This window comes from Pararhizobium sp. P1_E7, from assembly GCF_056405855.1.
The window spans coordinates 1-57,671 of the sequence record NZ_JBFUBH010000019.1; the positions used below are offsets into that span (position 1 = coordinate 1).

The window sequence follows — 57,671 nt, forward strand, 5'->3', positions numbered from 1 at the left end:
ACTTCGAGGCGATGCAATTCTTTCTGCGACATGGTGATCAAACAGGACATCACGACTCCAAACGCTCATGGTCTCCACCAGGCTGAGGGTCGTCATCCTTGCTCCCAACGTTGACGTTGACCAGCGCATCGAGAGGCGAGAGTGTCGCATCTCTAACTGGCCCAACTGTCGCATTACTAAATAGCCCCTACAGGCTCCAGTTCGATAAGACTTGTTATGGAACTTTCACGCCGCCGGCCGGCCACCCAACCGTCAATGGCCAAACCCGGTCAGGAACGACGTCAGATTGTCGCCGAGTTCATTGCAGAGATAGCCGCCTTCCTGGACGATGACAGTGGGAAGGCCCAGGCTGCTGATCGCTTCGGCGATCCGGGCAAAGCCCGGCGTCGAGACGGATAGTCCGCCGAAAGGATCGCCTTCGAAGGCGTCGAGGCCAAGCGCAACCACCAACGCATCCGGCGCATAGGCTTCGATGCGGCGGTTGGCGACCTCCAGCGCCTCGAGAAACCCGGCATCGGCCGTCTTGCGCGGCAGTGGCAGATTGTAGTTGTAGCCGAGCCCCAGGCCTTCGCCGCGTTCGTCGGCATTGCCCCAGAAGAACGGATAGAAGCGCACGGGATCGGCATGCAGCGATACCGTCAAAACGTCGCTGCGGCCGTAGAAAATGCCCTGCGTGCCGTTGCCGTGATGCAGATCGACATCAAGGATGGCGACGCGTTTTGAAGATTGCAGCAGATGYTGCGCGGCGATGGCCGAATTGTTGAGGAAGCAGAACCCGCCGGCGACGTCGGCAAAGGCATGGTGTCCCGGTGGGCGGCAGAGCGCGTAAGTATGGCGGGCACCGGCCAGAACAGCTTCGGCGGCCTCGACAGCACTCCAGGCGCTCCAGCAGGCGCTGCCCCAGGTATCGGCGGAAATCGGGCAAGCCGTGTCAGCCATGTGATATCCGGCCTGACCGACGGCAGAGGCCGGATAACGCCCGGTTCTCGCCAGCGGATGGATGTTCGGGATCACCTCCTCCGAGGCCCCCTGGATCCGCTGCCAGCGGAGAAAAATGTTCTGCAGGAACTCGAGATATTCCGGCGTATGGACGGCGGCGATCGGCTTCAGGCCGTGGTCACGCGGCCTGACGATCTCGGATCCAGCAGCCCTTGCGCCGGCAAGCAGCCGCTCGATCCGCTCAGGTTTTTCTGGATTGGGCTGTGGCGCCCCGCTCGACAGGAACATTTTCGGATCGTGTTTTTTCTGCTCGTCAGCATAGAACGTCTTCATGTTCGTCCCTCAAACCCCGCTCTCGTGCTGTCCGGCGAGCGCTTCGAACGCCTCGCCATAGGCTGCATGAATCCGCTCTTCCTCAGACCAGACAAGCCCCATCCGCTGATAGAAGTGCTGGGCCGAGATGTTTTTCGCCTCGACCGACAGGCGCAGATAGGTGCCTCCCCCGGCCTGGACATGCGCCGCCGTGTGGCGCAGAAGCGCAACGCCGATTCCGCTGCCGCGAAAGCGTTCCTCGACGGCAATATCCTGGATGTAAGCGCCCTTCTGCCCCCGCCAAGTCGAGAAGCTCTGAAAGAACAGGCACATGCCGGCAAATTCTCCACCAATTTCGGCGATGAGAACGGTAAAGGCCGGCTGCGGTCCGAAACCATGCTTGCGAAGATCTTCCGGGGTCGCAGTCACTTTACCGACGGCATCCAGATGCCGCGCGATGATCATGAGGCCCGCGTGGATGAGATGCACATCCTGCGATGTCGCGACACGAATTTCCACGCGCTGGTTCAAGGCATCGACCATCAGAAGCCCACCCGGTCGCCGCCCTTGAGCGCCAGCATCGTGCGTGCCTCGTCGGGCGTCGCAACCTCCAGCGACAGAGCTTCGAGAACGGTGCGGATGCGGCTCACCTGATCGGCATTGGATTTGGCAAGTTCCCCGCGCCCAAGATAAAGGCTGTCTTCCAGCCCAACCCGCACATTGCCGCCCATCGCAGCCCCCATGGTGATCAGCGGCATCTGCTGGCGGCCAGCGGCCAGAACCGAGAAGCGATAATCGTCTCCAAACAGCTTGTCGGCAGTGCGCTTCATGTGGCTGAGATTATCCGGATCGGCGCCGATGCCGCCGAGAATGCCGAGCACGAACTGGATGAACAGCGGCCCTTTCACCAGGCCGCGATCGTAGAAATGCTTCAGCGAATAGAGATGGCCGACGTCGTAGCATTCGAATTCGAAGCGGGTGCCGCACCCCTCGCCCAGCCGTTTCAGGATATCCTCGATATCGGCAAACGTATTCTTGAAGATCGTGCCGCGCGTCGCCTCCAGAAGCTGCGGCTCCCATTCGTGCTGCCATTCCATGCCGGGCTTCGCCAGCGGGAAAATGCCGAAATTCATCGAACCCATGTTGAGCGAGCACATTTCCGGCTGCGCCTGAAGCGATGCTGCCAGCCGGTCGTCCAGCGTCATCAGCGAACTGCCGCCGGTGGAGATGTTGATGACGGCATCGGTTGCCTGCTTGATGCGCGGTAGAAACTGCATGAAAATTGCGGGGTCTGCGGTCGGCCGCCCGTCGGCCGGATTGCGGGCATGCAGATGCAGGATCGACGCGCCGGCTTGCGCTGCCGCGATTGCCTGTTCGGCGATCTGATCCGGCGTCACCGGCAGATAGGGGCTCATCGACGGTGTATGGACGGAGCCGGTGACGGCACAGGTGATGATGACTTTGTTTTTCATGTTCTTCATTCAGCCGTTTACCGGGAGATCGAGTTCGCGCGCCAGCTGTTCGAAGCTGTCGCCGAGAACCGAAACCATTTCACCGATTTCCGCAGGAGTGATGATCAGCGGCGGCGCCAAAATCAGATTGTCGGCTTCGTAGCCATCGCCGCGGATACGGCGGGAATAGAGGATCAACCCCTTGTCATAGGCGATGTCGAGCAGCCGCTGGTTGGTCGCCTGCACCTTCGGAAAGGGCTTGAAGCTCACAGGATCGGCCACGAGATCGGCACCGATCAGCAGACCCTTGCCGCGCACGCCAGCGATAAACGGGAAGCGTTTGGCAAGTCCTTCCAATTCGGATTTCAGCAGCTCGCCCATCGCGGCAGCGTTGGCTTCGACGCCGAGCCGCTCCATCTCCTCGAGCACCGCCAGGCCTGCGGCGCAGGCGAGCGGGTTGCCGGCATAGGTATAGCCATGCTGGAAGCCGCCCATGTCGAGCACCGGCTTCACCAGTTTTGCTGAAGCCGCCATGGCGCCGAGTGCGGCATAGCCCGAGCCGATCCCCTTCGACAGCGTGATGATATCCGGCTTGCAATTCCAGTGATCGCCGCCGAGATATTTGCCGGTGCGCGCAGCACCGCTCATCACCTCGTCATGGATTAAAAGGATGCCGTATTTGTCGCAGATTTCGCGGATGCGCGCGAAATAGCTGTCCGGCGCCACCAGCGCTGCCGTCGCCGCTCCGCCGATTGGCTCCATGATGAAGGCGACAACGCTTTCGGGACCTTCGGAAAGGATTTTCTCCTCCAGCATGTCGGCGTAACGCAGGCCGCGTTGTTCCATCGTCAGGTTGTCGCGGTCGCGGTAGGCTGTTGGAGCGGGAATGGCCGGCATTGGCTGGATCTGCGGCGCAAAAGTTTCGGTCAGCGCCAGGTCGCCGGTCACGCCAAGCGCGCCGATCGTGCCGCCGTGGTAGGACGGAAACCGGCAGATCACCTTCCAGCGTTTCGGCTGATTGGTCGCCACCGCCCATTGCCGCGCCAGCTTGATGGCCGATTCCACCGCTTCCGAGCCGCCGGAGACGAAGAAGATGCGGTCGAGGTCGCCAGGCATTTTTCCAGCCAGCCGCCGGGCCAGCTCCTCGGCCGGTTCGTTCTCGAAATGCAGGCGATAGGCGAAACTCGTCTTGTCCATCTGCCGCTTCATCGCCTCGATGACATGGCGGTTGCCGTGGCCGATATTGCTGACCATCGGCCCGCTGGAGCCGTCGATGAAGCGTCGCCCGTCCTTGGTCCAGACATAGATGCCCTCGGCGCGTTCGACCAGCGGCCGGCGCAGCCGTGTCACGTAGAAGAGATGGGATGCGGGCCGCTCATTGGCTTGGATGTTCATGATGTTCTGCTCTTGGTGAAATTATCGATTGAGATAGCGGTTAAGCACATTGGCGGTGACGCGCTCGACCATCTTATCGTTGCGCAGCAGGCCCGCCACCCATTCGCAGGTACCGGCGTGGAAAACCTCGCCCTTGCCGCGCTTGAAGTTGACGATCATGCCGTTGCTGTAGCGAACCTTTTCCATATTCTCGTCGCTGGCCTCGCCATAGAGCGTCTCGGCGATGAAGCGTCCGTCCTCGTCACCGAAGAACAGGTCTTCGCGCGTCAGGATATCACTTTCCTCGACCTGGCTCGCCATGCCCAAAGCCAGGATTTCCAGCCCCTCCGGCGCGCCGCTATCGGCGGTCGGATAAGGCAGGCCGTAACGGATTTCGTAAGCCAGGCCATCGACCTCGTAGCCATAGATATGACTGTCGGCCCCGAGCAGATCGCCGTAGAACAGGCCGGTTCCGGCAAAGGCCCAGTGACGTGGCCGGTAGATCGGGAAACCGCGCACGCCGCGCGGCGCACAGCCGCCCCAGCCGGAATAGACGCCATTGGTGGCGTTGAGCCCGAAGGTCAGCGCGCCGGGGCGGCCGATTTCGGGTGCTTCCCAGGAATTGGTGGCGCGGGTGACGTCGCCGCCCTGATAGGCCGGATCTTCCTTGCGTGCGAGATATTTGTAGCAGACCTGCCGCTGGCCCTCGTCCTCCAGCCGCGTCTGCCACATGAAATTGCCGGCAAAACGGGCGACACGCCCGCCCTGGTCGACATAGGCGTCGACGGCATCGCGCATTTCCCAGGTCCAGTATTCGTCATGACCGACGAAGACGACGCAGTCATAGTCATTCAGAATGCCGGGGTTGTCGTGCAGCTCGTGCTGGCTGGCGAGATCGACGCCGTACCCCTGTCGCTCGGCCCAGCGGAAGAACAGGCTGTCGTAGCTCGCCCAGCCGGACGAGGTGTATTTCTTCGAATAGCCGTTGGCAAAGGCCCATTCCATATGCGGATAACGCGGGATGGTGCCCGGCGGCAGGCTCACCTCCAGCGGCACGCGCGGCGCATCCGGCGGCAGTACGACAAAACCGCGGCAGAACGGCCGTTCGATGCTGACCGTGGTCGCGTATTTGTCGCGATTGGGGCCGGTGATGCCCTGATAGTGGTTCGATCCGCCCCAGGTGTTGTAAGCGGTCCAGGTGCCGGTGGCCGCGACCTGCAGGACACGGCCGGGTTTGAGTCCAGCCTTCGGCAGGACGATGATCATGTGGTGGCACTGGATCGGCTTGCCGTCGCGTCCCTCGGCCGTCAGCGTGATACGGTAAGCGCCGGACGGCCAGCTGTCATGGACCGTAAAGGTGAAGGCCGGTTCCCAGCCGCAGCCGGTGACGGAGACCTGATCGGGCGTTTCCTGCCAGACCGTGGCGATATCGCCGGTACCAAAAACGCTGATTTGCTCCGCACCGTCGCGAACGATTTCCAGCCGGCAGGAAGGCGCTGTCGAGCTGATATGCAGGTCCACCATCGCGCCGGGCGCATAGGCATAGGATCGCGTGTAGCACCAGATTTCGCCGCGGGCGCCGTCCATGCCCGGATATTCGTAATAGTGCCCGCGCACGGCCTGGTGCCGTTGCTCAGGGCTCAACCCGAAATCGGGGAAAATCTGGGCTCTGTCCGTCACGTAACGCCTCGCTGGATCTCCGGTGACGATGATCAAACCACAATGGACTTGGCCCGACAAATACATTAGGTGAAGGACCAGCATTCACCAAATGAATGAGGTGACTTATGGCCAGTCCGCGACGCCGCTTTGTCTGGGAGATCGACTGGAACCTTTTGCGCACCTTCACGGTGATCGTCGAGGAAAAGAGCCTGACGGCAGCGGGCAACCGGCTGTCGCTGAAGCAGCCGACCATCAGCAACGCGTTGCGCCGCCTCGAAGCGCACATGGCCTGCCGCCTGATCGACCGTTCCTCCAATCACTTTCGGATGACCCCGGCGGGCGAGCGGCTCTATGCCGAATGCCTGACGATGTTCTCGATCGTCACCGGCCTTCCCGATCTCGTCAAGGACGATCCGGATCTGGTCACCGGTCATGTCGAGATGGCGTTTGCCAGCCATATCGAATGCCCTTTCCTCGACCGTTTCCTCGCCGATTTCCACAGAACCTTTCCGCGCGTCAGCTTCTCGACCACGGTTTCCGCCAGTCAGACGGTCATCGATAACGTTCTGTCCGGTGAATCCTGCCTTGGCATCTGCCTCGCCCATGAAAAACACCCGGAGCTCGACTATACAATACTTTACCGCGAGCATTTCGGCTTCTTCTGTGCGCCCGGTCACCCGCTGTTCGGCAAGCGCGAGACCGATATCACCGAGCTCGCCGCCCTGGACTACGTCTCCTTCAAGACGGACCAGCTCGGCGGCGCTCTGGCACCGGTCGCCCGACTGCGGCAACGGGAGAATTTCAACGGACCGGTGCTCGGGCTCTTCACCAATCTCGAAGAGGTCAAGCGCCTCATCAAGGTCGGTTTCGGCTTCGGCCCCCTGCCCATCCACGTGGTGGCAGCCGACATCGAGGCACGGCAACTGTGGCAATTGCCACCCTATGAAAACCCGCCGGCCGCCGATGTCTACCTGGTCACCAAGCGTTCCGCACGCGGCAGCCGGGCGGAGACTTTGCTGATCGACCGGCTGCTCGCCGCCATCGCGGCCGTACCGCTCACCGAGCGGACCTATCCGCAGGGGATTGCAGGCCCGGAGCTTGGGAGAATCTAACCGGTGCATTCTTCCAGTGAATGGATCGTCCGTTCTCTGCAAACCCCGCCAAACACCTGACCGCAATTGCTACGCTGACCCACGCTGATTGGCGGCCTCCAGCGCGGAAATAACCTCCGCATCGCTCACCTGGCGAAAATCAGCGTAAAAATGCCCGACAGCGCGGAAGAAAAACGGCGCTTCGAGACAGATGAGCGCATCAGCGTCTCTTTCCAACTCTTCAAGGGATCCGGTCGGCGCGACGGGAACGGCCAGCACCAGTTCCTGCGGCCCTTGTTTTCGAATGGCCTTGAGCGCCGCCTTGACGGTGGAGCCGGTTGCGATGCCATCATCGACGACGATGACAACCCGCCCGGTTAGAGGGACGCTGTTGCGATCGCCGAGGTAGAGCCGTTTGCGCCGCTCGATCTCCGCCTGTTGCGCCCTGCACATTGCGGAAAACTCCGCGTCGTGGATTTGCACCTGCCGGATGACGTTTTCATTGCGAACGATTGTTGGCTCTGGCCCATCGACGATTGCCCCCATCGCAAGCTCCGGCTGAAACGGTACGCCTATCTTCTGGACGAGGAGCAGGTCCAGCGGCGCATCAAGCGCTTTGGCGATTTCGGCAGCGACGACCACGCCACCACGCGGAAGTGCAATCACGACCGGGCATTTTTCGCGATAGCCTGCCAATGCGGCGGCCAGTCTGGCACCTGCGTCCTTGCGGTTTGCGAATGACATCTCGCACCTGCCGTTTCAAGCGCAGGAACACTCCGGCGCGATGGAATAATTTCACCCGGCCATTTTACCGCATCAGCAGGCAGGCCGCCATTTCAACGATCCCGATCGGTGTCGTCGTGTCAGCTCATCTGAATGCAGTGCCGAAACCATTATCTGCCTCTTGACGGGTCTCTTCCAATTTGCATTATTGCTCAGATGTCAGACCAATTCTGGTTTCAGCTGGAAAGCGGACAATGGACCACAAGGATGCGAGAGCTACACTTGCCCCCCTGCCCCCGGCCGACCGGGCGCAACAGGTGACGGCAGCGCTTGCCGATTACATCCAGCGCTCCAACCTCGCCCCCGGCGACCGCCTTCCGGCCGAACGCGAGCTGATGACGGCGCTTGCCGTTGGCCGCTCGACCATCCGCGAAGTCATCCGCCATTTTCAGGCGCTCGGTGTCGTCGAGGCCCGCAAGGGCAGCGGCACCTATCTGCTCAAGCCGATCTCCGGCACCACCATTCACATGCCGCTGTCGCTGGAAACGACGCATCTGCGCGACGTTCTGCTTAAGACGCTGGAAGTACGCCGCGGCATCGAGGCGGAAGCCGGCATGGTCGCGGCCCGCATGCGCACACCGCAGGACCTCAAGACGATCGAGGAGAAGCTCGACGAGATGGAACGGGTGCACCTTTCCAAGGGCTCGTCCGGCCCGGAAGACCTTGCCTTCCACCTGGCTATCTACGACGCCACCCACAATCCGCTGTTCAAGCAGCTGCTTGAACAGATGCGCGGCGCTTTCGAACGGTTCTGGGAAAAGCCTTTCGACCGGCCGGATTTCGCCCGCCGCTCCTTTCCGTTCCACCGCACGCTGTTCAACGCCATCGCGGCACAGGACCCTGAAGCCGCCCGTGCCGAAACACTGAAAATCCTCGCGATCGTCGAGGAAGACATCAAGGAAATGTCCAAATGAGCAACGGGTTCGATCAGTTCGAGGAAGCCTCCCTCATCGTCGCCCACGACGTGAGCAATGCCTATGACGCCGTCGTGCCGCCGATCGTGCAGACGTCGCTGTTCACCTTCACCGACTACGACGACATGGTCGCCTCCTATCGCGGCGAAAAAGTCCGGCCGATCTATACGCGCGGCCTGAACCCCACCGTGCGGATATTCGAGGAAATGCTGGCAAAACTCGAAGGCGCGGAAGATGCCATCGGCTTTGCCAGCGGCATGTCGGCGATCTCCTCGACGGTGCTGTCCTTCGTCGAGCCCGGCGACCGCATCGTCGCCGTCAAGCATCTCTATCCCGATGCTTTTCGCCTTTTTGGCACGTTCTTCAAGCGCATGAACATCGAGGTCACCTATGTCGATGGCCGCGACGAGGAGGCGGTTGCCAAGGCCTTGCCCGGCGCGAAACTCCTCTATCTGGAAAGCCCGACGAGCTGGGTCATGCAGACCCATGACGTCGCAGCCCTCGCAGCCCTTGCCAAGAGCCATGGTATTATCTCCGCCATCGACAACAGCTGGGCAAGCCCGGTTTTCCAGCAGCCGATCTCGCTCGGGGTCGATCTGGTCATCCATTCGGCATCGAAATATCTCGGCGGCCACAGCGATGTCGTTGCCGGCGTCGTTGCAGGCTCCAAGGAACTGATCGGCCGGATCCGGTCGGAAGCTTACCCCTATCTCGGCGGCAAGCTGTCGCCCTTCGATGCGTGGCTGTTGATCCGCGGCATGCGCACATTGCCGATCCGCATGAAGGCGCATGAGCAATCCACCGTCGCCATCGCCAAGCGGTTGCAGGCGCATGACGCGGTCGAAACCGTTTGTTATCCCGGCCTTGCCAACCAGCTGGCACCCGGTCTCAAGGGCACGTCCGGCCTGTTTTCCTTCATTTTCAAGGAGGGCATCAATGTCCGCACCTTTAGCGACCACCTTGAGCTGTTCAAGCTCGGTGTCAGCTGGGGCGGGCACGAAAGCCTGATCGTGCCGGGCGAAGTCGTCCTTTCGCAAAAAGCACAACCCAATTCCGCGGTCGCCTTCGGCATCAGTCCGCGGTCGGTACGGCTCCATGTCGGCCTGGAGGGAACGGAGGCCCTCTGGAGCGATATCGATGCGGCAATCGCTGCCGCCTCGGCAGGCTGACACGACAGCAAGCAACTTAAACCAACAATAAGAGGGAAACGAAAATGAGGAAACTGATTGCGGCGACCGTGATCGCCACGCTGATGGCGGGCACCGCCCTTGCCGATACCAAGCTGAAGCTGGTGGAGGTCATCACCAGCCCGGAGCGCACCGAGACCCTGAAGTCGATCGTTGCCAAGTTCGAGGCCGCCAACCCTGGCACGACGGTCGAGATCATCTCGCTGCCCTGGGGGGAAGCCTTCCAGAAGTTTGCCACCATGGTTTCGGCCGGCGAAATTCCGGACGTGATGGAAATGCCCGATACCTGGCTGTCGCTCTATGCCAATAACGGCATGCTCGAAAGCCTCGAGCCTTTCCTCAAGACCTGGGACCAGACGCCGGAACTGACGGATCGCGCGCTTGAACTTGGCCGCGACGTCAAGGACACCGCCTATATGCTGCCCTACGGCTTCTATCTGCGCGCCATGTTCTACAACAAGAAGATCTTCGCCGAAGCCGGCGTCGACGGCCCGCCGAAGACGATGGACGACTTTGTCGCCGCCGCCGAAAAAATCAAGAAGTTGCCGGGCAAGTATGCCTATTGCATGCGCGGCGGTCCGGGCGGCCTCAACGGCTGGATGATGATGGGCGCCACGATGGCGGGCGACAACACCTATTTCAACGCCGACGGCACCTCGAAGTTCTCTGAAGAAGGCTGGGTCAAGGGCTTCACCTGGCTGACCGATCTCTACAAGAACGGCTATGCGCCGAAAGACAGCGTCAACTGGGGCTTCAACGAGATCGTCGCTGGCTTCTACACCGGCACCTGCGCCATGCTCGACCAGGATCCGGACGCCTTGATCGCCATTGCCGAGCGCATGGATGCGGCCGATTACGGCGTCACCACCATGCCGAAGGGTCCGTCCGGCAAGACATTCCCGACCATCGGCTTTGCCGGCTGGTCGATGATGTCGGCCAGCGCCAACAAGGACCTGTCCTGGAAGCTGATCGCCACGCTCGAAGGCCCGGAAGGCAATATCGAGTGGAACAAGAAGATCGGAGCCCTGCCGGCGCTCAAGTCCGCCGAGAAGGATCCCTTCTTCGCCACAGACCAGTTCAAGGGCTGGTTCGAGGAGCTGGCCGACAAGGACGCTATCCCGACCGTGATGCCGACCTATCTGGAAGAATTCGCCTTCTTCAAGGATTCCATGGCGATCAAGACCAGCCAGGAAGCCATGCTCGGCGACATCACACCAGAGGAAATGGCCAAGCAATGGGCTGAGTACATGACCAAGGCTCAACAGAAGTTCCTCGCGAGCAAATAAGTCATCAGCCCTTACCCGCAGGCAGTGGCATGACGCCGGCTGCCTGCGGCCCATTCCCCGAACAGAAGAGCCGGCTGCCGCAGAGGCACGCCGCCAACTGGAATTATTTGACGATGGCTTCACATGCAGCAGCCCGCAATGGCGGCGCGCGCAGGGACCAGCGGCCGCTGAAGAAGCGCCTTGCCGATGCCTCCGCTCCCTATCTCTATAGCGCGCCCGCGCTGATCCTGATTGTCACCGTCATGCTGGTGCCGCTGGCGCTCGGCATCTCCTATGCCTTCCGCGATATCCAGCTGCTCAACCCGTTTTCCGGGGGCTTCATCGGGCTCGATCACTTCCGGACGCTGTCGCAGGACCAGAATTTCTACCGGGCCTTGAAGAACACGCTGTGGTGGACCGGCTGGTCCGTGCTGCTGCAGTTCGTCTTCGGCCTGATCCTCGCGCTGCTGCTCGACAAGCCGTTCCACGGCCGCGCCATCGTCCAGGCGCTGGTCTTCCTGCCCTGGGCCGTGCCGAGTTTTCTCGCCGGTCTCAACTGGGCCTGGTTGTTCAATCCCGTCGTCGGCCCCATACCGCATTGGCTGTTTTCGCTCGGCCTGATGAGTGAGCCTTCCAATATCCTCTCCGACCCGCAGCTTTCCATGTGGGGGCCGATCGTCGCCAATGTCTGGTGGGGCATCCCGTTCTTCGCCATCACACTTCTCGCTGCCCTGCAGGCGATCCCGCGCGATCTCTATGAGGCCGCCAGCATCGATGGTGCCGGTCCGGTGCAGCGCTTCCTCTCGATCACGCTGCCCTTCCTCGCCCCGACCATTGCAATCACCGTTCTGCTGCGCACCGTCTGGATCTCAAATTTCGCCGACCTGATCATCGTCATGACCAATGGCGGACCGGCCGACCGCAGCCAGATCGTCGCCAGCTACATCTTCACCCAGGCCTTCAAGCGGCTGGATTTCGGCTATGCCTCGGCGATCGCGCTTGTGCTGCTTGTGTTGCTGATCACCTATTCCATGCTGATCGTGATCCTGCGCCAATGGCTTTTGAGCAAGGATTGAGATCATGACAAACAAACGCATCGTCTCCATTCTCGCGCACCGGCTGGCAATTCTTGCCTATGTCGTCTTTGCGCTGTTCCCGCTCTACTGGCTCTTGAAAGTCTCGGTCACGCCCAACAAGCTGCTCTATTCCGAGGGCATCAAGATGTGGCCATCGCGAACCAGTTTCGAGCATTTCGAATTCGTCCTGAAACACAGCGAATTCCCGACCTTCTTCAAGAACAGCCTCATCGTCTCGGGCTCGACCGCCGTGATCGTCACGGTCCTTGCCTCGCTTGCCGGCTACGCGATGTCACGCTTCACCTTCCGCGGCAAATACTGGATCGTGACCTTGATGCTGCTCACCCAGATGTTCCCGCTGGTGATGCTGGTTGCGCCGATCTTCAAGATGCTGTCGCCGCTGGGGCTCACCAACAGCCTCACCGGCCTCGTCATCGTCTACACCGCCTTCAACGTGCCGTTCGCCACCTTCCTGATGCAGTCCTTCTTCGACGGCATTCCGAAGGATCTGGAGGAAGCCGCGATGATCGACGGCGCCACCCAGTTCGTCGCCTTCCGCCAGATCATCCTGCCGCTGACGCTGCCGGGCATCGCCGCCACCCTCGGCTTCGTGTTCACCGCCGCCTGGAGCGAGCTTCTGTTCTCGCTGATGCTGATCTCCGGCAACGATACCGCGACCTTCCCGGTCGGGCTGCTTTCCTTCGTGTCGAAATTCTCGGTCGATTTTGGACAGATGATGGCAGCGGGCGTTATGGCGCTCATTCCGGCCTGCCTGTTCTTCCTGTTGATCCAACGTTACCTCGTGCAGGGCCTGACGGCCGGCGCCGTGAAAGGCTGATCCCATGGCATCCATCGATATCGCCGCTATCCGCAAGTCCTACGGCATCCATCCGGTGCTGCACGGCATCGATCTGGAGATCAAGGACGGAGAATTCGTCGTCCTCGTCGGCCCGTCGGGCTGTGGCAAGTCCACGCTGCTGCGGATGATCGCCGGTCTGGAAGCCGTCACCGATGGCGAAATCCGCATCGACGGCAAGCGCGTCAACGATCTTGCCCCGAAGGACCGGGACATCGCCATGGTGTTCCAGTCCTATGCGCTCTATCCGCATATGAGCGTGGCGAAGAACATGAGCTACAGCCTGCGTCTCAGAAAAACCGCCAAGGAAAAGATTGCTTCGGTGGTCGCCGGTGCGGCAAGCAAGCTCGGCCTCGATCCCTTGATGGAACGCCGCCCCAAGGCGCTTTCCGGCGGCCAGCGCCAGCGCGTCGCCATGGGCCGTGCCATCGTGCGCGAGCCGAAGGCCTTCCTGTTCGACGAACCGCTGTCCAACCTCGATGCGCGGCTTCGCGAACAGATGCGCGCCGAGATCAAAAAACTGCACCAGGACCTCGGCGCCACCTCGATCTATGTCACCCATGACCAGATCGAAGCGATGACTTTGGCCGACCGGATCGTCGCCATGCATGGCGGCGTCATCCAGCAGGTCGGCAGCCCGCTCGAACTCTACGACAGCCCGGCCAACCTCTTCGTCGCCGGCTTCATCGGGTCGCCCGGCATGAATTTCTTCGAAGGCCGCTATATGGCGGCCGGCGATACCGCAAGCTTCACGCTCTCCGGCGGCATCGTGCTCCCGCTCGGCGGTACCGCCAACCTTGCCGATGGCAGCCGCGCCACGCTCGGCATCCGGCCGGAGCATGTGGTTCTCGGTGCAGAAGGCCCTGACGTGATGAAGGCCACCGTCGATCTGGTCGAGCCGACCGGCTTCGGCATCATCGTTCACCTGAAGCTTGGCCCGGTCGCTTTCAAGGCCTTCACGCTGGATCGCCGCTTCCTCGGCATGCATGGCGAGGTCGACGTCAGGCTTCCGGTGGCAAACCTGCATTTCTTCAATGAGGCGGGACAGAAGGTCTGACCTCTCGCGAGGAAGGTCCTTCAACTCACGATTTTGACATTGTCGATCATCTTCAGTATTTTCAATATAAACAATGGTTTATGATGAACTTCTGAAAGAACACAATGTCTCACGATCCTGAAACCCTGCGCTTTTACGGGGCGGAAGCGACCAAATATACCTCAAGGAGCCAGGAGCCGAGCCGGCAGCGGATCGAGATTTTCCTTTCGCATTTGCAGCCGGGCGCGACCGTTCTTGAACTCGGATGCGGCGGCGGACAGGACAGCGAATTCATGATCGCAAGAGGGTTTGACGTCCGCCCGACCGACGGCACCCCGGAGATTGCACACGCGGCCGAAACGCGTCTCGGGATTCCTGTCTCCACTTTATTGTTTGGCGATCTTGATGAGCATGGCACCTGCGACGGGATCTGGGCCAATGCCTGCCTGCTCCATGTCCCGAGAGCCGAACTGCCTGGAATCCTCGCTCGTATACACGCTGCGCTCAAGGCGGGCGGGGTTTTCTATGCCAGTTTCAAGGCTGGCGACGGTGAAGGCCGCGACCAATTCGACAGATATTACAACTATCCCTCCGAAAGCTGGCTGAGAGAAGCCTACGCTCCACTTGCTTGGGACGCTGTGCGGATCGAAGCCCAACCGGGAAGCGGTTACGACCGGAAACCAACCAATTGGCTCCACGTCCTGGCGACGAAATAGTCTTGCCATGCTGCGGCCGGGTGGACGCTATTTTCCCAGGCACCGCTGGACTTAGGCAGTAGATACACCCGACCTATTCGACTGCCGCCGTCTCCAGCGGCATCAGCGTAAACAGTTCCTGGGCGCGCTTGACGCCGCGCAGCGCGTAGCGGCCGATGGAGACCACTTCCGAATTGCGCAGCGGTGGCGCTGAAGCAACGAACTGCGATGACATGATCACGCTGCGGTCGACAAAACGGCACATCGAGGCGATGCGGCTGACCTCGTTGACGGCCGGGCCGATGACGGTGAAATCCAGCCGGTCGCTCGAGCCGATATTGCCGTAGAAGACATCGCCGATATGCAGCCCGAGATAGACTTCGGTGACGGGCCGGCCCTCCAGCAGACGCAGCTCGTTCAGGCCTTTCAGCTTAGCGCGCAAATTCTGCTCGGCAAGCAGCGCCCGGCCGCAGGCATCCTCGCGTTCCTCGGCCTTGAAGATCGCCAGCGTGCCGTCGCCGATCAGCTTCAGCACGTTGCCGCCGGCTTCGTGGATGGAGGAAATCACCGCGTCGGCATAGTCGTTGAGGAACGGAATGATCTCGTCCGGCGGCAGGTTGTCTGAGATGCGGGTATAGTTCTGCAGATCGGAGAACCACAGCACCGCAGAAATCCGCTCGGCCTTGCCGCGCGAAATGCGGCCTTCGAGCACCTGTTTGGCAGCGTCTTCTCCGAGATAGACCTCGGCAATGGTCCGCGAAATACGGGTCAGCGACCCCGACTTGATCGCCAATGCCAGCACCGGAACCAATTGTCGAAGCGCCGCCAGGTCTTCCTCGCGAAAACCCTCGGCGTGCATGGTCGTCCAGTGCGAATAAAAGCAGTCCATATCGCCGATATGACTGTCCTGCGCGAACCTATGGATCATCGCGACGTAGTCTTTGTGCCCGGCGGCCAGCATCACATCCAGCATGTAAAAATCAGCGGGATCACCGAACCCGAGGCGCCGGCGGATCTCGTTCTGATTGTTCTCGCGCAGATGAAAAAATGCCGAGCGTTCCCAGTTCTCAGCCGAAACGCCCTCATTGGTCGGTCCGTATTCGATTGCCGATTTCACCGGCTCCTGGCTGTCCCATTGGAAGGCCCGCCCTTCGTACACCGGATGCAGCGTATCGATCAGCGCAAGGCCGCGATCAAGCCGCATGCCGGCGGCGCGGGCGCGCTGGCAGAAGCCGTTGACGATGTCCATTTCGTCCGTGCCCTTCAGGCCCTGCTTCGTCAACCAGGCGGAAATCTCGCTGATATCGTTGGCGTTCATGTCGATTTTCCTGATTCCTGCGGACATTCACACGTCTAGCCCATAACCGATCGATCCGGAATCGATTTAAGGAACGGCGTGCCGGATTGACGCGCCCTGCGGGAAAGATATGCGAGAGGAGCCTCTGAAGTTGCCGCCGCATGTGGGTAAGCGGCGGCCAAAAGGCAAGGCTCAACCCGCTTCTTTTTATAGAGCGTCCTGCCGTGCGACAAATTCCCGCGACAGCCAGTCGATGAACACGCGCACACGCGGCGACAGCTGGCGGCTGCGGGGATAGAGCAGCGAGACCGGCGTGCGGCTGGGAGGATTGCCTGGCAGGATGGCGACCAGCATGCCGTTTCTGAGATCCTCCTCCAGCGAATAGCGCGGCGCCTGCATGATGCCAAGCCCGAGCCGTGCCGCCGCAGCCAGCGTGTCGRCACCGTTGACGGAAACCACCGTCGGCAGCGAAACAGTGCGAATGCCGCCTGCCACCGTGAATTCCAGCGGCAGCAGGCCGCCGATGGCTGTCGACCAGAAGCCGATCATCTGGTGCCCGCTGAGATCGTCAATGCTTTGCGGCAGGCCGAAGCGGGCGATGTATCCCGGCGAGACGCACGTCACTTCCTCCAGAAGAGCGACGCGCCGGGCGATCATGTCGCTGTCCTGCAGGTCGCCGGCACGCAGCACGCAATCTATCCCTTCGCGGATCAGATCGACGAGCCTGTCTCCCTCGCTCATATATATCTGGATGTCCGGATATTCCTGCAGAAAAGCCGGCAGTCCGGGCAGAACGAAATGCCGCGCCAGCTTGCCGTGGACGTCGATGCGCAGCAAACCTTTCGGCTTGGCTCCGGCAAAAGCGCCCTCGGCATCCTCGATGTCGGACAGGATGGTGAGACAGCGCCGGTAGTATGCCTCGCCGTCGAGCGTCGGGCTGACATGCCGGGTCGTGCGCTGGAGAAGGCGCACCCCGAGCCGCGCTTCCAGCTGCTTGACCGCATCCGTCACGGTGGAGCGCGGAAGGCCGGTGTCTTCGGCGGCCAGCGTAAAGCTGCGCCGCTCCACCACGCGCGAAAACACCCGCATCGCTTCAAATCTGTCCATCGGGAATTGTTCGCCATTTTCGAATAGTGATGCCGGACAATGGCTGATTATCCGCCGGATGAAAAGCGGCATCTTCTCCTCACCGAAACGCGCCGTGGCGCAGATCACCAAGGAGAACGACAATGTCCAATGACAACAATAGGGTAGCAATCGTCACCGGCGCGTCGCGCGGCATTGGTGCCGCCGTCGCCGAACGTCTCGCCAAGGATGGCTTCACCGTCGTCATCAACTATTCCGGCGACGCCGCTCCGGCCGGGGCGCTGGCCCGCAAAATCGAAGACCAAGGCGGCCGCGCACTGACCGCAAAAGCCGATGTCAGCGACGCGCTAGCCGTGGGTCAGATGTTCGACGCGGCGGAGGCCGCCTTCGGCGGGGTCGATGTGCTCGTCAACAATGCCGGCATCATGACGCTCTCTTCCCTCGCCGAAAGCACCGACGCCCTGTTCGACCGCCAGATCGCCATCAACCTGAAGGGTACGTTCAACACGCTGCGGGAAGCGGCAAGGCGCCTACGCAACGGCGGCCGGATCGTCAATTTCTCGACCAGCGTCGTCGGCCTGAAGCTCGAAAATTACGGTGTCTATGCCGCCACCAAGGCCGCCGTCGAAACACTGACCGCCATCCTGTCGAAGGAACTGCGCGGCCGCTCGATCACCGTCAATGCGGTGGCGCCCGGCCCGACGGCCACCGACCTCTTCCTCAACGGCAAGAGCGACGAGCTGATCGCCCGCATGTCGAAGATGAACCCGCTGGAACGCCTCGGCACGCCGGAAGATATCGCCTCAGCCGTCGCCTTCCTTACCGGCCCCGACGGTTCCTGGATCAACGGCCAGGTCCTTCGCGCCAATGGCGGCATGATCTGAGCATCACGAACCGGAGCGGCGGCGCGCAATTTCCGCCGCATGGCCCGGCAACCCAACTTCAACGCATCTTAGCAGCCTTAACCGCACTGATCTTTCAGAAGGAACAGGACAATGATCAAGCAAGTAATCGTCGTCACCGGGGCTTCTAGCGGCTTCGGCGCCATGACCGCTCGGGCGCTCGCAATCGCCGGGCACACCGTCTATGCAGGCATGCGCGCCACCGAAACACGCAACGTCAAAGCGGTAGCCGATGCTGCAGCCTTCGCCGCCGAGCACAAAGTCGATCTGCGTGCCGTCGAACTTGATGTCGCCTCCGACACCTCCGTCGAAACCGGTATCGCCAGGATCATCACCGATACCGGCCGTCTCGATGTCATCATGCACAATGCCGGCCACATGTCGTTCGGCCCGGCCGAAGCCTTCACGCCTGAACAGTTTGCCGAACTCTATGACATCAACGTGCTGTCCACGCAGCGGGTAAACCGCGCCGCGCTCCCCTACCTGCGCAAACAGGGCAAGGGCCTGGTCGTCTGGATCTCCTCTTCCTCGACCCGCGGCGGCACGCCGCCCTATCTGTCACCCTATTTCGCCGCCAAGGCCGCGATGGACTCGCTTGCCGTCTCCTATGCCGCCGAACTCACCCTTTGGGGCATCGAAACCTCGATCGTCGTTCCCGGTGCCTTCACCAAAGGCACCAACCATTTCGCTCATTCCGGTTCTCCGGCTGACCAGGTCCGTGCCGCCGAATACAATGACGGTCCCTACAAGGGCGTTCCGGAAAAGGCGCTGCAGGGCCTCGCCGCCCTGGAGCCGGCCGACGCCGATCCGGCCTCCGTTGCCGCAGCCATCGTCGATATCGTCAACAGGCCCTTCGGCACCCGGCCGTTCCGCGTCCATATCGACCCGTCGCAGGATGGCGCCGAGATCGTCAACGGCGTCGCCGACCGTGTCCGGGCCGAAATGTTCCGCAATATTGGCCTGGCGGACCTCCTGAAGCCCATCTGCAACACCTGACTGTCGCATGGCCGGTTCTGCGAATGATCGATGAACCGGCTTTCACCCCCACCATGGATACCGAGGAGAAGACCATGACCTCCGAAGCCAAAGCGGCTCTCGCCCCGACCTCAATGCGAGGACTTTAAATCACGGTGTCTCTCTCCAGCCGCGACGCCTTGCCTCACGAGCTGATTTCGCGCCTGCCAACTGAAGCAAAAACTTAAATGCCCTGCGCGTGCCGGATCGCGCCTTTTCCGTGGTGACACCATATCCGAATAATGTAATCTGCCCCTGACAAAATGCAGCGCATGCTTGATATGGTCACGGCCGCAAAGGCTGGGCCGGCGCCGGGCAGAGCGTACACAGACTTGAAATATTTACAGATTTCGTACTGCCGCAGCTTGGTCAAACCCCTGTCTCGACTGCCCGTCCTCACTTGAAGTCCGGCAAGGTCCGACCACATTCAAACTCCGTCAATTAAACCCGCTGGCGCGCGGGATGGCGTGTTTCGTGCACTTTAGGGGCTTACACATGGTACGACACTGGATACGACACCGGTTTGTTCCGGCAATCTTGCTTTTCTCGACAGTCCTGAGCGCAAACGTGTCATTGGCACAGGAACAACCAAAGGCCGCAGTCACCGTGGCCAAGCCCGTCGTCCGGGATGTCGTCGACAAGGACGAATTCATCGGCCGCTTCGAGGCCGTCGACGAAGTGACGTTGCGCGCGCGTGTCGGCGGCTATCTCGACCAGGTCAATTTCAAGGATGGCGCGATGGTCAACAAGGGCGATCCGCTCTTCGTCATCGACCAGCGCCCCTTCAAGACCGCACTCGACGTTGCCACCTCCTCGTTGGAAGTCGCGAAATCCACCCTGACTTTTGCGCAGGCGGAATTCACGCGAACGGAATCTCTGGTGCAAAAGGGAACGGTTGCGATATCCACCCTGGACGATCGCCGCCGCGAACTGCTTTCGGCGCAAGCCAATGTCCGCGGCAGCGAAGCGAGCCTCGCCCGCGCCAAGCTCGATATGGAATACACCACCATCTTTGCCCCGCTGAGTGGCCGGATCGACCGGCGCCTGATCTCGGCCGGCAACCTTGTGCAGGCCGATCAGACGGCGTTGACGACGATCGTTTCGCTCGATCCGATCGACTTCTATTTCGACGTCGATGAGCGGCGCCTGCTGAACTACGCTCGCGTCGCCCGCGAGCACGGCAGTAACCTGCAGGAAGGCGGCGGGTCGCTCGAGGTCTTCGTGACCATCGCCGACAGCACCGAGAAACCGTTCAAGGGCAAACTTGATTTCGCCGAAAACCGTGTGGATCAGGAAACCGGCACGATGCGCGTGCGCGCCCGCTTCGACAATCCGAATTTCGTCCTGCAGCCCGGCCTGTTCGGCCGTGTCGAGGTCAGCGCTTCCAATGTCTACAAGGGCATTCTTGTCCCCGACGAGGCCATCGGCTCCGATCAGGACCAGCGGGTTGTCTATGTTGTTGCGAAGGACGGCAGCTTCTCGACCAAACCGGTGCGCCTTGGACCGAAACTCTACGGCTACCGCGTCATTCGCGAGGGCCTGACGGGTGATGAAACGCTTGTCGTCAATGGCCTGACGCGACTGAGGCCCGGCGTGATCGTCGATCCACAGCTTGTTGTCCTGCCGCCTGAAGCCGCTGCGACGACGGAGAACGGCCAATGAAATTTGCCCATTTCTTCGTGGACAGGCCGATCTTCGCGTCGGTCCTGTCGATCGTGCTTTTGATCGTCGGCGGCATCGCCTATTTCCAGCTGCCGGTTGCGCAGTATCCCGAAATCGCCCCGCCGACGATCGTCATCCGTACCGCCTATCCCGGCGCCGATGCCGAGACGATCGCCGACACGGTTTCGACCCCGCTCGAACAGGAAATCAACGGCGTCGAGGACATGCTCTATATGTCCTCCTACTCGACCGCCGACGGTTCGATGGCGCTGACTGTTACCTTCAAGCTCGGCACCAATCTCGACAAGGCGCAGGTGCTCGTCCAGAACCGCGTCTCGATCGCCGAACCGCGCCTGCCGGAAGAAGTCCGCCGCATCGGCATCACGACCGCGAAAAGCTCGCCCGATCTGATGATGGTCGTGCATCTGCTCTCGCCGAACGACCGCTACGACCAGCTTTATGTCTCCAACTATGCCCGCAGCCGCGCCCGCGATCGGCTGGTGCGGCTTGAGGGCGTCGGTGACGTCATCCTGTTCGGCGAGCGCGAATATGCGCTGCGCATCTGGCTCGACCCGGAAAAGCTCGCCTCCTACGGCATGACGTCGGGCGATGTGGTGCAATCGCTGCGCGACCAGAACGTCCAGGTCTCCGGCGGCTCGATCGGCGGACCGCCGAACGCGGGCACCAACGCCTTCCAGTATACCGTGACCACTGAAGGCCGCTTCAGCGATGCCCGGCAGTTCCGCTATGTCATCGTCAAGGCGACGGCAAGCGGCCGCCTGGTGCAATTGCAGGATGTCGCGCGCATCGAACTCGGTGCCAAGGACTACGTGACCAACAGCTATCTGAACGGCAAGGCCGCGGTCGCCATGGGCATCTTCTCGCGGCCGGGCACCAATGCGCTCGAGGCTGCGGAACAGATCAAGGCGACCATGGAAACCCTGAAGAAGGATTTCCCGCCCGGCCTCGAATACACCATCGTTTACAATCCGACCGAATTCATCTCCGAATCGATCAACGAGGTCTACAAGACCATCCTCGAGGCGGCCATTCTGGTTGCCATCGTCGTGCTTGTCTTCCTGCAATCCTGGCGCACCGCCCTGATCCCGATCATCGCCATTCCTGTGTCGCTGATCGGCACCTTCGCGTTGCTGTTCGCCTTCGGCTTCTCGCTCAACATGCTGACGCTGTTCGGGCTGGTGCTGGCAATCGGCATCGTGGTGGATGATGCGATCGTCGTGGTGGAGAATGTCGAGCGAAACCTGGCCAAGGGAATGACGCCCAAACAGGCGGCGCATATGACGATGGATGAGGTCGGCACTGCCGTCATCGCCATCTCGCTGGTGCTGATCGCCGTATTTGTGCCGACCGCCTTTATTCCCGGCATATCGGGGCAGTTCTACCTGCAGTTCGCGGTGACAATCTCGGTGGCGACGGCGATTTCCGCGTTGAACTCGCTGACCCTTTCGCCGGCGCTGGCAGCTTTGATCCTGCGCCCGCACCGGGAACACCAAGAAAGCCGTAACCCGTTCACGCGTGCCGCAAAGGGCCTTGCCAACGGCTTCAACGCCGGTTTCGACCGGATGACCCATGGATATTCCTGGGCCGTCCATCACCTCGTCTCGACGAGGGCAGCACTTGGCGCCAGCCTGATTGTCTTTTTCGGATTGCTGGCGGGCACCTGGTACATGGCGCAGATTGTGCCGCGCGGCTTCGTGCCGACGATGGACCAGGGCTATGCGATCGTCGTCGTGCAACTGCCCGACGGCGCCTCGCTTTCCCGTACCGATGCGGTCATCCAGAAGGCAACCGAAATCATCCGCAAGGTGCCCGGCGTCAAGGATGCCGTCGCCTTCGCCGGTTTCAACGGTGCGACCTTCACCAATGCTTCGAATTCCGGCGTCATCTTCACACCGTTCGAGTCCTTTGAGGAGCGTCTGAAACACGGCCAGAGCGCCAATCAGATCATCGGCCAGCTTTACGGCACGATGCAGAGCATCCAGGAAGCCTTCATCATCGCCGTGCCGCCGCCGTCGATCCGCGGCATCGGCAATTCCGGTGGCTTCAAGATGCAGATCGTCGATCGCGAAAGCTCCGACATGCGCCGGGCTCTGGGCCTCGCCTATCAGATGATGGGTGCCGCCAACCAGACGGAAGGCCTGACCGGCGTGTTCACCACCTTCTCGGCCTCCAGCCCGCAATACTTCCTGGCGATCGACCGCGACAAGGCGCGGGCGCTGAGCGTGCCGATCCCCAGCATCTTCGAGACGCTGTCGATCAACCTGGGCACATCCTATGTCAACGATTTCAACGCGTTCGGCCGGGTCTATCAGGTGCGGGCGCAGGCCGACCAGCAATACCGGCTGGAGCGGGAGGACATTCTCGACCTGAAGGTCCGTTCCGCCACCGGCGCACTGGTTCCGCTCGGCACCCTCGTCGATATCCGCGACACCACCGGCCCCTCGCTCGTCCAGCGCTACAACATGTACGTCTCGGTGCCGCTCCAGGGCAACCCGGCGCCCGGTGTTTCGACCGGCACCGCACTCGACAAGATGGAAGACCTCGCAGCGAAGATCCTGCCGCCTGGCACCTCGTTCGAGTGGACGGACCTTGCTTTCCAGGAGCGCAACACCGGCAATACGGCGATCTTCATCTTCGCTCTTTCGGTGATTTTCGTCTTCCTGGCGCTATCGGCCCAATATGAAAGCTGGATCCTGCCGCTGGCGATCATCCTCGTCGTGCCGATGGCCGTGCTTGCGGCTCTGGTCGGCGTGCATCTGAGGGGTCAGGACAATAACATCCTGACCCAGATCGGTCTGATCGTCCTCATCGGCCTTGCGGCGAAGAACGCCATCCTGATCGTCGAATTCGCCCGCCAGGCGCAGGACGATGGAATGAACCCGGTCAATGCCGCCATCGAGGCCAGCCGTCTTCGCCTGCGGCCGATCCTGATGACCGCCTTCGCCTTCATTCTCGGCGTCGTGCCGCTGATGATCGCCACGGGCCCCGGCGCTGAAATGCGCCAATCGCTCGGCACCGCCGTCTTCTCGGGCATGCTCGGCGTGACGTTCCTCGGCCTCTTCCTGACCCCGGTCTTCTACGTCGCCCTGAGATCGGTCGGCTACAAGCCAAAGGAAAAGCCCATTCCACCGGAATCCGGCATGATCTGACGAGCAGCGGGGGAAAACCGGCTGGCCCTTCTGTTTGTTGGCAGCCCCAGATTTAAGGATTCAGAGGTCTGGGGCGGATGGCCGCCGTTTTTGGCAGCCATCCTCGCCCTTGTGGCGGGGATCCAGTGCGTTCAAGTCCTTGAACGCAAACGACCCTTTTCACGGCGCAGCCGCACCGTGGCTGGCCCCCCAGGACAAGCCCGGGGATGAGGGAGGAAAGTTTTAACCCCAACAGTCAGCCAGGCTGCCGGTCCGGCATGATCAACGTCACCGTCGGATAATACGTGCGGTATCGCGCCGTATCCCTCGTCAACAGGTCCAGCCGGGCGACGGCAGCATGCGCACCGATGAAGAAGTCCGGCAAAACGCCGGTGCGCGAGCCGCCCGCCTTGCGATACTTCTGGAACACCTTGCCAGCCAGAAAAAGCGCCGGCCGCGGCATCATGGCAATTTCGATCCCGGCATCTGCGAGAAAAGCGTCCAGCCGCTCGATCCGCTCGTAGCGCACCGCAAGTTCGGCATAGACGACATCATTGATCAGGAGCGGCCCGCGCAACGCCGCGGCTTCCAGTTGTTCGATCGACCAGTCCGCAAAAGCCGGGTCGTCCGTCACCACGTCGAGCAGAACATTGGTATCGACCAGCGTCACTCGTCACCGCGCGTCAGCGCCATGATGGCATCGGTGCTCAATCCTTTTCCGGCATGGCCGCGCAGCTTGCTGAAGCGGCTGACAGGCCGTTTTTCGTCTGCCCGCGTCAAAACCACAGTGCCGTCCGCTGCACGCTGAAAATCCACCCGTGTCCCGGGGACGATGCCGAGAAAGTCCCGCACCGGCTTTGGAATGGTCACCTGGCCTTTCGTCGTCACTGTCGCGCTCATCTCACACCTCGGTAAGGAATGTTTCCATGAAGGTATTACTTTACGCGATCGACTTCAAGAACCGAGTGCTCCACCCGCCAAAAATCGGACATCAGCGGCTGGACGACTTGACGATGCGCGCGATCGTCAGCGCATTCAAGTCGCGCGCCGCGCCGGCAGCATGCGCTCGACGAGTGACAGGACCTTCGCGGAAGTCGGCGGCGCCTGGTCGAAAAGGATTCTGTACATGATCGGCGCAACAACCTCGTCGATCACGGCTTCCACATCAGGAAACACCTCGCCGCGGTCGCGCGCGCGGTCAGCCATCGCCTGCAATTGTTCGCGAGTGTAGCCGCAGCATTTTCCGGCGTTGCGTGTGTCCGCACCAACGCTGGAGAGAACGTCGCGGATCATCGCCCGGCCCGGCCCAGAGGCCATCTCGTCGGCATATTGCTCGGCCCATTGCTCGAGGTCCGTGCGCGCCGACCCGGTATCCTTCGGCGGCGCATCCGGACGCAGGCGCTCGACCGCCACGTCGGCCAGCAGTTCTTGCAGGTCGCCCCAGCGCCGGTAGATGGTCGAGGGTGTAACGCCGGCCTCGGTCGCGATCAGCGGAATGGTCACGTCGTTGCGGTCCATCTTCGACAGGAGGTCGCGCACCGCCTTGTGCACTGACGCCTGTACCCTGGCGCTACGCCCACCCGGCCTGATATTTTCCCGTATGTTCATCGAACCCGTATCCGCTTTCCGTCCATCGCAAACCACTAAAGCAAATAATTTGCTTTTAGTTGAATTTCGCACTACAAGAGCTAACGCAACATTTTAGCCTTTAGGACCATAGCGCGATGTCGAGCAAAAGTGAACATTTTTCCGGCGGCCCTTCACCCGCCAAGCGGCGCTGGGCTCTGAGCTTTCACGCGACGACCCTGATCACGTTCCTCGCTGCATCCGCAGCACCGACGCCACTCTATCATCTCTATCAGGAGAGCTGGAACTTCTCGCCCATCCTCCTGACTTTCATCTTCAGCGTCTATGCGTTCAGCCTGCTGACGACGCTTCTGATCGTCGGCTCGCTGTCCGATCATATCGGCCGCCGCCCTGTCATTTTCGTCGCTATCCTTCTGCAGGCTGCAGCCATGCTGCTGTTCATGCTGGCCGACAGCCCCTCTTGGCTCATCGCCGCCCGCGTCGTCCAGGGCATTGCCACAGGTGCCGCCAGCGGCGCCGTCGGCGCCGCACTTGTCGACGTCAACAAGACGACAGGTCCGATCGTCAACAGCATTTCGCCACTCCTCGGCATGGCGGCCGGTGCCTTGGGCGCCGGTACATTGGTTCAGTTCGCGCCCGATCCGATGCGTCTCGTCTATCTCATCCTTTTCGCCGCCCTGCTCTTGCAGTCCGCTTTCATCTGGAGCGTTCCCGAAACCGCCGAGACAAAAGCCGGAGCGCTCGCATCGCTGCGGCCGCATGCCGGCGTTCCGCCGCAAGTCCGCCCCTCGCTGATAACAATCACGCCGATCAACATCGCGGGCTGGTCGCTCGGCGGCTTCTACCTCTCGCTAATGCCCTCGGTCGTCGGCGCTGCAACAGGCAGCCATTCACCGATGATCGGCGGCCTAACGGTAGCGGCGCTGACCGTGAGCGGTGCGCTCGCTGTCTTCCTGCGACGGCAGAAGCCGGCCACCAGCAACCTGACGCTTGGCGTCTTTTCCATGGTGACCGGCCTGCTGATCGTCACAGTCGGCACGCATTCCGGTCTGGTTGCACTCCTGTTTTCCGGCACGATCATAACGGGCGTCGGCTTTGGCTCCTGCTTTCTCGGTGCCGTCAGCACGATCATGCCGCTTGCCAAGCCGGAGGAACGCGCCGGACTGCTCTCAGCCTATTACATCCAGAGCTATCTCGCCTTCAGCATTCCCGCCATCTGCGCCGGTTTCCTGTCGCGTGCCGTGGGGCTTGCCATGACCGCGGATATTTATGTCCTTGCAATTGTCCTGCTGATGACCGGCGGTTATGCCGTCATGTCGTTCGTCCGGTCGCAGCCGGCGGACTGATCACCGTTTCCCGCCTGCCGCCTGTGCGCGAACATCGTCGCCGAAAACCAGCATTGTCGCCACGTTGCGTGCCTGCGCCGCCTCCAGTGCCGGCTTCAACCTGTCATAGCTTTCCAACCGTTCGGCATGCCAGCCATAGGCCCGGCCGATGGCGATAAAATCCGGTGTGTGCAGGTCGACGCCGAGCGGCGGAATGTTTTTCGACACCATGTAGGACTTGATCTCGCCATAGCCGCCATTGTCGTGCAGCATCAGGATCACCGGCGCCTTCGCCTCCATCGCCGAGGCGAGCTCGGCCAGCGAAAACTGCACGCCGCCGTCGCCGGCAAGCACCACCACCGGACGTTCCGGCCGCCCGACCTTCGCGCCAATACCGGCCGGCAGCCCGTAGCCGAGCGTGCCGTATCCGGTCGCCGAGTTGAAATAGGATCCGGGCGATGCCGCCTCATAGGCCGTGTTGCCGGCATAGACGAGTTGTGTCGAATCCCCGGCAATCAGCACGTCCGGCAGCGTATCGCGGATCGTTTCGAGGATGATGAGATCGTCCAGCATGGCGGATGATACGTCCCGGTGCACGAGCGTTTCCACTTCCGCCGCCCGCGCCGCACCGTCCCGTGAAGCCGTTGATACCGAGTTTAGCAGGCTGGCCGCGCAACGCGCCGCATCGCCGACGATGCCGATCTCCGGCAGGCGCGTCCGCACCAGTTGAGCCGGATCGATATCGATACGAATGAAGGAGCCGGGAATGGAAWAGAACCCGTCCTCGTAAAAGTCGTAGTCGGTCGGCCCGAGTTCCGTGCCGATCCYCAGCACGACGTCGGCAGCCTCGATCAGCGACCGCGTCGCCTTGATACTGGCGGAAAGATTGACGGCCAGCGTGTGTCCCGGCGGCAGGATGCCCCGCCCGTTGGTGGTCATCACGACAGGCGCATCGAGCCTTTCTGCCAGCGCCCGGATTTCCAGGGCCGCACCGATCGCGCCGCCGCCGGCAAGGATCACCGGCATCTTGGCCGTATCGAGCAGCGCCGCCGCCGCCTTCAATGCGTCAGGATCTCCAACCGGCCGCGTCAGGCGAACTGGTTTTTCGGGAACCGCCAGATGATCCGCCGATGCCAGCATGACGTTGATCGGCAGCTCGATATGCACCGGTCGCGGCCGGGCGCTGTCGAAGATGGCAAAGGCGCGCGCCAAGGCCGGCGCCAAGTCCTCCGGCCGATTGACGGTGCAGCTGAAGGCCGACACGCCGCTTACCAGCGCCTGCTGGTTGGGCAGTTCGTGCAGCCAGCCTTCGCCCGATCCCATGCGGCCATGCGCGTTGACGGTCGAGATCACCAGCATCGGAATGCTGTCGCCATAGGCCTGGCCCATCGCCGTGACGATATTGGTCATGCCGGGTCCGGAGATGATGAAGCAGACACCCGGCTTGCCGGTGGCGCGCGCGTAGCCGTCGGCCATGAAACCTGCCCCCTGCTCGTGGCGCGGCGTCACATGGCGGATATCGCTGCCAGCCAGACCGCGATAGAGCTCGACCGTATGGACGCCGGGAATACCGAAGACGGTATCGACGCCATAGGATGTGAGCAATTTCGTCAGATACATACCGGTGCTGATCACGGGGGTGTCCTCTCGTTTTCGTTTCTTGTTGTTATACACCTGTATAATCCGTGCGCCAGCAAGCCCCGCGCCGGAAGATTGTCAGGTTTTTCGCGATAGTTTGAAGGTGACGGCGGTCTTTACGAGGATGACCGCAATGACGATGCCGATCAGGATCACCGATATCGCCGCGATTGCCGGATCGATATTGTCGCGCAGCCCCATCCACATCATCCGCGGCAAGGTCACGGCATCGACGCTGGTGATGAACAAGGTCACGCCGATTTCTTCCCAGGAAAGCACGAAGGACAGGAAGAAGGCGGTGAGCACGCCGAACTTGATGTTCGGCAAAATGACCTTGAAGATCCTTTGGCCAACGGTCGCGCCGAAACCGCGCGCCGCCAGATCGATCCGCCGGTCCACCTGCGCCAGGGCAACGGTGACCATCACCACTGCGAAAGGCGCAATCATCACGGCGTGGGCAATGGCGACACCAATCCATGTGTCATAGGCAACGATATCGTTGACCTTCGAAAGCGTCGTCAGGAAGAAATACAGCGTGATTGCCGACACGACCGGTGGCGCCACCATCGGCAAAAGCACGAAACCGAACAAGATACTGCCAAACCACGGCCGGAACATCCAGATGCCGAGGCTGAAGGCCAGCGCCAGAAGTGTCGCGATCACCGAACTTAATATCCCGATGCGCAGGCTGAGCCAGATGCTCTGCAGCCAGGCCGGATTGTCGATAAGCGCCTGATAGTGCCGCAGCGACCAGACACCCGCCGGCATCGACAGGAACCGTGCCGGGGTGAACGATACCGGCACGACTGCGATCAGCGGCAAAAGCAGGAACAGCGCCACCGCAAAGGCGAGGATGACGGCAATCGGCGTGGGTTTCATCGACATCGGCTCAACCCAGCATCTTGTTTGGCCGCACGAAGCGCAGCATCAGCACCAGAAGCAACGCGACAAAGACCATGAGGATGACGCTGACGGCAGCGCCCAGCCCCCAGTCCGGGCTCTGGAAGATGCGCAGATAGATGAGTTCCGCGATCATGACGCTGCGGCCGCCGCCCAAAATGGCCGGCGTGACGAAGAAGCCGAGCGCGAAGACGAAGACCATCAGCCCGGCCCCCAGAATCCCCGGTATCGTCATCGGCACGAAGATCGACCAGAAGATCCGAAGCCGCGAGGCGCCCATGCCCCGCGCCGCCAGGAACACCCGCTCGTCGAGGCTGCGCATGGCGGATGCGATCGGGAAAACGGCAAACGGAATGAGGAAATGCATCATGCCGAGCACGACGCCGAATTCGTTGCGCACCATCGTCAGCGGCTCGGAAATGATGCCTGCCGATTGCAGCCAGGTATTGATCAGCCCGCGATTGGACAGAAGCGCCACCCAGCCAAAGGCGCGGGTCAGCACCGATATCCAGAAGGGAATGAGAATGCAGAGTTCCGTCATCAGCCTTTGCATCGGCGTGCCGCGCACCCAGACATAGGCAATCGCGTAAGCCGCCGCGACCGCTAAGACGGTAACGATCAGGCAGATGCGGAAGGTGCGGAAGAACACCGACTGGATCAGCGGATCGCTCATCGCCCTGCCATACTGTCCGAGCCCGGGCTCCGGCAGCGTAACGCTCCACTGCATGACGCCGAGAAAGGGAACAAGATAGGCAAGGCCGAGAAACAGCACGAGAGGTCCGAGCAGAAGCGCCGGTTTCAGCATATCGGATTTCACGGCGGCTCTCCTTTCTGTTTCAGCTGGACACCCGGGCCTTCGTCCGGTCCGGGGCGCCCGTGGTTTGGATCCTCGGGTCAAGCCCGAGGATGACGGAGGAAGGGGTYGGCCGCGATTGTCACACGGCCTGCGAGCCGGCATCAATCACGGGTCACCCTCGGGCTTGACCCGAGGGTCCATGCCACCTCCGTCGAGCGCGCCGGCTTACGCCGAAATGATCTTCGTATACTCGTCGAGCGCCGGACCGTAATTGGTCTCGTACCAAGCCATATCCAGCGGAATCTGCTTTGACATATTGGCCGGATCGACCGGGCTGAGACGCGCCTGTTCCGGCGACAGCAGCGCATCAGCGGCCGGGTTGGCGGGGCCCTGGCCGAGCATTTCGAACATGATCACCTGCTTCTTCGGGTCCTGCGCCGAGGCAATGAACTTCATTGCATTGTCCTTGCCGCCCGGATTGCCCTTGATCACGCCCATGGCGCCTGGCGAAATCAGGCCCTGGTCCCAGACGAACTTGATCGAACCGCCGGAATCCTTCTCGATCAGCCCGGCGCGGGTCGACCAGATCAGCGCCATCGAGGCCTCGCCGTTCAGAAGCACCGACTGGCTTTCGGCGCCGCCGCCCCAGTAGGAGACGACATTGTCCTTGAAGGCCGCGATTTTCTTGTGGGCGCGATCGAGGTCGAGGGGATAGAGCTTTGCCGGCTCGACACCGTCGGCCAGAAGGGCTGCCTCCCACATGCCCGCGCCCCATTTGTAGAGCGAGCGCTTGCCGGGGAATTTCTCGACGTCGAAGAAGTCGGCCATGCCGGTCGGCACCTTGTCGCCGAATTTCGAGGCGTCATAGGCGATGATATAGGAAAAGAAATAGGTCGAGGCGGCAAATTCCCAGCCAAAGCCCTCGCGCATTTTCTTCTTGTCGACGACCGCGTAGTCGATGGGCTCCATCATGCCCTTCTTGCCAAGCGCCTGCGCCGAGAAGGGATCGATATCGACGATGTCCCAAGCGGGCTTGCCGCCTTCGAACTGCGCTGCGACCGCGCCTTCCGTCGGCCCGGAGCCGTCCTGTTTGACGGTGATGCCGGTCTCTTCCTTGAAGGGTGCGCCGTAGGCCTTGTCATAGGCCGGGCCCGCATCGCCGCCCCAGTTGACGAAGACGAGCTCGCCTTCCGCAGCCCAGCCGCGCGTCGCGCCAAGCGCGATCGGGCTTGCCGACAGCAACAGTGCCGCCAGCTGGGTGAATCTGCGGCGGGACATGCCGCCTGTTGCCACTATTTCGCTCATGCCGTTCTCCTCTGGTTTTTGCGGCGCGCCTTTATCGGCGTCGCTCGTGTCATGCACGTTCAGGCACTTACAGAAAGAAACCCTGGTTGGCCGGCCATCCGGCCCAGACCTGCCGCCCCGGCTGAAAGGCGCTCTTCACCTCGCGCGTCGGCATCTGCAGGACCAGCCCGATACCGCCCGGCGTCTTCAGGCCAAAGCGCGTTTCCGCGCCGAGATAGGTGACTTCGCCGATTTCCGCCTTCAGCATGTTGCCCTCGGCCGGCGCCTGCTCGAACATCACCATATGCTCGGGCCGGATGGCGAAATGCTCGCTGACGGTCTGGCCCGGCGCTGAGATGCGCATCGGATGCCCCTCGAAAATCCCTTCGGCACCATCTGCCGTTGCCTTGACGCCGGAAAGCGACAGAAAATTCACATCGCCCAGGAATTCCGCGACGAACCGGTTGGCCGGCCGCTCGTAAACATCCTTCGGCGTTCCGATCTGCTGCAATTGTCCCTGATTGAAGATGCCGATGCGGGTCGAAAGCGCCAACGCCTCGGACTGGTCATGCGTCACGAAAACGAAGGTCGTGCCCGTCTCCTGATGCAGTCTGCGAACCTCCTCCTGCATCGAGGATCGCAGGTTCTTGTCGAGCGCCGAAAACGGCTCGTCCAACAGCAGCACGGAGGGCTCGAAGACCAGTGCGCGCGCCAGTGCAACGCGTTGCTGCTGCCCTCCCGAGAGACCGGCCGGCCGTTTTTTCTCATGTCCACGCAAGCCCACGCGATCGATGATCGTATCGACGCTGCGCTTGATATCGCTGTCCGGGCGCCCCTGAACCTGCAGCGGAAAGGCGATATTCTGCTCGACCGACATGTGCGGAAACAGCGCATAACCCTGAAAGACCATTCCGAAGGCGCGCTTCTCGGCCGGGACGGCGGTGATGTCGGCACCATTTTTCATCAGACTGCCGGTGGTCGGCGTCTCGAACCCCGCAAGGATCATCAGGAAGGTGCTTTTTCCGGATCCCGATGGCCCCAGAAGTGTCAGGAATTCGCCCGAGCCGATCGTCAGCGAAATGACGCGCAAGGCATGGAAATCACCATAGGCCTTGCCAATTCCGCGAGCTGTGATTTCGGCCGCCTCGTGTCCGCTCTGCATCGACGCTCCTTTTCAACCCGGAAATCGTAGGAGCGTTTTAGCAACAGAACAAACGAAATCTTTTCCCCGCTTGGACAAATAAAATTTGCCAAGCATCGCCCACAGAATGGGCGAATGCTCAGACGTCTGTGTCATTTTTAAGCATCTCCGAGCGCAACCACGAACTGAATGCCACAACGGCCTGATTGTCGGCCTTGGCCTCCGACGTCACCAGATAATAGGAGCGGCTGGAATTGATACTGATATCGAACGGCTGCACCAATTGTCCGCTGTTCATCGCGTGCCGGGAGGTGAAGGGATCACCGACTGCAACGCCTTGTCCGGAGAGGGTCGCAGCAAAAACCAGGTTCATGTCGGAGAAAACAATCCCGGTCGAGGCATAACTCTGATCGACCCCCGCCAGCGCCAGCCAGGCCTCCCAGTCCTCGTAATCGGTCAGGTGCAGCAGGCACATCTTCTTGATGTCGTTCGGTCCGTTGAGACCGCCGATCTTGTTGAGCAAGGCCGGACTGCAGAGCGGGGCAAACTCCACTTCGATGATGAGTTCCACCTGCATCGACGGCCAGTTTCCCGTGCCGAACGCGATGAAGACATCGACGTCGGGATTGCTGATATCGTCGAGACGCCGCGGTGTGACAATGGAAATCCGCACATCCGGATAGGCCTCGCGGAAGTGCGAGATATAGTTGCACAGCCAGCTCGACGCGAAACCCGGCGGGCAGCTGACCGTGATCGAGCCGCTGACGCCGCGGCTCGCGTGGCGCGAAGCGGACCCGGCAATGGCATTGAGCGCCTGACGGATATCTGCGGCATAACCCAGCCCCTGCTCCGTCAGTTCGATCCGTGTTCCGACGCGATTGAAGATCTGGAACCCGAGCTCCCGCTCTAAAAGTCGCAACTGATGGCTGATGGCGCTGCGCGTCAGGTTGAGTTCGTCGGCCGCTTTCCACACCGTGCCGTGCCGGGCGAAGCTTTCCAGCGCGCGCAAAGCCTGTGTCGATGGAATTCTCTGCATGGGCGCTCTCCTGATCTGGCCGAAAAGCTAGTCCGGATTTTGAGCATTGGCGAACTTAATTTGTCGAAGGCGGGAAAACATTTCACTTTTTCAAAAACTCGAACGGCGCTTAACTGACCGCAGCAACTCAGCCGAATTCTCCAGCGAAACGAAACCATCGTGCCGATATCCGCCGCCCAGACCTCCGCACTGAGCTTCGTCGACACCATCCGGGCCGACCTCTCTGACTGGACGGCGCGGATATTCTCCTTCGGCGAGACCGCGTGGCGCGAATACGAATCCGCCGCCTGGTATGTCGATCTCTTGCGCAAACAGGGKTTTTCCGTCGAGGAAGGCTCCGCCGGCATGCCGACGGCGTTTTGCGCCGAATGGAGCAACGGCCCCGGCCCGGTTATCGGCATGTACGCCGAATACGACGCCGTGCCCGGAAACTGCCAGGCTCCAACGACGCGTCGAGAACCGCGCGACGGCTTCAGCTATGAGGCCGGCGGCCATACCGATCCGCATTCGGCGCTTGGCGTCGGCTCGCTCGGTGGCCTGCTCGCCACCAAGGCGGCGATGGAGCAGCACGGCATCAAGGGCACGTTGCGCTTCACCGGCGAACCGGCTGAAAAAGTGCGCGGTTCCAAGCCGATCCATGCCGCCAAGGGCTATTACGATGGTCTCGCCGGCATGTTCTCGTTCCATCCGTTCTACATGCTGCCGATGTGCAACACCGTGCGCTGGGACACCCACTGCGGCGCGGCCTATTCGATGATCTACCGCTTCATCTGCGACCAGCCGGAGGCCTGGGGCCGCAGCGACGGCGCGCCGATCCCGCAATCGCACTCGGCCGTGCGCGCGCCGGGCGCCAACGATGCGCTGATGACCATGTACATGGCCTCGAAAGCGTTGCGGGACTCCATGCTCACCCACCAGGGCGGCTGGTCGATCAGCGAGGCGATCCTGACCGCCGGACAGGCGACCGCCGACAACCTTCCGGCCGGCCTTGCCGAAATCCAGTACATGATCCGCGTGCCGACCATCGCCATGGCCGAGCAGGTGACCTCGGTCCTTGACCGCAACGCTGCTGCCGCAGCGGCGATGACCGGCTGTCGCACCGAGCGCCACTGGGTCTCGAAATCCCGCCCCGGCCTTGCCAATCACGCGATGGCCAACCTCGTCTGGGATGCGCTGCAAACCGTCGGCCCGCCGCGCTGGGATGAGGACGCAAAGACTGTCGCCCGCGAAATCCAGACCAATCTCGGCGTGGCGGCGATGGATGAGCCGTTCATCGAGGAAATGGAAACGCTGATTTCCCCGCAAGACGCCGAAGCCATCCTGCGCCGCGATCTCGCACCCTCTCAGTTGAATTCCACGTCCGACGATTACACCGATATGAGCTGGCACGCCCCGACGGCCCGTTTCTACATCGCCCGCCCGGCGCTGAAAGCCCCCGCCGGCTATACCTATCCGGTCTGGGTCGCCAATGCGCTCGGTGGCATCCCGGCCACCATCGACCCGACCGTGCTCTGCGCGGCCAGGACCATCGCCATATCCGCCCTCCGGCTGTTGGAAGACGAGACTATTCGCACCGCCGCCAAAACCGAATTCAACGAGCGTACCGGCGGCGGTATTGGCGGCTCCAAATGGTTGCCGCCCCTTTGCGACTACACACCGCCCGTCCATTTCCGCTGGCCCGAATATGTGACCACCGCCCGTGGCCGTGACTGGTGGATCCCCAAACCCTCAACCTCGGAGGCATGATCATGCAGTTCAACGAGCCCTTTTCGCTTCAGCGCCGCAACCCCAAGGGCGGCACCGCGCCGCTTACCCGCTGGGGCTTCAAGAACGAGACCGATCCGCTGACCGACGTGCTGCTCGGCTCGCCGGCGCACCTAAGGCACCTCTCCACCAGCTCGCTATCGCGCAAGCACCTGCGCGAGGCACCCTGCAATATCCAGGTGGCGCAATCGCAGCACAAGGAACTGGTCTCAGCCTACGAGCATTTCGGCGTCAAGATCCACTGGCACGAGCCGACGCCGGAACTGCCGATGCAGGTCTATTCCCGCGATTCCAGCGTCATGACGCCCTATGGCGCCATCATCACCGCGATGGCCAACTGGTGGCGGCGCGGCGAGAATTATGCCGCGATCCGCACCTATGAAAAGCTCGGCATCCCCATTTACGACATGGTCACGGCCGGCACCTTCGAGGGTGGCGATTTCAACGTCATCGAGGATGGTTGCGTGCTGATCGGCTGCGGCGGCGCCCGCACGCAGGAGGAAGGCGCCCGGCAGGTCGAGGACTGGTTCAAAAAGGAAGGCTGGGAAACCCGCCTTGCCTTCATCGACGAATATTACGTCCATATCGACCTGATGGTCGTACCGATCGCCCCGAAACTGACGGCCGTGTGCCTCGCCTGCACCGAGCCSGGCATCGTCGATTGGCTGAAGGSMAARGGCCACGAGATCATCGACGTGCCCTTCCAGGACACGATGGCGCTCGGCTGCAATTTCATGTCGCTCGGCAAGGATCGGGTGATTGCGCCCACGTCGTCAAAAACCCTGATCGAAAAACTCCGCGCCCGCGGCTTCGAAGTCGCCGCCATCGACATGAGCGAAATCTCCAAGACCGGCGGCGGCATCCACTGCATGGCGCAGGCGCTGGTGCGCGAGGCGGCGTAACGGCCGAAGTCCCCTGCCCGCATGTCCTCCCTGGGGGGAGGGCATGCTTGTTCCAGTTCATTATCCGCAAAGATCTTAGACTAGGCCGCGTCTCCACCAGACGCTTTTCTCAGCCTGCAGGGCCTGCAGGACTAACGTTCGCCCGGCGGATCAGCGCTGGAATTTCAATTTTCCGCCATACGAGGAGCGATCCTCTTGTAACGATGTGAAATTCTTCGACCTTACCGAAAGAAATCGCAAACTGCCCTGCTGCACCGACCGCATCAACAACCCGATTGCGATGCCTCCGGCAATGGACATGGCTTGACCGAACGCCGGCGGCAGGTGCCCGACGATGGGCAGCATCAGCACCTCGGGCACCAAACGATGAAAGAGGTAAATCGGGAAGCTCGCCGCCGAAATCGTCAGGACAAGCGCCGCCAACCCTTTTGGAAGCGCTATCCTTGGCGCAAACAGCAAGGCCGCCAGCGCGGTGAACAGCGTCGTATACTTGATCGCGGTCCCGATCCATACGCTTTCGACAACCCCGAGGTAGCCGATTACGATCGCCGCAATCGACAGGAGGATTGCCCGCTTTAAGGCCGTGTCGGCAAAAGCAGCGCACCAGCCGAACATGGCGCCATGAAATACCCACGGCAGCGTGAATATCTGCCGGTTTCCGATGTCGATCAGCGGAGGAACCGCATATCGCGCCAGGACCCCGAAGGTTAGGAAAGCCAGCCCCGCCTCAAAGGGATATGTCCGCGCCCAGCGCCGAAAGCGCGGCAGGAAAAAGGGGGCGGCGACGACGGCGATCGTCTGAACATAGGCCTCCACGAACCAATAAAGGTAAGGGATCATGGTGTGTCGTACCGGATCGGCATATCCGAAATTGCCGGTGAGCGTCACGGACGCCCAGGGAATTTCCCCCCATGCAAGCGAGTAGGCTGCGACAACAGCGAAATATGGCACCAGAACCTGCAGCAGCGGGTGAACCAGCGCGTCCCAGCGACCGGCAAACAGGGCCTGTGACTGAAACCGCGCCAGGCTGTACCCGACAAGCAACATCATCACGCTTGAGCCGCCCGGTATCGGCCATAACGTTTCGTGATGGACGACGACCAGAAGGATTGCCAAGGCCCGAAGCAAAATGTCGATTCCGACCGATCGCATCATGGGTTTCCGCGCCGGCGTTTTCCCTACACCCGCCGACAGAGTACTGACGGGCATGTTTTCCCATCCCTCGGGGACTGCCGCCATCAGCCGATCGAGTTCCAGGGAGAGCTGGACGAAACGCAGGGAGTCGCCGCCGAGTGTGATGAAGCTGTCCCGCCCCGTGACGCGCCTCGGATAAAACACCTGCGCGAACGCCTCCTCGACCGAGCGGATAGTTTCGCCGGGAGTGTCTGCCTCGACGTTTTGGCTAAGCGCCGCGTAGTCCACTTTGCCCGACGAAAGGCGCGGCAGCTCCCGCATCCTGCACACCCTGAAATGGGTGGCCGTCAGGCCGCTTGCCTCGACCAGCAGGCGGCAGACATGATCGCTGTCGAAATCGCCGCGGAAAAACACCTGAATGACCCGGTCATCGCCGACCACAGCGGCTTTAACGCCCTTTGCGGCAAGCGCGGCTTCCAGAAAATCGTGACCGGTCCTGATGCCGGCAATTTTCGAGAAGCGGCTGATCCGCCCGGTTATGCGGTAGAGGCCGTTTTCATCCCGCATGGCCAGATCGCCGGTTTTCAAGCTCGAAAGCTCATGTCCGCGGCCGAGGTCTTGGCGTGTCTCGCCATAACCCATCATGACGTTGGGGCCAGTATAAACCAGCTGGCCTTCCGCGCCGCTTGTCGCGATGGGCCTACCGCCGCCGTCAAGCAGCAACAACGCACCGTCGGGGATGGCAACGCCGATACGATCTTCATTGCCCTCCAGGCGGTCCGGCGGCATGTAGGCGATCCGCGCCGTTGCCTCGGTCTGGCCATACATGGCGAAGAACTCGCCGCCGTTTGCACCCATATGGCGATTGTATTTTCGAACAAGATCGGGACACATGCGGCCACCGGCGACCGTCATGAGCCGGAGATTTGCGAAGCGCCTTTTGCGGAAACCCGCTTTCTCCAGAAGTTCGTAGGAATAGGGTACGCCTGCGAAGTTTGTACAACCCGCCTCCTCAAGCACTGAGAGGAAGGCAGGATCGCGAACCGACACACCGGGAAGACAGACGGTCGCGCCGGCTTTCATATGCGAATTGAGAACCGAAAGCCCGTAGGAATAGTGCAGCGGCAAGATGCAGCAGGCGCAATCACCGGGTTGGAGCGTCAGATATTCCGCAATCGAGTTCGCATTGGCCGTCAGGTTTGCCGCTGACAGCCGCACCGCCCTCGGTTTGCCCGAACTGCCGGATGTCATGAGCACAAGGGCAAGATCATCGTGAAGACTGCAATGCGCTGAACCGCCGCCCGTCTGGGTCAGGCGCCAGCGTTCGCCATCTCTTCGAAAGACCAGATCAGGGGAGAACCGGGCCTCGAAGTCGGCCAGAACCTCCCGGGCGCCCGGTGGCAGCATCGCAACCGCGTGCCCGGCGCGCAGCGCCGACAGATATGCGACGATCGCCATATCGGAAGTATGCGCTTCAACCGCGATCAGCTTCTTGCGCTCATTGCCGATGCGGGCGGCAAAGCGCGTCATCCGGTCATCGAGCTCGCAATAGGTTACGGCCGCAGAGCCCGGAAACCGAAGAGCGATCCGGTCTCCTCCTTCGGCGATTGCGGATAAAAAGGCTGGCGGTATCACTGACAAACTCACGAAATCGAAACGCGGGAACCGGTGCCTCGTTAGATTTTATGAATATAACAGTCAAGTTAAAATCCAGCCTCGACTTTCGGGATTCAGGCAAATCACGGCGCGTCGGGCCCGGACACTTGTGCCGCGCACGGCCAACGGCCCCTTGCATACAAGTGCCAGGCTTCGAGCCTTTCTGTTTCCACGCCGAAAGCGCTAAGGTACAGGCCGAATCGAAGAGCATCCGGATCAAGCATGACAGACCTCAACAGACGTTTTCCCTGCGTTGCCGATATGGAGACGGCGGCTGCGCGGCGCATGCCGGGGTTCGTGCATGATTATTTGATCGGCGGCCTCGGCCGGGAAAGCGGTGTCCGGCGCAATGTGGAAAGCTTCGACACGGTCGAGCTGATGCCGCGCTACCTGTCGGAGGCGCCTTCGCCGGATATAGGCGTCACCCTGTTCGGCAAACGCTTCGACGCGCCGTTCGGCGTCGCCCCGCTCGGTCTTGCCGGCCTGCTCTGGCCCGGCAGCGAAATGCCGCTGGCCAGTGCTGCCAAGGCCCATAATATCCCGCATGTGCTCTCGACCTTCGCCAACCGTGCCATGGAAACCATCGGCCCGGTGACCGGCGACAATGGCTGGTTCCAGTTCTATCCGCCCAACGATCCGGCCATGGAAGCCGATATGATCGCGCGCGCCGCACGATCCGGCTACCAGACGCTGGTGCTGACCGTCGATATCCCCGCCCCCACCCGCCGCGAGCGCGATATCCGCAACGGCATGTCGGTGCCGCCGATCCTCGATCTGAAGACGCTGTTCCAGATCGCCACCCATCCGCACTGGGCAAGCCACGTGCTCCGCCACGGCATTCCCGATTTCGAAAACCTGTCGCCCTATTATCCCAAGGGTTCGTCGCTAAAGCAGTCGGCGGAATTCGTCGGCCGCGTCATGACCGGCCATCTTGGCGCAGACCGCGTCCGCCGTATCCGCGATGCCTGGAAAGGCCGGCTTTTGATCAAGGGCGTGCTCGATGTTTCGGAAGCGCAGGCCTATCTGGCAATGGGTGCCGATGGCCTGGTCGTCTCCAATCACGGCGGCCGCCAGCTCGATGCCGCTCCGACTGCTGTCTCCGTCCTGCCCGGCATCCGCCGTGCCCTCGGCCCCGATGTGCTGGTCGCCGCCGATGGCGGTATCCGCTCGGGTCTCGATGTCGCCCGCCTGCTGGCACTCGGCGCCGATTTCGTCCTGATCGGCCGTCCCTTCGTCTTTGCCAGCGCCGCGATGGGCGCTGCCGGCGGCGATCACCTGATGACCGTCCTCAAGGCCGAACTGTCCAGCGCGATGGCCCAGCTCGGCTGCCGGACGATTGCCGGGTTGCCGTCCTTCCTCCATGCTCCAGTCCCAACCTGTGGGAGACACCAGCCATGACCGTCATCGACGACCTGATCGAAACCCTTGGTGCAGACGTGGTGCTCACCGGCGAAGCCATCGGCGGCCGGTACCGCAGCGACGCCAGCGGTACCGGCAAATCCCTGCCGCTGGCCGTGCTGCGTCCCGCAAGCACGCAGCAGGTCTCAGCCGCGCTTGCCATCTGCGATCGCCACCGCCAGCCCATCGTGCCGCAGGGCGGCCTCACCGGCCTTGCCGGCGGCGCCAATGCGCGGGGCGGCGACATCGCGATTTCGCTGGAGCGCATGTCGGGCGTCGAAGACATCGATACGGCCGCCGGCACCATGACCGTTTTGGCCGGCACACCTTTGGAAGTGGCGCAACTGGTGGCGGAAACCGCCGGCTTCCTTTTGCCGATCGATCTCGGCGCCCGCGGCTCCTGTCAGATCGGCGGCAATATCGCGACCAATGCCGGCGGCATCCGCGTCATCCGCCATGGCGTCACCCGCGACAACGTGCTCGGCCTCGAAGCCGTGCTCGCCGACGGCACCGTGCTGTCGTCGCTCAACCGGATGACCAAGAACAATACCGGCTATGACCTGCGCCAGCTGTTCATCGGTTCGGAAGGCACGCTCGGCATCGTCACCCGCGCCGTCCTGCGCCTGCGGCCCCTGCCCGCCGCCCGGCTGACGGCGCTGTGCGCCATTGAAAGTTATGCCCATGTCGTCACGCTGCTGAAATCCGCCCAGCGCGGATTGCCCGGCCTGTCGGCCTTCGAGGCGATGTGGCAAAGCTATTTCCGCTTCAACGCCGAGGCGCTGAACCTCACTTTCTTCGACAAAGCCTACCCGTTCATCGTCATCATCGAGCAGGATGTTGACGGCACCGACGAAGACAAGGAGCGTTTCGAAGCATTTCTCGGCCAGGCCTTCGAAGATGGCCTGGTCACCGACGCGCTGATCGCCCAATCGGAAAAGGAGGCCCGCGCATTCTGGTCGGTGCGCGAGGGCCATATGATGGATCAGCTGCTACCCGGCCTGATCAATCTCGACGTCAGCCTGCCGGTCGGCCAGCTCGACGATTTCGCCGGCGATTGCGAGAAAGCCCTGCTTGCCCGCTTCCCGGCCGCCCATGTCTCTTTCTTCGGCCATGTCGGCGATAGCAACCTGCATGTGGCCGTCTGGACCGAAAAGGCTGGCGAGCACGAGCTGCACGAGATCGACGCCATCGCCTACGCCCTTGTCCGCCAGTTCAAAGGCGCGATCTCCGCCGAACACGGCATCGGCACCCTGAAGCGCGAGTTCCTCGACCATTCCCGCAGCGAAGCCGAAATCGGCGTCATGCGCCGCATCAAGGCAGCGCTCGATCCCAACGGCATCATGAACCCCGGCAAGGTGCTGCCGATAGAAACAGATTAAACCATGCTTCGGCGGACCCTTCCCACCTGGTGAACAGGTGTTTGGTCAAAGGCCCAAGCTATCCTCCGTCTTCCTCGCCGATGTGGCGGGGATTTGGCTTCCCCGCGTCAGCCGCAGGAAAGCCGCTGCCGTGGCTGCAGGCATCAGCCTCTCTTGCAGTGGATGTGTCTGGCCCGCTTCATTCCGCGGAAGTTGCTTTCGGGCTGGACAGTGGCAATGCRATCGTCAAAAACACGGAGTCGCCTTCAGCGCGATTTTCGACACCGAATTCATGGAAATATTTGATGCGGGCGGAAACGGGTTGATCCGCCACGGCGAAGTTCCAGCCAATGGTTGCGCCGACGGCATATGCCCTGCCCTTAAACGGCCCTCGCGCGCCCGCGCCGCTGTCGCCTGTCGTTTGATGATACGCATAGCCAACCAGACCCATGTCCCATTTCTGTCCGAAATGCTTCAGGGCGGCCCCTTCGAAATGCAGTTCATTGCCGGACCTGTAGTCTGTCGCCGGGTTCTCTGCGTTGAACGTCATCCCCAGAGCGCCGGATAACTCGAAGCCGCTCGCCGGGTCGAGCCAGGTCAGTGCGCCATTGACGTCTGCTCCCCAGTGATGAAAGGCAATGTTGGAAATCTCGCCGTCCTGATAGTCGCCGACCGGCACGTTGATAATGGTGCCGATCTGCCAGTGCAGGTTTCCGGCATCCCAACCAAGGCTGGCGCTGGCCAGCGGGTCACCGATCGTGAACACCGTGTCAGTGATCGCACCCGTCGCCGTTCCTCCGAGTGGACCGGCGATGGTTAGATCCGCACTCGACTTCATCCAGCCAAAAGGGACGGTCAACCCCAAACCGAGACGGCCATTCAGCACTTCCTCCTCCGGCACCCAGAGCAAGGTCGGCGCAGCAAGGACGGCACTACCATCGACCCCGAGCGCGAGCTTGCCACCCGTTGGCAGCTGTTTGCCTCCGCCAAGACTGCCGTCGTACAGCCAGATGTCATTTTGGAAATAGAGGCCTGGCGGCGGTGCGATGCCAGCAGCCGGGCCTTTGCTGCCGAGCAGATAAAAACCTGCGCCCCGTTCGGCGGCCATGCCGGAATTCGTCGATACCAGCGCAGCGACGACGGCCAGGGCTCCCATCGATACTTTTCTATTCACGACAACATCCCCCCAGAAGCAATCAGAATCGGCGGCGGCCATTCCTTGTCGCCATAATGTCACGATGCGTATTGGCTGCGAATGACGACCGCGCAAAATATCCTGTGGCGTGACGGTTGCGGACGGGGGATTGTGTCCTTTATGCCGCACAACCGGCGACAGGTGCGCTGTGGTTAGAGGGGTAATTCCGGGGTAGGGTTTCGTCGGCGCGCGACCAATAAGCCTCAGGAGCTCACTCTTGACGTTCGCCATGCGGAAGTAAGCGACGCCGGCAAGGCACGGCTTCTCCTCAAGCAGAGGTTAAACGTACCACCTTCTATCGCCAGCAGCCCTTTTCCATCCTCCAGGCTGGCATTGCCGATCGATCTCGGCAAAGATGGCTGATCCGAAAACCGGAACCGGGAGAACACCATGCTGTCTGTTACCCGTCGCGGCGCCATCGCCGCCCTCGTCATCTCCGTCGCCTTCATGCCCCTGCCCTCGGCGCTCGCCGCGTCGCCCGAGCCGGTCAAGGCCGAGCATGGCATGGTCGTCACCGCCCAGCATCTCGCCTCCGATGTCGGCGTCGAGGTTCTGAAAAAAGGCGGCAATGCCGTCGATGCCGCGGTCGCCGTCGGTTATGCGCTGGCCGTCGTCTACCCAACCGCCGGAAATATCGGCGGCGGCGGGTTCATGACCATCCGGCTGCAGGACGGCAAGACCACCTTCCTCGATTTCCGCGAACGCGCGCCGCTTGCAGCGACCAAGACCATGTATCTCGACGGCAAGGGCGAGATCGTCAAAGGTGCGAGCACCGCCGGCTATCTGGCGGTCGGCGTTCCCGGCTCCGTCATGGGCTTCGAGACGGCCCGCGAGAAATACGGGACGCTGCCGCGCGAGGAGCTGATGGCGCCAGCCATTCGCTTTGCCAGGGAGGGCTTCACGCTGGATCAGGGCGATATTGCCTCGCTTGGCAACGGCGCCAAAAAGCTCTCGAAAGACAAGGCCGCCGCCGCGATTTTCCTCAAACCGGACGGCAAGACCTTTTCGATCGGTGAAACCCTGGCCCAGCCGGAGCTGGCCGCAAGCCTGACCAGCATTTCGGAGAAAGGCCCTGATGCCTTCTATAAGGGCGCAATCGCCGATAATATCGTCAAGGCGAGTGCCGCCACCGGCGGCATTCTCGCCAAGAGCGATTTCGAGCAATATACCGTCCGCGAACTCAAGCCCGTGACCTGCACTTATCGCGGCTACGAGATCGCCTCCTCGCCGCCTCCAAGCTCGGGCGGCGTCATCATCTGCGAAATCCTCAATGTGCTGGAAGGCTATCCGCTGTCCTATCTCGGCTATGGATCGGCCGAGACCGTGCATACCATGATCGAGGCCATGCGCCATGCCTATGTCGATCGCAACTCGGCGCTCGGCGATCCGGATTTTGTCGAAAACCCGGTCGAAAAGCTGACCGGCAAGGCCTATGCCAAGGAAATCCGCGAAAAGATCAATCCGTTCAAGGCCGGCATCTCGAAGGACCTGATGCCGAAGGGCATGGGCGAAAGTGCCGAGACGACACATTATTCGATCATCGACAATGACGGCAATGCAGTGGCCGTCACCTATACGCTGAACGGCTCATTTGGCGCCGGCGTCGTTGCGCCCGGAACCGGCATCCTGCTCAACAACGAGATGGACGATTTCACCTCCAAGCCCGGCTCTCCCAACCTCTACGGCCTGGTGCAGGGTGAGGCCAATGCGATCGCGCCGAAGAAGACGCCGCTGTCGTCAATGAGCCCGACGATCGTCTCGAAGGAYGGCAAGCCGTTCATGGTCATCGGCAGCCCCGGCGGTGCCCGCATCATCACCATCACGCTGGAAACGATCGTCAACGTCATTGATCATGGCATGAACATCCAGGAAGCCATCGACGCCCCGCGCATCCATCATCAATGGCTGCCCGACAAGGTCTACATGGAGCCCTTCGCCCTCTCGTCCGATACGCTGAAACTGTTGACGGACATGGGCCATGACGTCGGCATAGACGCCAGCTGGCCGGTCTGGGGCCAGGCGGCCGGCATTCTGGTCGGTGGCCGCAATCTCGCCGAAATCGAGGAAGGCGGCGGCGCCCGCTACAACGGCGCCATGGACAGCCGCGCGACATCGGGGGCTGCACGAGGGTATTGAGTTGCGATCCAAGATCGCCAGTTCGAGATCGGAGTGGCTTACCCCCCCTCTGTCACTCGCCAACAGAGGGGGTGCCACGCGCCCGCAATGAGCCCTTACCCCAGAAACCGCTTGATCGCCTCGACCTCGTTCGGGCGGATATCGTGGCCGCCGGTGTGCCACTCCGTTTCCACGCTCGCTTTTTGTGCCGCAAAATAGTCGGCAAGGGCCTGCGTCAGCGGCGCCGGGCAGATCGGGTCGCGCTGGCCGGCGGTGATCAGGATCTTTTTGCCCGCAAGCGACGGATTGTCCTTCGGCTTGAAGGGAATGAGCGGATGCAAAAGGATCGCCTTGGTAAACAGGTTCGTCTCGATCAGCAGATTGGCGAGAATGTTGGCGCCGTTGGAAAAGCCAAGGCCGATGATCTCGGAGGCCTTGTGCTCGGAAGCCAGCCGGGTGACGAACTCAGCCATCTTGCCCGTCGCCCGGGCAAGGTCGGCCATGTCGTAGACGCCTTCGCCGGTGCGGCGGAAGAAGCGCGCCGCGCCGTGTTCGGAAACGTCGCCGCGCGGTGAAACGATCGTCGCGTCCGGCAGGAGGTCGCTGCCAAAGTCGAAGAACTGCCGCTCGTCGCCGCCGGTCCCGTGGAAAACGAAGAAGATCGGATTTCCTGGTGCGCCGGATTTCAACCGGTGCACATAGCCATAGTCAGTCATGATATCGCTCCCTTAGCCTTCCAGCTTTGCCAAGTGCTGTTCGAGGATCGGCCGCAAATGCTTGTGCTGTTGCGGCAGTTTCAGTGCTTCGCCGAGATGCGCAGTATCCTCGTCGCGGTCGAAGCCCGGTTCATTGGTGGCGATCTCGAACAGGACGCCGCCCGGCGTGCGGAAATAGATCGCCCAGAAATAGTCGCGGTCGATCACCGGTGTCACGTGATAGCCCGTGTCCATCAGGGCCTTGCGCACTTCCAGCTGCTTTTCCCGGTTTTCGACCGAGAATGCGACGTGGTGGACGGAGCCGGCGCCCTGCTGGCCGCGCTGGATGTTCGGCATGGTCTCAAGGTCGATCAGACCGGCGCCATTGCCACCGGGCACAATCAGCCGGGTGACACCGTCCTTGGCATCGAGCGTCTCGTAACCCATGAACTTCAACAGCTCGGCTGTGGCCCCTTCGTCGCGAAGGCGCATGGCAACCGAATGGAAGCCACGGATCGCGTGATCCTCGGCCACACCGTTGGCGGTCCAGACCGGGCGGTTGTCGTCGCGAACTTCCACCAGCGCAAAGCCATCGCCATCCGGACCGGCAAAGTTCAGGCGCTTTTCACCGAAGGTCTCTTCCGCCTTGATCCCGGAAACGCCGCGCTTGGACAGCCGGTCGCTCCAGAAGCCGAGCGAGCCTTCGGGAACGGAGAACACCGTGGTGCCGACTTCGCCGGTTCCCGGGCGGCCAGGGCCCATGTCGGGAAACGGAAAATAGGTCATCACCGTGCCCGGTGCGCCGGTCTCGTCGCCGTAATAGAGATGGTAGACATCGGGCGAGTCGAAGTTGACCGTCTTCTTGACGCGGCGCAGGCCGAGAACATCGGYGAAAAACTGGTTGTTGGTGCGGGCGTCTGCCGCCATCGAGGTGACGTGGTGCAGTCCCTTGATCTGAGTGAGCATGATCTGATCCCTTTCTGCCCGAGCCGGGCTTCGTGTCGCCGATATAGATGTGCCACTTTCGGTGGCGGCGATAGACGCGAGGGGCTGGACGGATTGTCTCTGATTAATGAACAAACAAAAGAAACTGTTCAGGGAGCGGATGTGCAACCCGTCCTGGATTCTCATGCAAAATCGACGCCGGCCGGTTATCGAAGCTGCGGGAAGAAAAAATGAATGCAACCACTGATGATGTCCGTCACCATCAGAAAAACTAAAAGTTGACAAACCGGAAAGGGCAGCTTATATGAGCATTCATCGATAGTTGTTTGACCGATATTTGTTTCTGCCCGCGCTTGCCGCGTCTCTGACGAACTTCCCCCTTCAAAAATCGAGACTACTGATCGCCGTGCGTCGTACGGTGATGGATACATGTTGCTATTGAAAGGGTTCGTTATGACCACTGGCACAGTTAAATGGTTCAATTCCACCAAGGGCTTCGGCTTCATTCAGCCTGACAACGGCGGTCCGGACGTTTTCGTCCACATCTCCGCTGTCGAGCGGGCCGGCATGCGCGAAATCGTCGAAGGCCAGAAGCTCGGCTACGAGATGGAACGCGACAACAAGTCGGGCAAAATGTCCGCCTGCCAGCTCCAGGCTGCTTAAATCGGACGAAACCTCTCCGGTGACCACGGATGTACTGGCATCGTTGACGAGGTGAAATCCAATGGAAGGTCAGGCAAACGCCTGGCCTTTTTTCTTGCCACGGCATAATTCATTAAATCGGAATCGATTTAATGAATTATGCCGTAAATTTAAAGTGTTACAGCGACCTTTGCGCGTCATGAATGACGCGCGGCGCTGTAAACAGCCAATAGACGCACCGTATTCGACAGAATGATCTGAACGAAACGCCGGTGCGATAGCAAGACAGCGCCGCGCGTCATTCATGACACGCAAAGGCCGCTGTAGCAATTTATGCACTAGGATATCATTTTGACCGAGAATTCGACCAAAGCCCGCGACCAGGCGGAATCGGCATTCAGCAGAACACAGACCCAGTTCATGGCCCGCAACCGGACGATTTCGGAAATCGATGCTGTTGCCGCCGAGCGTGAGGCAAAGACCCGGCGGCTGCGCGAGTTGCGGCTGGAAAAGGAAGCTGCGGCAACCGTCAAGACTGCCGTAACAGGAAAATCCGCCAAACGCTGAGCCAATGGCACTGCGACACGCCGTCCACCTCCGTGAAATAGGCGGAAAAGGCGATGCCCTCCCTATTTTTTTGGCGTTTTCACACTATCTTGAGAATGCGCAAAATGCGAAACGAAGGCGGCCGGCACGGTGACGAACTCTTTCCCGGCCAGCACCGGCCCAACGATAAATCTGCAAACAAGGACGACGAAGATTGAGACACGCATCCGATAATGGCTTTGCCGATCGGCGCAAAGCCGCAGCCGAAGCCAAGCAGCAGCTTTTGAAGAAGTTTGTATCGGCACCGAAGGCTGACGATCCGGAACTGGCAGCCAAGCTTGCCGAACGGCAGGCCAATGCGGCAGCGCGCGAAGCCCGCCGCGCCGAACGCGACCGGCTGAAGCAGGAAGAAAACGAGCGCCAGCTCGCCGAAGCCGCAGCCCTGACGGCAGCCGCCGAAGCCGAGGCAAAGGCCGAAGCAACAGCCCGCGAACAGGCCGAGCGCGACCGCATCGCCCGCGTTGTCGCTGATGAGGCAGAACGCAAAGCCGAACGTGACCGCCGCTATGCGGCCCGCAAGGCCCGCCAGCGCTGATGAAGTGACGGCCGGACAGACGTCCGGCCTCCTCTTTGGCTCAACAGCCCAAAACTCCGCACCTTTCCCAAAAGCACGTTACAACATTGTTGTAACGGAATTATCTGGATGGTATACATCAATCCAGAGAACAGGAGAGTGCGATGTTGAGCACGGTGAAGAAATTCGGCAATTCGGCAGGGATCATCATTCCCAAGCCGTTGCTTGCMGAATTTGGTGTCGAAGCCGGCGACAGCGTCGAGCTCAAGGTCGAAGCCGGGCGGATCGTCATCGAGCGGGTGATCAATCCCCCGCGCCAAGGCTGGGCAGACGATGCCAAGCGGCTGACCTCCATCGGGGATGACAGGCTCGATTGGCCGGAATTTGGCAATGAAGAGGACGCCGCACTCAAATGGTAAAGCGCGGCGAGGTCTGGCTTGCCGCACTCGACCCCACAGTTGGCAGTGAAATCCAGAAAACCCGGCCATGCCTCGTCGTATCACCGGACGACATCAACGATCATCTTCGCACCGTCATCGTGGCGCCCATGACGTCGGGCAGTCATCCGGCAGGCTTTCGCGTGCCCATCGCTTTCCAGGGTGTCAATGGGTTGATCCTGCTCGAGCAATCCCGCGCGCTCGACAAAAGACGGCTTGTCAAGCGACTGGGCAGCGTACCCGCGAGCGTCCTCAAACAGACGCTGAGGACGCTGCGAGAGCTTTACGAAGAATAGGAGAGCGCCCGTCAGGCGCCCTCCTCCCCGCCTTCGGCCAACTTCTTCTGGTCCATCGCCGTCTTTATGGTAGCGGCAGCTGCGGCTGCCGACGATGCGTCGTTGCTGGCGACCTGAACGGTCGGCGAGGCGAAGACGACGCCATTTTTCGTGAACGCCTCCCGGATCATCATATAGGCCTTGCGGCGGATCGTCGTCTGGTAGCCCGGTTTGGTCATCATCGCGAAGCTCAGATTGATGCCATAGTCACCGAACTGTTCGACGCCCTTCATCTTCAGCGTCTCCAGTATCATCGCCCCGTACTCCTCGTCCTCAAGAAGTGCAGCGCCAACACCCTTGACCATCTTGCGGACCTTGTTGATGTCGGTGTCGTAGCCGACCGAGATGGTGAACTTGTCGATCACCCAGTCGCGGCTCATGTTCTGGACCGCACCCAGCGTGCCGAAGGGTACAGTGAAGACCGGGCCACGGTGATGGCGCAGCCGGACCGAACGGATGCTGAATGACTCGACGGTTCCCTTGTAGCTGCCGCTCTGGATATATTCCCCGACCCTGAAGGCGTCGTCCATCATGTAGAAGACGCCGCTGATCACATCCTTGACGAGGGTCTGGGAGCCGAAACCGATGGCCACACCAAAGATACCTGCACCCGCGATCAGTGGGCCCACCTGAACGCCAAGGCCAGAGAGCACCATCAGGATCGCGATCAGCCCGATGACGACGGCCAGCACGGTGCGCAGCAGCGGCAGCAGCGTCAAGAGCCGCCCGTTACGCGCCGCATGTGCCGAGTCAACTGTAGCGGAGGTCCGGGCTTGCTCGAGCGTGCGGTTGATCACCGCCTTGGAAATCTGCCAGAGGATATCGGCGACAAGCAGAATGATCGCACCCGCCAGAACGCCCTGGATGAGGCGATCCGTCATCGCCTCGCCGGTAAACATCGACGATCGCTTGTTGACAATGAACGCGAGCCAGAGCACGGCGAGCGCGATGATAGCCGCCCGTGCGCCCCGTTCCACCAGCACCTCGATGACGGGATTGCCGCTGCCGGGCATGTCGGGCTGGCCGGCGAAAGCGTTTTTCGCCATCGCGGTGGTTGCTTTCAGGAGGCCCGGCAAAATCAGTGCATAGATGCCCAGCCAGAGAACGATGATGAGACCGGCAACCCAGAGCGCCCAGAGCAGGCAGAGATAGAATGTCAGCGCCCATTCCATGGCGCCGCGGCCGTGGGGCCGGGCGATCGCTGCTGGCCGGTTCCAGACGGTTTCAATGCCAACAAAAAGCAGGCCCAGACCGAGCGCATAGACAATAACCTCCCTCACGGGGGGGGCAATGCTCAACGCCTCCATCACGCCCACCAAAGCCCATCCAGCAAACAGGATGCAGGACAACCAGAAAATACGCTTGTACCAGAAAACACCGGGGGCTCCGTCGATCGGAACCAGGCCCGATGCATCGCCGAGACCTTTTGCGCTGCTCGGCCCAATCAGCAGAACCCTGGCAATGCGAATGACGAACCGGCAGGCAATGACCCCCAGCAGCAGAGGCAGCATGATGGCGTCGAGAAGCGGCGGCCAGGTCATCGCCATGAACAGGCCGAGGCTTGCAATGCTGAAAGCGACCAGCGGCGCCAGCAAGGCGAACAGATGGCGGCCTGCGGTATGCAGGGGGTTTTCGCCTGCTCCCTCGGCCTCGGTTACCACCGCCTGCACCCGGCTGCGGCGGCCGATGCGGTGGAACAGCCACTCCGCGCCAAGACCGATCAGCACCATCGTCAAGAACAGAACGAACACGCCGAACGGGCCGTGGCCATTGATGTCGGCCGCAATGGTCTGGCCGGCACGCATGAACTCGGTGGGAATCTTCGGAACCGCCTGGCCGACATCACGCAGATGTTCACGAATCCTGTTTCCAAAGGCGTGGAACGCGGTTGCAGACATTTCGTTCGCAGGCTCGCTCGTAGCAGGCACGGCAGCCGGGACGGCGGCCGGCTTGTTCAGCAGTGCGCGTATCTCTGGATCATCGAGCAGCTTGATCAGCTGATCGACCTTTTCGGCCGATACGGCCGGGATGGCCGTTTGCGCGAGGACGGGCTGGATAGAATAGACTGCACCACCAAACGCCACTGCCGCCAGAAACCAGATGCGGAAAGCCAACAACCGGATATCAAAAGCCTTTTTCACGCGCCGAACCCCCTCAGCTCATATCGTCCTAAATACGTTTTCATGCAATTTGGAGAGTTAGAGCATTGAGCGGCGCCTTTGTCACCTGCCTCCACACAGTGAAACCAAAGGTATGGCGTTTTACATTGTGTCGGTTGTTTTCTTCAGCTCAGAAGTGTTCCTGGTGCTCGTTGCTTATCTGCCAGTTGATGGATCGGCCCGGTCTGAACCCGTCCATACCTTTCAGCGTCCGGCTGCAGCCTCGCACGGTTTCGGCCCGCATGATTCGGCCGCAGTCGGCGGATGAGCGCGGACTGCGCCCCTTGCTCGGGCGGTTACTCGGCAGCCTTTGGCCGCCGGACGGGCAGTGCCTTGCGGGCGGGAATGAGCTGGGCGTAGAGCGCTGCATATTGTTCGGCGCTTCGGTCCCAGGAGAAATTGGCTTTCATACCCTGGTTCTGGAGACGGGCCCATTTCATCGGCTCGCGATAGGCGGCAAAGGCGCGGTGGATGGAGAGCCGCAGATTCTCGGCCGTCGCTGGATGGAACTGGAAGCCGGTTGCCACCCGGGCAGACATCGCCGCGTCATTGGCATCGATGATCGTTTCCGACAGGCCGCCGGTCCGCGATACCACCGGAACCGCGCCATAGCGCAGCGCATAAAGCTGGGTGAGGCCGCAGGGCTCGAAGCGCGACGGCTGGATGATGACGTCACAGCCACCATGAATGAGATGGGCGGTGGCCTCGTCATAGCCGATCCGGACGCCGATGCGATCGGGATGCCGCCCGGCGACAGCCAGAAGCGCTGTCTCGATGTGCTCCTCGCCCTTGCCGAGAACGATCAGCCTGCCGCCGAGCGCGGCGATCTCCTCCGCCACCTCGGCCAGCATGTCGCCGCCCTTTTGCCATGTCAGCCGCGACACGGCAGCGAAGACCGGTCCGGGGCCGTCGTCCAGCCGAAAGATCTCCAGCAGCCTTGCGCGGTTCTGCCTCCTCAGTCTGATCCTCTTGTGGTCGTAGTTGACCGGCAAATAGGCGTCCTTGGCCGGATTCCAGATATCCATGTCGATGCCGTTGACGATGCCCGTCAAAGTCTGCGGACGGGAACTCAGCGCACCGGCCATGCCCATGCCGAGTTCTGGGCTGATGACTTCGCGCGCATAGGTGGGGCTGACCGTCGTAATGGCGCTGGCTGTACGGATCCCACCTTTCAGGTAGCTGACGTCGCCATAGTACTCAAGGCAATCGAGTGACACGCTCTCTGGCGGCAGGCCGATCTGGCTGACGACAGAGCTCGGAAACTGCCCCTGGAAGGCCAGGTTGTGGATCGTCAGGACGCTCGGAACCCTGTTCGCGTTGCTCGAATACCGCATGTAGACGGAGGTCAGCGCCGTCTGCCAGTCATGGGTGTGGACGACATCCGGAGACCAGCCCGCAAGCAGCCCCCCGGCGATCGCCGAGGCGACATAGGACAACACGGCAAACCGTTTCCAGTTGTCCGCATGATCGTGGCCGGTCTCGTCGAGATAGGGGCCTCCGGAGCGATTGTAGAGGGAAGGCGCATCGAGGATCAGCAGATCGAGCTGCTCGTAGCGCGCTTCCAAAAGCGAGGCCGGGGCACCGAACAGGTTGGGGAAGAAGGACACCTGCCGGGCACCGGCAAGCTTTGCAAAAAGTTGCGGATAGCCGGGCACCAGCGTGCGTGTGTGGCAGTTGTAGGCCTCAAGCGCCTTGGGCAGCGAGCCTGTGACATCAGCAAGGCCGCCGGTCTTGATCAATGGAAAGATTTCCGACGTCACCGAAAGTATCTTCACGCAGGTCACATCCCCTGTACCGCCGGCCCCTGTACCGCCGGCCTTGTCCCACCGGTTGTCAGCGCGACGCGGCGGCACGAAGCGTCGGCGTTCCCCATGATGTTGCAAAGCGTCGTCGATGTCCGCAGAAAAGCGTACCGGAGATGTAATAATTTTGCCTTGCAAAAATGACCGCCGTGAATGGCCGATTGCATCCATTCTCGCGCCAAAACGGCGCCATACGGCGGCCGGATCGTCAAAACGTATGAAGTGCCGGTTGCCCGGCACTTCCATGGAACATCAAAAAATCAGGCGGGCTTGCTGCGCTTGCGGGCGACGGGTTCGATTGCCGCCTCATTCTTGACGACAGAAAGCTTGGAGGTCTTTGTCGGCGTCAACGGAATGGCGCCGGTAGCCGCAACCGCCTCCTCCGTCAGTTCCTGCAACGCCTGCAGCCAATGTGCCTCATGATCGCCGTCCGGGCGCCCATCGGCTTCCCACAGCGCGTAAGCCCGCATTCTGATGTCGTCTTCGCTGATATCCCTCATCTGCTTCTCCCTTTGCAACGTGGCCAAGAATAACTTCGACAGGAGCGCCTGGTTCCCGCCTCGAAACAGCCGTGCGATGAACCAAGAATTTCACGATAGGATTATGCGTTTGCAAGATTGCGAAATGGACGCGTCAAAAATGATTTCGCATCGTGATCCTACGCTCAATCAACAGACAGTCGAGGGGTGCAGACGGCGTTTTGCACCATCTTCTGTGGAACTAAAGGCGGCGGGCGCCGTTATGATCGACGCATCGGCTGTGGGGGCCGGTGTATCTGGAGTTTACCATGAGAAAAATCGTATTTGCCCTCGTGCTCGCGTCGCCGATGCTGGCCGTATCGCCCGCCGCTGCCCAGTCGATGAAGATCGAAGACCTCTGCGTGAAAGTGGCAAAGCACCTGCTGATGACCGAAACCCTGCACACCGGTGTCGTTCAGTCCTTCCCGGAACTCAAGCCACCGGGCGCACGCATGACCTATTCCACCCGCGACGGGGTGGAGAAAAAGGATATGGTCGATACGTTCGAATGCCAGTTCGACAATACCACCGCCCCATAYGGGCTGAAGCGGTTTTGCCTCGCCGGCGCCTGCTATTCGGCAGATGAAAAGAACCAGGAAAACAAGCGCCGGTTCGAGGAAGTACACATCCTGATGGAGCGCGAAGGACTTTAGCGGCGGCTCGCCATCCAGATGACATGGCGGGCGCCGCGCCCTTTGGTGCTGGCGCGAACCGGCAGTTCCTCGACAGCGAACCCCGCATCCTTCAGCCGGCGCGTGAAGCCTGCGTCCGGCGCGGACGACCAGACGGAAAGAACGCCGTTCGGCTTCAGCGCCCTGCGCGCCGCTTGTAGACCGGCGATGCTGTAGAGAGCGTCGTTTGCCCTGCGGGTCAGCCCCTCCGGGCCATTGTCGACATCCAGCAGGATCGCGTCGTATTCACCGGCCGCAGACCGGATGAGACGGCCGACATCGCCTTCGCGGATGGCCACCCTGTCATCGTCGAGACAGCCTGCAAACACTTCGGCCATCGGTCCGCGCGCCCAGGCGACGACGGCGGGTACGAGTTCCCCGACCGTTATCCGCGCGTCGCCAGGAAGTTCTGCGAGGGCCGCCCTCAGCGTAAACCCCATTCCGAGCCCGCCGATCAGCATGTGCGGCCGCGGATGATTGCGGATCCTCTCGTAGGACAGACGGGCCATTGCTTCTTCCGAACCGCTCAGCCGGCTGTTCATCAGTTCGATCGCGCCGAGCATGATGGAGAATTCGCTGCCGCGCTGCTTCAGGCGCAGTTCACCGCCTCCGTCAGGCATTATCGCTGTGTCAATCAGGGTCCAGGGTATCACGTGCGCATCCAATCGTTGAGGTGCCCGCGATAGCACAAATGAGCCCCGAGAACAGCCTATAGAGTGGCCAGAGCCCGGTTGGACACGGAACCGGCATAGACCTTGCGGATGGCGATCTTGTTTTCCAGGGCTTCGATGATTTCCTCGGAGAAATCGATCTTGTGCATGCCGGCGATATCGGGAAGGCCGCCGGGCGTGAAGACGTTTATCTCCAAAATCTTGTCCCCGACAATATCCAGGCCAACCAGGAACATGCCATCCTCGATCAGTTTCGGACGGACAATCTCGGCGATAGCCAGCATGCCACTGGTGATCTTTGCTGCCTCCGCCGTGCCGGCGGCATGCATGTTCGAGCGAAGATCGCCCTTGGCCGGAACGCGGCGGAAGGCGGCGTAAACCCCGTCACGCACCAGCGGTTTGCCGTTCATCATGAAGAAGCGGGTATCGCCCGCCTTTGCCTCCGGCAAGTAGGCCTGCGCGATCAGGTAGCCTTCACCGCTGACCGCTTCGAAGATCTGGTTGAGATTGGCATCGTCGGGCGTGGTGATCTTGAAGACGTTCTTGCCGCCCGAGCCCTGCAGCGGCTTCAGGATGACGCCCCTGCGGTGACCGGCGATGAAGGCGCGGATCTCCTCGATGCTCTTGGAAATCAGCGTTTCCGGACGCACCGCTTCCGGAAAGCCCTGGAAATAGAGCTTGTTCTGGGCGAGCGCCAGACCGGCGGGATCGTTGACGACGATTGCGCCCCGTTCGCAAGCTATGCGCCCGAACATTGCGCCGACATGGGCGGCCCATGGCCGGTCGTCCGAATCGAGCGACGGATCGTTGCGCAGGAAGATGACATCGACTTCGCGAACGTCGATCGTCTGGACCTCGGCATCCTTGCCCTGGAAGGCTTCATGGAATGCCTGCGGATTCTTGTATTTTCCGGTAGCAACCTTGGTCACGCGCACCATCAGGCTGTCATCCGGCCGCAACACGAAATCGCCGGGCGTGATATAGCAGACGTCATGGCCACGGGCGAGCGCGGCCGTGGCCAGCGCGGTGGTGGTGAAACTGGGTTCCTCGCTCTCGATCGAATTGACGAAGAATGCGACGCGCATGGCGGTTCCTAACTGATGATCATATTCAAAGGGTTCAATCCCGCCCGCGCCTTGTCCAGGCGGGCTTGCGCCTGCGGGTGGGTAAGAAAAGCAGGGCGAATGACCGGCGCCTTCAACAGGCCGCGCAGGTTCAGTTCCTGCATCACCCGGAAATGCGAGGCGGAGATCTTGCCCATCCAGAACGGATCGAGCGCACCGCCTGATTTCAGGTGGCTGAGCAGTTCCAGCAGCCCGCGCAGATAAATGGCGTCCTTGGCGAGCCCGCCGCCGCGATACAATCGCATGGCCAGATGGAAAGCAGCGACCGGCCCAAACCCGTATTCGCCGACAAGCATGCTGTAGGTTCCCGTAAACGGCCTGCCCTCCAGCATCGCCGAACAGGCGACGACACGAGCGGCGATCAGGCGCAACCGGCCGATGGTCATGCCGCCGGCCATATATTCGGAGAACACGGCAAGGCCTTCCTGCATGCCCTCGTAGCCGGCAAGGCCGGAGCGGAACAGCCGCAACCCCTGCGCCGAGCCGTTGAAATAGGTGAGAAGATGCACGCCGATCTCGTGGCTCAAAAGCGCATGGATCCGGCCTCTGGGCATTAGGGTGTGGCGCGAGATCAGCAGCCGTTCACCCGAGACCAGCATTCCGGACGGCAAGTCGTCGCGCAATTCGACCTCGGCTGCAAAGCCCGGATATTGCCGCTGGTATTCTGCAATCATGGCGCGCGCTGCAGATTCGACCTCGTAGCAATCCGCCGTCTGCGGATCGTTTTCAGCATCATCGCTGTCATCCGCAAGCGCTGCTGTTTTTGCGAGAATATCCTGGGCCATATGGTTGAGCGACGGTTGGACCGGACCATAGAGGGCACGGCCATATTCGACGAAGCGGCTGGTCTCGCGAGCTGAAATCAACGACAGCTGCAGGTCGAGCTCCTGCTGCTTCTCGCGGTATAGATGATAGAGGACGGGATCCTCGAAGCGGTCGAAGGCGATCGAGAAGAGCTTTCGTTTTTCCACTTCGACCCGCACGGAGAGCGGCCGGTACAAAAATTGCGGTTCCTGCCTGAATTTGCCCGCCTTGAACGCCTGCCAGGCAGCGTCCGTATTGATGGGCGTGACCGCCAGCAGGAAATCGAAGCTCGAAGCAACGTCATCGATGCTGCGATCGGCACGGCTGACGGCATCGACGAAGGCTTTGCGGCCGAGCGCCCGGTGTGTCTTCAGCTTCAGGCTTTGGGTTGTGCCGACAAAGGCTGCGAATGCCTTCAGGCCGGCATCGAAGATGTTGGCGACCAGGCGCTCGCGCAGGTCGGGATAGGTGTTGCCCGATTCCGGCTGCCTGTAGATCGGGGCGAACCGGACCGCGACCAGCGGGAAGCCGGTCCGCCCGGCCAGCGCGGCAGCCTGGCGATCGGTCTTCAGTTCAAATCGTTCAACATGCGGCGTCCTGAACTTGACCGGACGGATGTCGGTTCCCAAGGCCAGCGCCTCAGCCGCGTCTTGGGCGGCAGTATCCGCCGTTGAAGCAATCCGGATTTCGAACGGGGGCAGATAAGACGCATCGTCGGTGATCAGCGTATCATGGTCGAGTTCATCGATATCCAACAGCAGGAACGCG

51 protein-coding genes (1 of these 51 running past the window's edge) are annotated in these 57,671 nt (G+C 61.3%); 24 read left to right on the forward strand and 27 right to left on the reverse strand.

What is annotated here, in order from left to right; genetic code table 11:
• Positions 1-252: 252 nt before the first annotated feature.
• The 5 genes from AC1D17_RS17610 to AC1D17_RS17630 are packed head-to-tail and all read right to left on the reverse strand — an operon-like array spanning position 253 to position 5,756.
• A complete protein-coding gene (locus tag AC1D17_RS17610; protein ID WP_477566642.1) occupies positions 253-1,272 on the reverse strand; it encodes a histone deacetylase family protein in 1,020 nt (339 codons plus the stop codon).
• Between the two features lie 9 nt (positions 1,273-1,281).
• Positions 1,282-1,794 (reverse strand): N-acetyltransferase family protein, encoded by a 513-nt coding sequence (locus AC1D17_RS17615; protein WP_477566643.1) that lies wholly within the window; start codon positions 1,792-1,794, stop codon positions 1,282-1,284.
• Positions 1,794-2,723 (reverse strand): 3,5-dioxohexanoate:acetyl-CoA acetone transferase, encoded by a 930-nt coding sequence (gene kce / locus AC1D17_RS17620; protein ID WP_477566644.1) that lies wholly within the window; start codon positions 2,721-2,723, stop codon positions 1,794-1,796. The genes AC1D17_RS17615 and kce overlap by 1 nt, the downstream gene beginning before the upstream one ends.
• Positions 2,724-2,732: 9 nt before the next feature.
• Complete coding sequence (locus AC1D17_RS17625; protein ID WP_477566645.1) at positions 2,733-4,097, reverse strand: aminotransferase family protein; 1,365 nt, start codon at positions 4,095-4,097, stop codon at positions 2,733-2,735.
• Positions 4,098-4,118: 21 nt separating this feature from the next.
• Positions 4,119-5,756, reverse strand: a complete 1,638-nt coding sequence (locus AC1D17_RS17630; protein WP_477566646.1) for a N,N-dimethylformamidase beta subunit family domain-containing protein — start codon at positions 5,754-5,756, stop codon at positions 4,119-4,121.
• A 107-nt stretch (positions 5,757-5,863) separates the two neighbouring features.
• Here AC1D17_RS17630 and AC1D17_RS17635 point away from each other — a divergent pair, with 107 nt between their 5' ends.
• The gene (locus AC1D17_RS17635) at positions 5,864-6,850 is read left to right on the forward strand and encodes a LysR family transcriptional regulator (RefSeq protein WP_477566647.1); all 987 of its coding nucleotides are present in this window, start codon (positions 5,864-5,866) and stop codon (positions 6,848-6,850) included.
• Positions 6,851-6,919: 69 nt separating this feature from the next.
• Here the strand turns inward: AC1D17_RS17635 and AC1D17_RS17640 are convergent, their stop codons facing one another.
• On the reverse strand, positions 6,920-7,573 hold the full coding sequence (locus AC1D17_RS17640) for a phosphoribosyltransferase (RefSeq protein WP_477566648.1): 654 nt from the start codon (positions 7,571-7,573) through the stop codon (positions 6,920-6,922).
• A gap of 233 nt (positions 7,574-7,806) precedes the next feature.
• On the opposite strand from AC1D17_RS17640, the gene AC1D17_RS17645 reads away from it, so the two are divergent.
• The 7 genes from AC1D17_RS17645 (at position 7,807) to AC1D17_RS17675 (ending at position 14,662) form a co-directional block, all read left to right on the forward strand.
• Positions 7,807-8,526 carry a FadR/GntR family transcriptional regulator gene (locus AC1D17_RS17645; protein ID WP_477566649.1) on the forward strand — a complete coding sequence of 240 codons (720 nt, stop codon included), beginning with the start codon at positions 7,807-7,809 and terminating at the stop codon, positions 8,524-8,526.
• Positions 8,523-9,695 (forward strand): PLP-dependent transferase, encoded by a 1,173-nt coding sequence (locus tag AC1D17_RS17650; RefSeq protein ID WP_477566650.1) that lies wholly within the window; start codon positions 8,523-8,525, stop codon positions 9,693-9,695. Before AC1D17_RS17645 ends, AC1D17_RS17650 begins: the two co-directional genes overlap by 4 nt.
• A gap of 44 nt (positions 9,696-9,739) precedes the next feature.
• Complete coding sequence (locus tag AC1D17_RS17655) at positions 9,740-10,999, forward strand: ABC transporter substrate-binding protein (RefSeq protein ID WP_477566651.1); 1,260 nt, start codon at positions 9,740-9,742, stop codon at positions 10,997-10,999.
• Positions 11,000-11,112: 113 nt separating this feature from the next.
• Entirely contained in the window at positions 11,113-12,054 is a 942-nt protein-coding gene (locus AC1D17_RS17660; RefSeq protein ID WP_477566652.1) for a carbohydrate ABC transporter permease, read from the forward strand.
• 4 nt (positions 12,055-12,058) lie between these two features.
• Positions 12,059-12,892: a carbohydrate ABC transporter permease gene (locus AC1D17_RS17665; RefSeq protein ID WP_477566653.1), complete on the forward strand. Its 834-nt coding sequence runs from the start codon at positions 12,059-12,061 to the stop codon at positions 12,890-12,892.
• Positions 12,893-12,896: 4 nt separating this feature from the next.
• A complete protein-coding gene (locus tag AC1D17_RS17670; RefSeq protein ID WP_477566654.1) occupies positions 12,897-13,967 on the forward strand; it encodes an ABC transporter ATP-binding protein in 1,071 nt (356 codons plus the stop codon).
• 104 nt (positions 13,968-14,071) lie between these two features.
• On the forward strand, positions 14,072-14,662 hold the full coding sequence (locus AC1D17_RS17675) for a class I SAM-dependent methyltransferase (protein WP_477566655.1): 591 nt from the start codon (positions 14,072-14,074) through the stop codon (positions 14,660-14,662).
• Between the two features lie 73 nt (positions 14,663-14,735).
• Here AC1D17_RS17675 and AC1D17_RS17680 read toward each other — a convergent pair whose 3' ends face one another.
• On the reverse strand, positions 14,736-15,959 hold the full coding sequence (locus AC1D17_RS17680) for an adenylate/guanylate cyclase domain-containing protein (RefSeq protein WP_477566656.1): 1,224 nt from the start codon (positions 15,957-15,959) through the stop codon (positions 14,736-14,738).
• A 186-nt stretch (positions 15,960-16,145) separates the two neighbouring features.
• Positions 16,146-17,045, reverse strand: a complete 900-nt coding sequence (locus AC1D17_RS17685; protein WP_477566657.1) for a LysR family transcriptional regulator — start codon at positions 17,043-17,045, stop codon at positions 16,146-16,148.
• Positions 17,046-17,167: 122 nt separating this feature from the next.
• Here AC1D17_RS17685 and AC1D17_RS17690 point away from each other — a divergent pair, with 122 nt between their 5' ends.
• The 4 genes from AC1D17_RS17690 to AC1D17_RS17705 all read left to right on the forward strand — a co-directional run bounded on the left by AC1D17_RS17690 (position 17,168) and on the right by AC1D17_RS17705 (position 23,772).
• Entirely contained in the window at positions 17,168-17,908 is a 741-nt protein-coding gene (locus AC1D17_RS17690; RefSeq protein WP_477566658.1) for an SDR family oxidoreductase, read from the forward strand.
• Positions 17,909-18,019: 111 nt separating this feature from the next.
• The gene (locus AC1D17_RS17695; RefSeq protein WP_477566659.1) at positions 18,020-18,922 is read left to right on the forward strand and encodes an SDR family oxidoreductase; all 903 of its coding nucleotides are present in this window, start codon (positions 18,020-18,022) and stop codon (positions 18,920-18,922) included.
• A 513-nt stretch (positions 18,923-19,435) separates the two neighbouring features.
• The gene (locus AC1D17_RS17700; RefSeq protein ID WP_477566660.1) at positions 19,436-20,602 is read left to right on the forward strand and encodes an efflux RND transporter periplasmic adaptor subunit; all 1,167 of its coding nucleotides are present in this window, start codon (positions 19,436-19,438) and stop codon (positions 20,600-20,602) included.
• The gene (locus AC1D17_RS17705) at positions 20,599-23,772 is read left to right on the forward strand and encodes an efflux RND transporter permease subunit (RefSeq protein WP_477566661.1); all 3,174 of its coding nucleotides are present in this window, start codon (positions 20,599-20,601) and stop codon (positions 23,770-23,772) included. Before AC1D17_RS17700 ends, AC1D17_RS17705 begins: the two co-directional genes overlap by 4 nt.
• 235 nt (positions 23,773-24,007) lie before the next feature.
• Here AC1D17_RS17705 and AC1D17_RS17710 read toward each other — a convergent pair whose 3' ends face one another.
• The 3 genes from AC1D17_RS17710 to AC1D17_RS17720 all read right to left on the reverse strand — a co-directional run bounded on the left by AC1D17_RS17710 (position 24,008) and on the right by AC1D17_RS17720 (position 25,359).
• A complete protein-coding gene (locus AC1D17_RS17710) occupies positions 24,008-24,421 on the reverse strand; it encodes a type II toxin-antitoxin system VapC family toxin (RefSeq protein ID WP_477566662.1) in 414 nt (137 codons plus the stop codon).
• On the reverse strand, positions 24,418-24,651 hold the full coding sequence (locus AC1D17_RS17715; protein WP_477566663.1) for an AbrB/MazE/SpoVT family DNA-binding domain-containing protein: 234 nt from the start codon (positions 24,649-24,651) through the stop codon (positions 24,418-24,420). The genes AC1D17_RS17710 and AC1D17_RS17715 overlap by 4 nt, the downstream gene beginning before the upstream one ends.
• A 135-nt stretch (positions 24,652-24,786) precedes the next feature.
• Entirely contained in the window at positions 24,787-25,359 is a 573-nt protein-coding gene (locus tag AC1D17_RS17720; protein ID WP_477566664.1) for a TetR/AcrR family transcriptional regulator, read from the reverse strand.
• Positions 25,360-25,475: 116 nt separating this feature from the next.
• Here AC1D17_RS17720 and AC1D17_RS17725 point away from each other — a divergent pair, with 116 nt between their 5' ends.
• On the forward strand, positions 25,476-26,684 hold the full coding sequence (locus tag AC1D17_RS17725) for an MFS transporter (RefSeq protein WP_477566665.1): 1,209 nt from the start codon (positions 25,476-25,478) through the stop codon (positions 26,682-26,684).
• Here the strand turns inward: AC1D17_RS17725 and AC1D17_RS17730 are convergent, their stop codons facing one another.
• The 6 genes from AC1D17_RS17730 to AC1D17_RS17755 all read right to left on the reverse strand — a co-directional run bounded on the left by AC1D17_RS17730 (position 26,685) and on the right by AC1D17_RS17755 (position 33,458).
• On the reverse strand, positions 26,685-28,298 hold the full coding sequence (locus tag AC1D17_RS17730; protein WP_477566666.1) for a 5-guanidino-2-oxopentanoate decarboxylase: 1,614 nt from the start codon (positions 28,296-28,298) through the stop codon (positions 26,685-26,687).
• Between the two features lie 81 nt (positions 28,299-28,379).
• Complete coding sequence (locus AC1D17_RS17735; protein ID WP_477566667.1) at positions 28,380-29,186, reverse strand: ABC transporter permease; 807 nt, start codon at positions 29,184-29,186, stop codon at positions 28,380-28,382.
• 4 nt (positions 29,187-29,190) lie between these two features.
• Positions 29,191-30,006, reverse strand: coding sequence for an ABC transporter permease (locus tag AC1D17_RS17740; protein WP_477566705.1), 816 nt, complete (start codon positions 30,004-30,006; stop codon positions 29,191-29,193).
• A 216-nt stretch (positions 30,007-30,222) separates the two neighbouring features.
• Positions 30,223-31,302: an ABC transporter substrate-binding protein gene (locus AC1D17_RS17745; RefSeq protein ID WP_477566668.1), complete on the reverse strand. Its 1,080-nt coding sequence runs from the start codon at positions 31,300-31,302 to the stop codon at positions 30,223-30,225.
• 67 nt (positions 31,303-31,369) lie between these two features.
• Positions 31,370-32,443, reverse strand: coding sequence for an ABC transporter ATP-binding protein (locus AC1D17_RS17750; RefSeq protein WP_477566669.1), 1,074 nt, complete (start codon positions 32,441-32,443; stop codon positions 31,370-31,372).
• Between the two features lie 118 nt (positions 32,444-32,561).
• Positions 32,562-33,458 carry a LysR substrate-binding domain-containing protein gene (locus tag AC1D17_RS17755; protein WP_477566670.1) on the reverse strand — a complete coding sequence of 299 codons (897 nt, stop codon included), beginning with the start codon at positions 33,456-33,458 and terminating at the stop codon, positions 32,562-32,564.
• 159 nt (positions 33,459-33,617) lie between these two features.
• Here AC1D17_RS17755 and AC1D17_RS17760 point away from each other — a divergent pair, with 159 nt between their 5' ends.
• Both AC1D17_RS17760 and AC1D17_RS17765 read left to right on the forward strand, forming a co-directional pair.
• Complete coding sequence (locus tag AC1D17_RS17760) at positions 33,618-35,204, forward strand: zinc-binding metallopeptidase family protein (RefSeq protein WP_477566671.1); 1,587 nt, start codon at positions 33,618-33,620, stop codon at positions 35,202-35,204.
• 2 nt (positions 35,205-35,206) lie between these two features.
• Positions 35,207-36,124: a dimethylarginine dimethylaminohydrolase family protein gene (locus tag AC1D17_RS17765; protein ID WP_477566672.1), complete on the forward strand. Its 918-nt coding sequence runs from the start codon at positions 35,207-35,209 to the stop codon at positions 36,122-36,124.
• A 150-nt stretch (positions 36,125-36,274) separates the two neighbouring features.
• On the opposite strand, the gene AC1D17_RS17770 is transcribed toward AC1D17_RS17765, so the two are convergent.
• Positions 36,275-38,788 (reverse strand): AMP-binding protein, encoded by a 2,514-nt coding sequence (locus tag AC1D17_RS17770; RefSeq protein WP_477566673.1) that lies wholly within the window; start codon positions 38,786-38,788, stop codon positions 36,275-36,277.
• Between the two features lie 348 nt (positions 38,789-39,136).
• Between AC1D17_RS17770 and AC1D17_RS17775 the strand changes: the two genes are divergently transcribed.
• Positions 39,137-40,312 (forward strand): alpha-hydroxy acid oxidase, encoded by a 1,176-nt coding sequence (locus tag AC1D17_RS17775; protein WP_477566674.1) that lies wholly within the window; start codon positions 39,137-39,139, stop codon positions 40,310-40,312.
• Positions 40,309-41,691, forward strand: coding sequence for an FAD-binding oxidoreductase (locus AC1D17_RS17780; RefSeq protein ID WP_477566675.1), 1,383 nt, complete (start codon positions 40,309-40,311; stop codon positions 41,689-41,691). The genes AC1D17_RS17775 and AC1D17_RS17780 overlap by 4 nt, the downstream gene beginning before the upstream one ends.
• Before the next feature lie 178 nt (positions 41,692-41,869).
• Here the strand turns inward: AC1D17_RS17780 and AC1D17_RS17785 are convergent, their stop codons facing one another.
• Complete coding sequence (locus AC1D17_RS17785) at positions 41,870-42,886, reverse strand: SphA family protein (RefSeq protein WP_477566676.1); 1,017 nt, start codon at positions 42,884-42,886, stop codon at positions 41,870-41,872.
• A 426-nt stretch (positions 42,887-43,312) separates the two neighbouring features.
• Between AC1D17_RS17785 and ggt the strand changes: the two genes are divergently transcribed.
• A complete protein-coding gene (ggt, locus tag AC1D17_RS17790; protein WP_477566706.1) occupies positions 43,313-45,001 on the forward strand; it encodes a gamma-glutamyltransferase in 1,689 nt (562 codons plus the stop codon).
• Between the two features lie 95 nt (positions 45,002-45,096).
• Here ggt and AC1D17_RS17795 read toward each other — a convergent pair whose 3' ends face one another.
• The gene (locus tag AC1D17_RS17795) at positions 45,097-45,696 is read right to left on the reverse strand and encodes an alpha/beta hydrolase (RefSeq protein ID WP_477566677.1); all 600 of its coding nucleotides are present in this window, start codon (positions 45,694-45,696) and stop codon (positions 45,097-45,099) included.
• A gap of 12 nt (positions 45,697-45,708) precedes the next feature.
• Entirely contained in the window at positions 45,709-46,641 is a 933-nt protein-coding gene (locus tag AC1D17_RS17800) for a VOC family protein (RefSeq protein ID WP_477566678.1), read from the reverse strand.
• 432 nt (positions 46,642-47,073) lie between these two features.
• Here AC1D17_RS17800 and AC1D17_RS17805 point away from each other — a divergent pair, with 432 nt between their 5' ends.
• From AC1D17_RS17805 to AC1D17_RS17825, 5 genes are all read left to right on the forward strand, one after another.
• Complete coding sequence (locus AC1D17_RS17805) at positions 47,074-47,283, forward strand: cold-shock protein (RefSeq protein WP_060637157.1); 210 nt, start codon at positions 47,074-47,076, stop codon at positions 47,281-47,283.
• A 330-nt stretch (positions 47,284-47,613) separates the two neighbouring features.
• Positions 47,614-47,829, forward strand: coding sequence for a hypothetical protein (locus AC1D17_RS17810; protein ID WP_477566679.1), 216 nt, complete (start codon positions 47,614-47,616; stop codon positions 47,827-47,829).
• Positions 47,830-48,022: 193 nt separating this feature from the next.
• Entirely contained in the window at positions 48,023-48,403 is a 381-nt protein-coding gene (locus tag AC1D17_RS17815; protein WP_477566680.1) for a DUF6481 family protein, read from the forward strand.
• 143 nt (positions 48,404-48,546) lie between these two features.
• On the forward strand, positions 48,547-48,801 hold the full coding sequence (locus AC1D17_RS17820; protein WP_477566681.1) for an AbrB/MazE/SpoVT family DNA-binding domain-containing protein: 255 nt from the start codon (positions 48,547-48,549) through the stop codon (positions 48,799-48,801).
• Entirely contained in the window at positions 48,795-49,115 is a 321-nt protein-coding gene (locus AC1D17_RS17825; protein ID WP_477566682.1) for a type II toxin-antitoxin system PemK/MazF family toxin, read from the forward strand. The genes AC1D17_RS17820 and AC1D17_RS17825 overlap by 7 nt, the downstream gene beginning before the upstream one ends.
• A gap of 11 nt (positions 49,116-49,126) precedes the next feature.
• Here AC1D17_RS17825 and AC1D17_RS17830 read toward each other — a convergent pair whose 3' ends face one another.
• The 3 genes from AC1D17_RS17830 to AC1D17_RS17840 form a co-directional block, all read right to left on the reverse strand.
• The gene (locus AC1D17_RS17830) at positions 49,127-51,295 is read right to left on the reverse strand and encodes a mechanosensitive ion channel family protein (protein ID WP_477566683.1); all 2,169 of its coding nucleotides are present in this window, start codon (positions 51,293-51,295) and stop codon (positions 49,127-49,129) included.
• Between the two features lie 314 nt (positions 51,296-51,609).
• Positions 51,610-53,088: a glycogen synthase GlgA gene (gene glgA, locus AC1D17_RS17835; protein WP_477566684.1), complete on the reverse strand. Its 1,479-nt coding sequence runs from the start codon at positions 53,086-53,088 to the stop codon at positions 51,610-51,612.
• Positions 53,089-53,375: 287 nt separating this feature from the next.
• A complete protein-coding gene (locus tag AC1D17_RS17840) occupies positions 53,376-53,615 on the reverse strand; it encodes a DUF2934 domain-containing protein (protein ID WP_477566685.1) in 240 nt (79 codons plus the stop codon).
• 287 nt (positions 53,616-53,902) lie between these two features.
• Between AC1D17_RS17840 and AC1D17_RS17845 the strand changes: the two genes are divergently transcribed.
• The gene (locus tag AC1D17_RS17845; RefSeq protein ID WP_477566686.1) at positions 53,903-54,286 is read left to right on the forward strand and encodes a hypothetical protein; all 384 of its coding nucleotides are present in this window, start codon (positions 53,903-53,905) and stop codon (positions 54,284-54,286) included.
• On the opposite strand, the gene AC1D17_RS17850 is transcribed toward AC1D17_RS17845, so the two are convergent.
• The 3 genes from AC1D17_RS17850 to AC1D17_RS17860 form a co-directional block, all read right to left on the reverse strand.
• Positions 54,283-54,924 carry a spermidine synthase gene (locus tag AC1D17_RS17850; protein WP_477566687.1) on the reverse strand — a complete coding sequence of 214 codons (642 nt, stop codon included), beginning with the start codon at positions 54,922-54,924 and terminating at the stop codon, positions 54,283-54,285. The two genes, AC1D17_RS17845 and AC1D17_RS17850, sit on opposite strands and share 4 nt — an antisense overlap.
• A gap of 89 nt (positions 54,925-55,013) precedes the next feature.
• Positions 55,014-56,060, reverse strand: coding sequence for a glutathione synthetase (locus AC1D17_RS17855; protein WP_477566688.1), 1,047 nt, complete (start codon positions 56,058-56,060; stop codon positions 55,014-55,016).
• An 8-nt stretch (positions 56,061-56,068) separates the two neighbouring features.
• On the reverse strand, positions 56,069-57,671 hold the 3' portion of the coding sequence (locus AC1D17_RS17860) for a flavohemoglobin expression-modulating QEGLA motif protein (RefSeq protein ID WP_477566689.1). 296 nt of this gene lie beyond the right edge of the window; the window shows 1,603 of its 1,899 coding nt (coding positions 297-1,899); the start codon falls outside the window, past its right edge — the gene reads right to left on this strand; the stop codon is at positions 56,069-56,071.

Bases quoted from the DNA above. Each gene is read 5' to 3' on its own strand.
- AC1D17_RS17615 (WP_477566643.1), bottom strand. From the start codon at position 1,794: ATGGTCGATGCCTTGAACCAGCGCGTGGAAATTCGTGTCGCGACATCG.
- kce (WP_477566644.1), bottom strand. From the start codon at position 2,723: ATGAAAAACAAAGTCATCATCACCTGTGCCGTCACCGGCTCCGTCCAT.
- AC1D17_RS17625 (WP_477566645.1), bottom strand. From the start codon at position 4,097: ATGAACATCCAAGCCAATGAGCGGCCCGCATCCCATCTCTTCTACGTG.
- AC1D17_RS17635 (WP_477566647.1), top strand. From the start codon at position 5,864: ATGGCCAGTCCGCGACGCCGCTTTGTCTGGGAGATCGACTGGAACCTT.
- AC1D17_RS17640 (WP_477566648.1), bottom strand. From the start codon at position 7,573: ATGTCATTCGCAAACCGCAAGGACGCAGGTGCCAGACTGGCCGCCGCA.
- AC1D17_RS17645 (WP_477566649.1), top strand. From the start codon at position 7,807: ATGGACCACAAGGATGCGAGAGCTACACTTGCCCCCCTGCCCCCGGCC.
- AC1D17_RS17650 (WP_477566650.1), top strand. From the start codon at position 8,523: ATGAGCAACGGGTTCGATCAGTTCGAGGAAGCCTCCCTCATCGTCGCC.
- AC1D17_RS17655 (WP_477566651.1), top strand. From the start codon at position 9,740: ATGAGGAAACTGATTGCGGCGACCGTGATCGCCACGCTGATGGCGGGC.
- AC1D17_RS17660 (WP_477566652.1), top strand. From the start codon at position 11,113: ATGGCTTCACATGCAGCAGCCCGCAATGGCGGCGCGCGCAGGGACCAG.
- AC1D17_RS17665 (WP_477566653.1), top strand. From the start codon at position 12,059: ATGACAAACAAACGCATCGTCTCCATTCTCGCGCACCGGCTGGCAATT.
- AC1D17_RS17670 (WP_477566654.1), top strand. From the start codon at position 12,897: ATGGCATCCATCGATATCGCCGCTATCCGCAAGTCCTACGGCATCCAT.
- AC1D17_RS17675 (WP_477566655.1), top strand. From the start codon at position 14,072: ATGTCTCACGATCCTGAAACCCTGCGCTTTTACGGGGCGGAAGCGACC.
- AC1D17_RS17680 (WP_477566656.1), bottom strand. From the start codon at position 15,959: ATGAACGCCAACGATATCAGCGAGATTTCCGCCTGGTTGACGAAGCAG.
- AC1D17_RS17690 (WP_477566658.1), top strand. From the start codon at position 17,168: ATGTCCAATGACAACAATAGGGTAGCAATCGTCACCGGCGCGTCGCGC.
- AC1D17_RS17695 (WP_477566659.1), top strand. From the start codon at position 18,020: ATGATCAAGCAAGTAATCGTCGTCACCGGGGCTTCTAGCGGCTTCGGC.
- AC1D17_RS17700 (WP_477566660.1), top strand. From the start codon at position 19,436: ATGGTACGACACTGGATACGACACCGGTTTGTTCCGGCAATCTTGCTT.
- AC1D17_RS17705 (WP_477566661.1), top strand. From the start codon at position 20,599: ATGAAATTTGCCCATTTCTTCGTGGACAGGCCGATCTTCGCGTCGGTC.
- AC1D17_RS17715 (WP_477566663.1), bottom strand. From the start codon at position 24,651: ATGAGCGCGACAGTGACGACGAAAGGCCAGGTGACCATTCCAAAGCCG.
- AC1D17_RS17720 (WP_477566664.1), bottom strand. From the start codon at position 25,359: ATGAACATACGGGAAAATATCAGGCCGGGTGGGCGTAGCGCCAGGGTA.
- AC1D17_RS17725 (WP_477566665.1), top strand. From the start codon at position 25,476: ATGTCGAGCAAAAGTGAACATTTTTCCGGCGGCCCTTCACCCGCCAAG.
- AC1D17_RS17735 (WP_477566667.1), bottom strand. From the start codon at position 29,186: ATGTCGATGAAACCCACGCCGATTGCCGTCATCCTCGCCTTTGCGGTG.
- AC1D17_RS17740 (WP_477566705.1), bottom strand. From the start codon at position 30,006: ATGCTGAAACCGGCGCTTCTGCTCGGACCTCTCGTGCTGTTTCTCGGC.
- AC1D17_RS17745 (WP_477566668.1), bottom strand. From the start codon at position 31,302: ATGAGCGAAATAGTGGCAACAGGCGGCATGTCCCGCCGCAGATTCACC.
- AC1D17_RS17750 (WP_477566669.1), bottom strand. From the start codon at position 32,443: ATGCAGAGCGGACACGAGGCGGCCGAAATCACAGCTCGCGGAATTGGC.
- AC1D17_RS17755 (WP_477566670.1), bottom strand. From the start codon at position 33,458: ATGCAGAGAATTCCATCGACACAGGCTTTGCGCGCGCTGGAAAGCTTC.
- AC1D17_RS17770 (WP_477566673.1), bottom strand. From the start codon at position 38,788: ATGACGCGCTTTGCCGCCCGCATCGGCAATGAGCGCAAGAAGCTGATC.
- AC1D17_RS17775 (WP_477566674.1), top strand. From the start codon at position 39,137: ATGACAGACCTCAACAGACGTTTTCCCTGCGTTGCCGATATGGAGACG.
- AC1D17_RS17780 (WP_477566675.1), top strand. From the start codon at position 40,309: ATGACCGTCATCGACGACCTGATCGAAACCCTTGGTGCAGACGTGGTG.
- AC1D17_RS17795 (WP_477566677.1), bottom strand. From the start codon at position 45,696: ATGACTGACTATGGCTATGTGCACCGGTTGAAATCCGGCGCACCAGGA.
- AC1D17_RS17805 (WP_060637157.1), top strand. From the start codon at position 47,074: ATGACCACTGGCACAGTTAAATGGTTCAATTCCACCAAGGGCTTCGGC.
- AC1D17_RS17825 (WP_477566682.1), top strand. From the start codon at position 48,795: ATGGTAAAGCGCGGCGAGGTCTGGCTTGCCGCACTCGACCCCACAGTT.
- AC1D17_RS17840 (WP_477566685.1), bottom strand. From the start codon at position 53,615: ATGAGGGATATCAGCGAAGACGACATCAGAATGCGGGCTTACGCGCTG.
- AC1D17_RS17850 (WP_477566687.1), bottom strand. From the start codon at position 54,924: ATGCCTGACGGAGGCGGTGAACTGCGCCTGAAGCAGCGCGGCAGCGAA.
- AC1D17_RS17855 (WP_477566688.1), bottom strand. From the start codon at position 56,060: ATGCGCGTCGCATTCTTCGTCAATTCGATCGAGAGCGAGGAACCCAGT.